The following is a 56,722-nucleotide window of genomic DNA, read 5'->3' as shown; positions in this document are numbered from 1 at the left end:
GTAGCGGGCGGCGTCGGCGCCGTCCACCAGACGGTGGTCGTAGGAGAGCGTCAGGTACGTCATGTCGCGGACGGCGATGGTCTCGCCCAGCTCCGGGTGGTTGATGACCACCGGGCGCTTGACGGTCGCACCGATGCCCAGGATGGCGACCTGGTTCGGGGGCACGATGACCGTGTCGAACAGCGCACCGCGCGAGCCGGTGTTGCTGATCGTGAAGGTCGCGCCGGACATCTCGTCCGGGCTGATCTTGCCGGTGCGGACCTTGCCGGCCAGCTCCGCGGTCTTCTTGGCGATGCCCGCGATGTTGAGGTCACCCGCACCCTTGATGACCGGGGTCATCAGGCCCTTCTCCGAGTCGACGGCGATGCCGACGTTCTCGGAGTCGAAGTAGGTGATGGTGCCCTCGTCCTCGTTGATCCGGGCGTTGATGACCGGGTGGGCCTTCAGCGCCTGGACGGCGGCCTTGACGAAGAACGGCATCGGGGACAGCTTGGCGCCCTCACGGGCGGCGAAGGCGTCCTTGGCCTTGTTGCGCATCCGCATGATCTTGGTGATGTCCACCTCGACCACGGAGCTCAGCTGGGCCTGGCCGTGCAGCGCCTTCATCATGTTGTCGGCGATGACCTTGCGCATGCGCGGCATCTTGACGGTCTGACCGCGCAGCGGGGACGCCTGCAGCGGGGCGGCCTTCGGCGCGGCCGGAGCGGCGGCGGCCGGGGCCTGCGCCGGAGCGGCGGCCTTGGCGGCCTCGGCGGCGGCCAGGACGTCCTGCTTGCGGATGCGGCCACCGACGCCGGTGCCCTGGACCGAGGTGAGGTCCACGGCGTTCTCGGCGGCCAGCTTGCGCACCAGCGGCGTGACGTACGCGCCGTCGGTGACGGCGGCAGCGGCGGCCGGAGCCGGAGCGGCCGGGGCAGCCGGAGCCGCGGGGGCGACCGGAGCGGCCGGAGCGGGGGCCGGAGCCGGGGCAGCCGGGGCGGCCGGAGCGGCGGGGGCAGCAGCCGGAGCCGGGGCGGCCGGGGCGGCCGGAGCAGCGGCCGGGGCCGGAGCAGCGGCCGGGGCCGGAGCAGCGGCGGGGGCGGGGGCGGCGGGGGCGGCCGGGGCGGCAGCGGCCGGAGCCGCACCCGCGGCACCGATCACGGCCAGCTTGGCGCCGACCTCGGCGACCTCGTCCTCACCGACGGCGATCTCCAGCAGCACGCCGGAAACCGGGGCGGGGATCTCGGTGTCGACCTTGTCGGTGGAGACCTCGAGCAGCGGCTCGTCGGCCTCGACCGTCTCGCCGACCTGCTTCAGCCAGCGGGTGACGGTGCCCTCGGTGACCGACTCGCCCAGCGCGGGCAGGACGACATCGGTGCCCTCGGCGGCGCCGCCGGCCGGAGCCTCGGCAGCGGCCTCGGCGGCCGGAGCGGCAGGCGCCTCGGCCACGGGGGCCTCGGCGGCCGGAGCCGGAGCGGCGGGGGCCTCCTCGGCGGCCGGAGCGGCAGCCTCGGCGGCGGGGGCAGCGGCGGGGGCGCCGGTGCCGTCGTCGATGATCGCGAGCTCGGCGCCGACCTCGACCGTCTCGTCCTCGGCCACCTTGATGGAGGCGAGGATGCCGGACGCGGGGGCCGGGATCTCGGTGTCGACCTTGTCGGTGGAGACCTCGAGCAGCGGCTCGTCGGCCTCCACGCGCTCACCCTCGGCCTTGAGCCAACGGGTGACGGTGCCCTCGGACACGCTCTCGCCGAGCGCCGGCAGGGTTACGGAAACCGCCATGGTTGCGGTTGCTCCTTACGAATAGTGCGGATGGTGGTGCGCTCGGGACTTAGTCGTGCGAGTGCAGCGGCTTGCCGGCCAGGGCCAGGTGAGCCTCGCCCAGAGCCTCGTTCTGCGTCGGGTGCGCGTGGATGAGCTGCGCGACCTCGGCCGGCAGCGCCTCCCAGTTGTAGATCAGCTGGGCTTCGCCGACCTGCTCACCCATGCGGTCGCCGACCATGTGGACGCCGACCACGGCACCATCCTTGACCTGGACGAGCTTGATCTCGCCCGCGGTCTTGAGGATCTTGCTCTTGCCGTTGCCCGCGAGGTTGTACTTCAGAGCGACGACCTTGTCGGCGCCGTACAGCTCCTTGGCCTTCGCCTCGGTGATGCCGACCGAAGCGACCTCCGGGTGGCAGTACGTGACGCGCGGCACGCCGTCGTAGTCGACCGGCACGGGGTTGAGACCGGCCAGCCGCTCCGCAACCAGGATGCCCTCTGCGAAGCCGACGTGCGCGAGCTGGAGGGTCGGGACGAGGTCACCGACGGCCGAGATGGTCGGCACGTTGGTGCGCATGTACTCGTCGACCAGGACGTAGCCGCGGTCCATCGCGACGCCCTGCTCCTCGTAGCCCAGGCCCTGGGAGACCGGGCCGCGGCCGATGGCGACCAGCAGCACCTCGGCCTCGAACTCCTTGCCGTCCGCAAGGGTGACCTTGACGCCGTCGGCGGTGTACTCCGCCTTCTGGAAGAAGGTGCCGAGGTTGAACTTGATCCCGCGCTTGCGGAACGCGCGCTCCAGCAGCTTGGAGCTGTTCTCGTCCTCGACCGGGACGAGGTGCTTCAGGCCCTCGACGATGGTGACGTCGGTGCCGAAGGAGGTCCACGCGGAGGCGAACTCGACGCCGATGACGCCGCCGCCCAGGACGATCGCGGACTTCGGGACGCGGTCCAGGACGAGCGCGTGGTCCGAGGAGATGATGCGGTTGCCGTCGATCTCCAGGCCCGGCAGCGACTTCGGCACGGAGCCGGTCGCGAGGAGGACGTGGCGGCCCTGGATGCGCTGACCGTTCACGTCGACGGAGGTCGGGGACGACAGGCGGCCCTCGCCCTCGATGTACGTCACCTTGCGGGAGGCGACCAGACCCTGCAGGCCCTTGTACAGGCCGGCGATCACGTCGTCCTTGTACTTGTGGACGCCCGCGATGTCGATGCCCTCGAAGGTGGCCTTGACACCGAACTGCTCGCTCTCGCGAGCCTGGTCCGCGACCTCACCGGCGTGCAGCAGCGCCTTGGTGGGGATGCAGCCGTTGTGCAGGCAGGTCCCGCCAAGCTTGTTCTTCTCGATCAGGGCGACGTCCAGACCCAGCTGCGCTCCGCGCAGGGCAGCGGCGTAACCGCCGCTACCGCCTCCGAGGATCACTAGGTCGAAAACGGTGCTGGCGTCGTTCGCCACGTCACGTCCTCCATGCATGGATACGCCGGATCCGGTCACCGATGACCGGGCGGCGGCTGTCGTTCGGCCGCGTTTCTTCGGCCCTGTGATTAAGGGGGCCCTGTCCTGCCGAGACAACATCTTCGCATTTGTTGACGGACGGCGGGACGCCGGGCCGGTCCGAGAGGCGACTGTTGCGTCACGTTCGGGGGTTACTCGCGCGTACGGGCCGGGGTTTTCGTTACGGGCGAACGGAATCCGCCCGGCCCCGGGCAAAAGCCGCGGGGCCGGGCGGCCGTACGGAGCGCGTACGTGCCCGGTGCGAGCCTCGCGGGAGGCTCAGCCGAGGTCGCCGGCGGCGGTGTGCTCCGCGAGCCGGACCAGGGTGCGGATCGCCGAGCCGGTGCCGCCCTTGGGGGTGTAGCCGAACGGGGCGCTCTCGTGGTACGCCGGGCCCGCGATGTCCAGGTGGGCCCAGGTGATGCCCTCGCCCACGAACTCCTTCAGGAAGATGCCCGCGAGCAGGCCGCCGCCCATCCGCTCGCCCATGTTGGCGAAGTCGGCCACGGGGGAGTCCATGGCCTTGCGCAGCTCGGCGGGGAGCGGCATCGGCCACGCCTGCTCGCCGACCTCCTCGGCGATCTCGTACAGGGACGTGCGGAACGCGTCGTCGTTGGCCATGATCCCGAAGGTGCGGTTGCCCAGCGCGAGCACCATGGCGCCCGTCAGGGTCGCGACGTCGACGATCGCGTCCGGGTTCTCCTCCGAGGCGCGGGCCAGCGCGTCGCCCAGGACCAGGCGGCCCTCGGCGTCCGTGTTGAGGACCTCGACGGTCTTGCCGCCGTACATCTTCAGCACGTCGCCCGGGCGGGTGGCCGAGCCGGAGGGCATGTTCTCCGCGAGGGCCAGCCAGCCCGTCACGTTGACCTTCAGGCCCAGGCGGGCGGCCGCCACGACCGCGGCGAAGACGGCGGCGGCGCCGGCCATGTCGCACTTCATGGTCTCGTTGTGGCCGGCCGGCTTCAGGGAGATGCCGCCCGAGTCGTACGTGATGCCCTTGCCGACGAACGCGAGGGTCTTCTCCGCCTTCGGGTGGGTGTAGGCGATCCGCACCAGGCGCGGCGGGGCGTCCGAGCCGCGGCCGACGCCCATGATGCCGCCGAAGCCGCCCTTGAGCAGGGCCTTCTCGTCCAGCACCTCGACCTTGAGGCCGAACTCCTTGCCGGCGGTCTGCGCCGCGGCGGCGAACGTCTTCGGGTCGAGGTCGTTCGGCGGCATGTTGACCAGGTCGCGGGCCTTGTTGATCTCCTCGGCCACGGTCACGGCGCGGTCGGCCGCGGCCTTGAACGCCTTGTCGCGCGGCTTGGCGCCGAGCAGGGCGATCTCGGCGAGCGGGGCGCTCTTCGAGGCCTTGTCGTCCTTCTTGGCCGGGCCGTTGCCGCCCGGGCGGTAGGAGTAGGCGCCCAGCAGGGCGCCCTCCGCCACGGCGGAGGCCGCCTCGGCGTCCTCGACGGGCAGGGCGAACCCGGCCTTCTTGGTGCCGGCCAGCGCGCGGGCCGCGGTGCCCGCGGCGCGGCGCAGGGCCTCGTAGCCGAAGGAGTCGTCCTTCGCCGGGGCGTCGCCGAGGCCGACCGCCAGCACGACCGGGGCCTTCAGCCCGGAAGGGGCGGGGAGCTTGGTGCTCTCCCCCTCGGCGCCGGTGGCGCCGAGCGTCTCCAGGACGCCGGCCAGCTTGCCGTCGAAGGCCTTGTCCACGGCTTCGGCGCCGGGGGCGACGACGGGGCCCTTCGGGCCCTTCGCCACGCCGACGACGATGGCGTCCGCGCGCAGCGTCGCCGCACTGGAAGTGCTGAGAGTCAGAGCAGACACGGTGGTGGGGTCCCTACTTCCGTTGAGTTTCCTCGGCCGAGCGGGTGGGCCGGCCGCACCCCGGGCATCGTATGCGGTGCCTCTGCCGGGGGCTTTGGCGGTGTCGTGTCGACTTGGCCGGTTTCTGCCGGGCCGGGGGCACGGACCGGCGGACTGCCTTGCCGCCGGTGCCCGCCTAGCCCAGAGCCGCGGCCACCAGCGCCGCCGTCGCCGCCGATTCCGCGAGAGCGCCGAAGACGTCTCCCGTGACACCGCCGAAGCGGCGCACGCAGCGCCGCAGGAGGAGCTCCGCGCACAGGAGGCCCGCCGCGGCCGCAGCGGCCGCGTGGGCTGCCCCGTACGGGCCCAGGAAGGCGCCCCAGGCCGCGCAGGAAGCCGGAACCGCCAGCGCCACGGCCATCGCTCCCCGAGCCGGCACCGCGCCCGCCACAGCGGCCCCCAGCCCCTCCGGCCGGGCCGCCGGCACGGACGGGCGGCACGCGAGCGTCATGGCGCAGCGGGCGGTCACGGCCGCCGTGAGCGCGGCGAGCGCGCCCCGCAGCGGCGACGCCGCGTACGCCCCGGACAGCGCCGCCACCTGCGCCAGCAGGGCGAGGAGGAGCGTGACGACACCGAACGGCCCGATGTCCGACTGCTTCATGATGCGCAGCGCGTCGTCCGCCGGCTTTCCGCTGCCCAGCCCGTCCGCGACGTCCGCCAGCCCGTCCAGGTGCAGGCCGCGGGTGAGGGCCGCGGGTACGGCGACCGCCGCCACCGCCGCCAGCAGCGGGCCGGAGCCCAGGACCAGGAGGACCAGCCCGGCCGCAGCGGAAGCTGCTCCCACCGCCAGCCCCGCCAGCGGTGCCGCGAGCATGCCGCCGCGCGCCGCGGCGCGGTCCCAGCGGGTGAGGCGGACGGGCAGCACGGTGAGTGTGCCGAAGGCGAAGCGGAGGGCGTCGCCGGCCGTGGCCCGCCCGGGTGTCGTGTCGGTCATCGCGGGCACACTATCCGGCCGGCCACGGGCAGTAGGTTGCCGGTGAGGGCCGATCGGGAGCGGGTGCGAGCGTCATGGGTCAGTGGTTGAGCCGCAACATCGTCGAACCGGGCAAACTGCCCCTGTTGCTCGCCCTGACCGCGTTCGTCCTGACCTTCCTCGTGACCCGCGTCATCACCCGCCTGATCCGTGCGGGCCGGGGGCCCTTCCGCAACGTCAGCCCGGGCGGGCTGCACGTCCACCACGTCGTGCCGGGCATCGTGCTCATGGTGATCGGCGGCTTCGGGGCCGTCGCCTCGGGCCGGCACGGCTTCGGGGCGATGGTGGCGGCCGTCCTGTTCGGCACGGGCGCGGGCCTCGTCCTCGACGAGTTCGCGCTGGTCCTGCACCTGGACGACGTCTACTGGACGGAGCAGGGCCGCAAGAGCGTGGAGATCGTCGTCCTGACGGCGGCCCTCGTCGGACTCGTCCTGGCCGGATTCCTGCCGTTCGGGGTGAACGAGCTGACCCCGGAGGAGCTGCACGACCGCGGCCTCGTGGTCGTCAACGTCCTGATCAACTTCCTGATCGCGCTGTTCGCCCTGGCCAAGGGCAAGCCGCGGATCGCCCTGCTCGGCGCAGTGGTGCCGTTCGTGGCCATCGTCGGGGCCGTCCGCCTGGCCCGCCCCGGCTCACCGTGGGCCCGGCGCTTCTACCGCCACCGCCCGCGCGCCCGCCGCCGGGCCCGCGTGCGCGCCTACCGGCACGACGCGCGCTGGGAAGCGGTCCGCAACAGGATTCACGACCTGCTGGCCGGCGCCCCCGACCGCTGACCGTGACCGCGCCCGCACGGCGGAACGCCTCCGTCCGCGCGGGCCGCGCGGCGTCTTCGCCGCACCTCGTCCACCGCGCACACCAGCAGCACCACGGCCACGGCCGCGATGTGCTCCTTGCCCGCGAGATTCGGCTTGAGCAGCGCTTCCGTCACCATCGCCACGACGACCACGGCGCAGGTGCACCAGGCGCGGTAGCGCCAGGTGACGAAGACCGCCAGCCCCACGACGGCCGCCGACGGGCCGGTGTCCACGACCTTCGCGGCCTCGGCCGGCAGCCCGAACACCGAGTCCGGCCCGATGTGGATCGCCAGCCGCGCGTACATCGTCCCGGCCAGGGTCGCCACGTACGAGACGGCCAGCGTGCGCCACCTGCCCAGGCAGATCTCCGCGATGCCGAAGACCAGCAGGACCTGCGCCAGCGCGCCCCACACGGGCAGGTCCAGCGCCGGGACGAACAGCGACAGCGGCGTCCGCAGCAGGGCGACCCACCAGGTCAGCCGCGCCTGCACCGAGCCGATCTGCTGCACCGGCTCGAAGCCCCACGACTGGTTCTGGACGATCTGGAAGACGGCCGTCAGCGCGACGGCCGCGAGGGTCATCGGGATCGACCGGATCCCCTTGCGTACGAGCGTCCGCCGGACGGTCCCGGCCAGCGGGCCCCACTCGGTTCGCGCGGCGCGACGCAGCGCCGCACGGTTCATCGCCGGGTCTCCAGGTGCTTGCGGTTGAGCCACTTGGGCAGGCCCGGGGCCTCCAGGAAGCCCTCGGCGCGGGCGCTCGCGATGCCGATCCGCAGCAGATCGCTGCTCTTCTCGAACAGCATGAAACGAGGCTCCCAGATGGGGCGGTACTTCGCATTTGCTCGGTAGAGCGACTCGATCTGCCACCACCGGGAGAAGAAGCTCAGCAGCGAGCGCCACGCCCGCAGCACCGGCCCCGCGCCCAGCCGCGAGCCGCGCTCGAAGACCGACCGGAACATCGCGAAGTTCAGCGACACCTGGGTGATGCCGAGCCCCTTCGCCTGCTGCAACAGCTCGATGACCATGAACTCCATCAGGCCGTTCTCGGAGTCGCGGTCGCGCCGCATCAGATCCAGCGACAGCCCCTTGGGGCCCCACGGCACGAAGCTCAGCAGCGCCCGCAGCTCGCCCTCGCCGTCATGGCACTCCAGCATCACGCAGCGGCCGTCGAGCGCGTCGCCGAGCCGGCCGAGCGCCATCGAGAAGCCGCGCTCGGTCGCCCCGTCGCGCCAGTCGTCGGCGCGGGTCAGCAGCCGCGCCATCTCGTCGTCGGGGATGTCCTCGTGGCGCCGGATCCGCACGGTGTAGCCCGCGCGCTTGACGCGGTTGTACGCCTGCCGGACCGTGCGCATGGCGCGGCCGTCGAGGGTGAACTCCGCGGTGTCCACGATGGCCTCGTCGCCGAGCTCCAGGGCGTCCAGGCCGTGGCGCGCGTAGATCGTGCCGCCCTCCTCGCTCGCCCCCATCACCGCCGGGATCCAGCCGTGCTCGCGCGCCTCCGCCAGCCACGGCTCTATCGCCCCCGGCCAGGCCTCGGGGTCGCCGATCGGATCGCCGGAGGCCAGCGAGACCCCGCCCACCACGCGGTACGTCACCGCCGCCTTGCCGCTGGGCGACCAGATCACGCTCTTCTCGCGGCGCAGCGCGAAATAGCCCAGCGAGTCGCGGTCGCCGTGCCGGTCGAGCAGGGCACGCAGCTTCTCCTCGTCGTCGGCCGTGAGCGGGTCGACGGCGCGCCGGGCGCGGAACGCCGCGTACACCACGAGCAGCAGCAGGAGCGTGCTCATCGCGTTGATCGTGAGGTCCACCCAGCCCGGGACGCTGAGGCCCGGGTAGGCGCTCTCGTCGGCCTGGAGCGAGATCAGCCGCATGAAGCCGTAGTGCCAGCGGTCGAAGAACGACGCCCGGAACCCGTCCGGGGCGTCGTTCGCCGCCCGCACCAGCAGGGCCGCCGTCAGCGAGGTGACCAGCAGGCCCACCACCGCGACGATCGCCGCGAGCTTCGGGTTCGACCGGTCGCCCTTGGCGTAGAACTCCTTGCGGCCCGCCAGCAGCGCGGCCACGAAGAGGCCCGTGGCCACCAGCGAGAACCAGTTCAGCGCGTGCCCGCTGAACTCCGGGGAGAACATGAGCGTCGCCATGAACACCAGGAACAGCCCGGACAGCACCAGGTTCAGAATCCAGGAGGCGCGCTTGCGCCGGCGCAGCGTCACCGCCATCACGAACGACCACAGCGCCGACGCGAAGCCCGCCGTCAGCAGGTACGGCGTGAAGAACTCGTCCTCGTTGTGATGCCGGATGCCCGCGCCGAACGACACCCACACCGCGCTGAGCAGATTGACGAACGTGACGAAGCGCAGGTACCACACGGCGAAAGCGGCGGCGCGCCGTGGCATCCGGCCGCCCGGCGCGACCTCATCCGGAGTCAAGCGGACTTCTCCCATGAAAGACAACGTTCAGGGCACTGTCTGCGACGGGTTCCGATTCCGTGCTCTCCCCACGCCGGCCGCCGGGGAGGTCAGCCGCGCTCGGGAAGTTCCGCCGCCAGGGCCGCGGCCGCCTGCACCAGTGGCAGAGCGAGCAGCGCCCCCGTCCCTTCGCCCACAGTGACGCCGTGATCCAGCAAAGGGTTGAGCGCCATCCGGTCGAGGGCCTTCGCCTGCGCCGGGTCGCCGCTGGCCTGGCCGGCCAGCCACCAGTCCGGGGCGCGGAACGCGACCCGCTGCGCGACCAGCGCGCACGCCGCGGAGACGACTCCGTCGAGGATCACCGGGGTGCGGCGGACCGCGCTCTGGAGCAGGAAACCCGTGGCCGCGGCCAGGTCCGCGCCGCCCGTCGCCGCCAGCAGCTCCAGCTGGTCGCCCAGGACGGGGCGGGCCCGGCGCAGGCCGTCGCGTATCGCCGCGCACTTGCGCATCCACGCCAGGTCGTCGATGCCGAAGCCGCCGCGGCCCGTCACCACCGAGGCGTCCGTGCCGCACAGCGCGCCGATCAGCGTGCCCGCGGCGGTGGTGCCGCCCACGCTCAGGTCGCCCAGGACCACCAGGTCGGTGCCCGAGTCCGCCTCCTCGTCGGCGATCGCCATGCCCGTACGGAACGCGGCCTCCGCCTCCTCGGCCGTCAGCGCGTCCTCGATGTCGATCCGGCCGGAACCGCGGCGGACGCGGTGGCGGGTCACCTCCTCCGGCAGCTCGGCGGGGTCGCAGTCGACGGCCATGTCGACGATGCGGAGGCGCGCGCCGGTGCGGCGGGCGAGGACGGCGCCCGCGCTCTCCCCCGCGAGGGCCCTTTTGACCAGCGCTGCTGCGCCCTCCTCCGGGCCGCCGGAGACGCCCAGCTTCGCGACGCCGTGGTCCCCCGCGAACACCAGGGCCGTGACCTGCTCCACCGGCCTGACCGGCACGGCCCCCTGCGCGGCCGCGAGCCACTCGGCGAGCTCGTCCAGCCGCCCCAGCGCCGCGGGCCGCAGCCCGAGGCGCTCCCGCCGCTCCTCCGCGTCCCGCCGGATGCCCGGGTCAGGGCGCTCGATCAGCGTGGCGAAGTCATCAAGATTCAGACCGCTCATCCGCCGGAGCCTACCCGGCCGGGGGCCGGCTAGACCTGGACGGCACGGTGAAGCCTGCGGCGGGCGAACGGGGGTCAAGGGCGCGGGCGCCCTTGCAAACCTCCGCCGCGGCGGCGCTCAGCCCCCGCCGGGGTGTTCGGCGGTGCCGAGCGACCCTGGGCGGGGGCCCGTCCGGCACCGCCGGTTACGTCCGGTGGGGGCTGAGCACCGCGGCGGCGGGTTCAAGGGCGCGGGCGCCCTTGACGGGCTGGTCCGGGCCGGCTCGATCGGATACCGCCCGGCAGCAAGCCTCCGCCGCGGCGGCGCTCAGCCCCCGCCGGGGTGTTCGGCGGTGCCGAGCGACCCTGGGCGGGGGCCCGTCCGGCACCGCCGGTTATGTCCGGTGGGGGTGGCTCGCCGCTGCGGCGGATTCAAGGGCCGGGGCCCTTGACCGGCTGGAGCGAGCCGGCACGATTCGCGCCGTCCGGCAGCAAGCCTCCGCCGCAGCGGTGCTCAGCCCCCGCCGGGGATTCCGGCGGTGCCGAGCGGCCTCGGGGGTCAGCCCCCGTCAGGGCCCAGCGGCCCCCGTAGGGGGAGTGTTGCGTGGACGCGGAAGCCCGGGTGGCCGTCCGCGCGGGGGGCCGCCTCGCACGTGCCGCCCAGAGCCGTGACGCGTTCGCGCATGCCCAGCAAGCCGTGGCCGCCCGTGCCCGCCGGCGGGCCGCCCGCTCCGTCGTCCAGGACCGTCACCGACAGCGCGTCCGCGCCCCGGGTCAGGGTGATCTCCGCCCGCGCCCCCGCCCCCGCGTGCTTGTGCACGTTCGTCAGGGCCTCCTGCACGACGCGGTAGGCCGCCAGGTCGACCGCGGCCGGCAGCGCCGCCCCGGGCCCGCCCGTGACGGACACCTTCAGCCCCGCCCGGGCGAACCCCTCGACGAGCCGGTCGAGGACGCCCAGCCCGGGCGCCGGTTCCGTCGGCGCCTCGGGGTCGCCGTACTGCCGCAGCAGCCCGACCGTCGCCCGCAGCTCCGACAGTGCCGAGCGGCTGGCCTCCCGTACGTGCGCGAGGGCCTGCTTGGCCTGGTCGGGCCGGCTGTCCATGATGTGCGAGGCGACCCCGGCCTGGACGTTGACCAGCGCGATGTGGTGCGCGACGACGTCGTGCAGCTCGCGCGCGATCCGCAGCCGCTCCTCCGCCACCCGCCGCCGCGCCTCCTCCTCCCGCGTCCGCTCGGCCCGTACCGCCCGCTCCTCGATCGCCGCGACGTAGGCCCGCCGGCTGCGGACGGCGTCGCCCAGGGCCCCGGCCAGCGCGGTCCAGGTGAAGAGCCCGAGGTTCTCGGGGGAGTACCAGGGCGGCACCCCGAAGAGCATGGCGGCGCAGGTGAGGACGGCGACCGTGGCCAGGGCGAACCGCCACGCCGCCGGCCGCCCGGTGCGCGAGGCGATCGTGTAGAGCGCGACGACGACGGCCATGGCGATCTGCGTGCGCGGCTGGTCGCCCCGGTGGACGACGATCTCGGCCAGGGTCAGCGCCGACGTCACGCCCAGGACCGTCCGCGGGAAGGAGCGCCGCGCCACCAGCGCCCCGCACGCGAGCGCGGAGAGCAGCAGGAAGCCCGGCCCGGGCGCGGCCGAGGCGTGGCCGCGGCCCGCGTACGAGCCGATCACGACGACCGCGTACGCGAAGAGGGCCAGCAGCGTGTCGGCGGCGAGCGGATGCGCCCGCAGCCATCGGTGCGGGCGGGCTATGCCGGGGACGGCGAGGGAGCTCATCGGGATCCCGTCTCGTGGCTGCGCCGCGCCCCCGTCTCCCGGACGGGGGGACGGGGGCGCGGCGGGTGCTGGAGTCACCGGTGGCGGGCGGAGCGGGCCCGGCCGGTCAGCCGGGGATGAGACCGTCGTCGCTGAGCATCTCCCGGACCTCGTCGAGCGTGGCGTCGGGAGCGGGCAGGATCAGCTCGGAGGGTTCGAGGGCGTCGTCGGGCAGCGGGCTGCCCAGCCGGCGCACGGCGTCGAGCAGAGCCCCGAGCGTGCGCCGGAAGCCGGGCTCGTCACCGCCCTCCATCTCTTCGAGCAGCTCGTCATCGAGCTTGTTGAGCTCCGCGAAGTGGCTGTCGGCGAGCTTCCACTGCCCTTCCCCCATGATCCGTACGATCATGACGGTCTCTCCCTCGGTCGGGTCGGTGCCGGGGTGAGCGGTGCTCACACCGCGAAACTACTGCTTGTCGAAGCGGGGCCGCTCCTGCTCGGAGTGCTGGGCGGCCTGGCCGCCGGCACCGTTCCCGCCCTCGATGGCCTGCTTCGGAGCGCTGCCCCCGGCCAGCTCCGCCTTCATCCGCTGGAGCTCCAGCTCCACGTCCGAGCCGCCGGAGAGGCGGTCCAGCTCGGCGGTGAGGTCGTCCTTGGCCATGCCCGTCGGGTCGTCGAGCGCGCCGGAGGCGAGGAGCTCGTCGATGGCACCGGCCCGGGCCTGGAGCTGCGCCGTCTTGTCCTCGGCGCGCTGGATGGCCATGCCGACGTCGCCCATCTCCTCGGAGATGCCGGAGAAGGCCTCGCCGATCCGGGTCTGGGCCTGGGCGGCGGTGTACGTGGCCTTGATCGTCTCCTTCTTCGTACGGAAGGCGTCGACCTTGGCCTGGAGGCGCTGCGCCGCGAGGGTGAGCTTCTCCTCCTCGCCCTGGAGGGTCTGGTGCTGCGTCTCCAGGTCGCTGACCTGCTGCTGGAGGGCCGCACGGCGGGAGAGGGCCTCGCGGGCCAGGTCCTCGCGCCCGAGCGCGAGCGCCTTGCGGCCCTGGTCCTCCAGCTTGGAGGACTGGCCCTGGAGCTGGTTGAGCTGCAGTTCGAGGCGCTTGCGGGACGTGGCGACGTCCGCGACGCCGCGGCGCACCTTCTGGAGCAGCTCCAGCTGCTTCTGGTACGAGTAGTCGAGGGTCTCGCGCGGATCCTCGGCCCGGTCCAGGGCCTTGTTGGCCTTCGCGCGGAAAATCATTCCCATACGCTTCATGACACCGCTCATGGGCCTCGCGCGCCCCCTTCTGACGGACTACGGCTCCAGCACACCTTGCAGACCCCACAGTACGGGCCCTGCTTCCATTACCGCACTGTTCGGGCGCGGATGCGCTCCTCCTCCAGGACGATCAGCAGGGCGCCGCCCTCCGGCGCAGGGAGTAGACGCCGACCTGGGGGACAACCCGGGGAACGCTCCGGGGAGAACCGGGGAACAACCAGGGCAACGGCCGCCGTTGCCGGATCGTTCCCCTCTGCGGACCGCGCCCCCCTTCCCGTACCCCGTACCCTTGGGTTTCGTGTTCCGAAGCCGTTCCACTTCCAAGGATGAGCAGGCCGCCGCCGCCAAGGTGACCGCGGGCAGGCCCGAGACGTCCCAGCAGCCCCGTAACCCGCAGGCCCCCAAGGGCCGCCCGACCCCCAAGCGCAGCGAGGCCAATTCGCAGCGCCGTGCGATGGCGTCGACGCCCGCCAACCGCAAGGAGGCGGCCAAGCGCGCCCGCGAGACCCGCCGGGTCGACATGGCCAAGCAGCGCGAGGCCCTCGCCAACGGCGACGAGCGCTACCTGCCCGTGCGCGACAAGGGCCCCGTCCGCCGCTTCGCCCGCGACTTCGTGGACGCGCGGTACTCGGTCGCCGAGTTCTTCCTGCCGCTCGCCGTCCTGATCCTGATCCTCAGCATGGTCAACCGCGGCGCGTTCCAGACGTACGTGCTGCTCGCGTGGATGATCGTGATCGCCCTGATCGTGATCAACTCCCTGATCACCGGGATCTCCCTCAAGCGCGCCCTCAAGCAGCGCTTCCCCGACGAGAACACCCGCGGCGCGGTGGCCTACGCCCTGATGCGCACGCTCCAGATGCGTCGCCTGCGTCTGCCCAAGCCGCAGGTCAAGCGCGGGGAGAAGCCGCGCGGGGAGAAGTCCTGAGCGCCTTCGCTCCCGGCTTCGGCGCCGGCGCGGAGGGCTGGCTGCGGGGCCTGGGGGGCTTACGGAACACCGTGCGTCAGGAGTTGGTGGCCCGCCAGCTCGACGAGCAGATAAGCGCCCGCTACCCCGTCGGGCGGCGGCTGCGCATCCTCGACGTCGGCCCCGGCCAGGGCACGCAGGCGCTGCGGCTGGCCCGCGCCGGGCACGAGGTGACGGGCCTGGAGCCCGATCCCGTGATGCTCGGCGCCCTCCGCGAGGCGCTGGCCGCCGAGCCGGAAGGCATCCGTGAGCGGGTGCGGCTCATCCAGGGTGATGGCCGGGAGACCGGCGTCCACTTCACCCCGGGCTCCTTCGACATCGTGCTCTGCCACGGCGTCCTGATGTACGTGCCCGAGCCGGATCCGATGCTCGCCGGGCTCGCCCGGGTGCTGGCGCCCGGCGGGCTGCTCTCCCTGCTCGTGCGCAACGCCGACGCCCTGGCCATGCGGCCGGGCCTCGCCGGGGACTGGGACACGGCGCTCGCCGCGTTCGACTCTCCCGCGTACGTCAACCGGATCGGCCTGACGGTCCGCGCCGACCGCCTGGAGACGCTCACCGGCACGCTCGCCGGCATCGGAGCGCCGCTGCATGCCTGGTACGGGGTGAGGGTCTTCACCGACCTGGCCCCCGACGCCGGCCCCGCCCCGGCCGGCGCGGCGCTGGACCGCCTCCTCCTGGCGGAGGAGCGAGCGGGCCGCACGGATCCGTATCGCGCGGTGGCGGCGCTGTTGCACTTGTGCGGCGTCAGGGGCGGCTAGGGCTCTGCCCGGGGTGCTTGGCGTATGGTGCCGGGCCGGCCCGGCACCGCCGGGTTCGCCGGTGGGGGCTGAGCGCCGCGGCGGCGGGTGCAAGGGGCGGGGCGCCCCTTGCCGAACCGCCCCGTACCACCCATTCGTAGGCTCGGCCGGGACACGTGGACGTCCCGCGGGCGATACTCCGAGCATGGATGGCTCACGCGCCCGCGTCGCGCTTCTCGTGACCGCCGTCGTCTGCGCCGCGGCACTGACCGCCGGCTGTTCCAGCACCTCGCCCCGTCCTTCGCAGAAGGAGCCCCCCGCCGCATCCGGCGCGCCCAGCGTGCCCGGGTCCGCCGGAGACCTTCAGGCCGCCTACGAGAAGGTCGTCAAGGACGTCCTGCCCTCCGTCGTGCAGATCACCGCGGGCGACAGCCTCGGCTCCGGCGTCGTCTACGACGACAAGGGCAACATCGTCACCAACGCCCACGTCGTCGGCTCCGCGCAGTCCTTCAAGGTCACCCTGGCCACCGGCGGCGGAGCCGTCGGCGCCCGGCTCGTCTCCAGCTACCCCGAGCAGGACCTCGCCGTCGTCCGGCTGGACGAGGTTCCCAAGACTCTCAAGCCCGCCACCCTCGGCGACTCCACGAAGGTCGAGGTCGGCCAGATCGTGCTCGCCATGGGCAACCCGCTCGGCCTGTCCAGCAGCGTCACCCAGGGCATCGTCTCCGCCGTCGGCCGCACGGTCAGCGAGGGCCGCACCGGCGGCGGTACGGGCGCCACCATCGCGAACATGGTGCAGACGTCCGCCGCGATCAACCCGGGCAACAGCGGCGGCGCGCTCGTCAACCTCGCGGGCCAGGTGATCGGCATTCCCACGCTCGCCGCCACCGACCCGGAGCTCGGCCAGGGCGCCGCCCCCGGCATCGGCTTCGCCATCCCCGCCGCGACCGTCCGCACGGTCGCCGGGCAGATCGTCAAGAGCGGCCGCGTCACCGACTCCGGCCGCGCCGCGCTGGGCATCACCGCACGCACCATCGTCGGCCCCGACTTCGCCCCCGCGGGCGTCGAGGTCGTCTCCGTGAACCAGAACGGACCCGCCGACCGGGCCGGGCTGCGGGCCGGGGACGTCCTCACCCGCGTCGGCAAGACCGACATCACCACCATGCAGTCCCTGTCCGAGGCGCTCGCGGGCCTCCGGCCCGGCGACAGAACCGACGTGTCCTACGACCGCAACGGCGCCGCCCGCACCACGACCGTCACCCTCGGCGAGATGTGATCCCGACGGGACTGCCTGCCGTCCCGTACGGGACGGCAGGCAGGGATACGCGTCAGGCTTCCGCCGCCGCCCGCAGGCTCATCACGTAGATCTCCGAGTCGTCCTCGAACAGCGTCACCTTCTCCGCACCGCCGTCCAGGAGCTCCTTCCACACCTCGCCGATCCACGACTCGGCGTCTCCCTGCGTGGTGAACTCCTCCGGCTCCACCGCCGGAGCCACCTCGGTCCCGTCGGCCGCCTCGAACCGCCACGTCCACGCCATGTCCGCCTCCTGAGTCGCACAGAGAAACTGCCGGATGGGTCCTGCATACGTGCTGTGCCGCGCAGCCTAACGGGCCGTCGGCGGCGAGAAAGGGTGAGCCCCGCGCGCCCACGGCCCGCGGACGCGAGACGATCAGTGCGTGGAACTGACACTGCTCGGCACCGGAGCCCCCGACGGGCTGCCGCGCCCCGACTGCCCCTGCGCCTCCTGTGCCACCGCCGTGGGTGACGAGGCGCGGGCCGCGACCGCGGTCCTCGTCGACGGGGCGCTGCTGCTGGACCTCACCCCGGGGCCGGCGTTCGCCGCCGCCCGCGCGGGCCGGTCCATCGCCGGCGTCCGGCAGGTCCTGCTCTCCCACCCGCACGACGGGCCCGCCGTCGAGTTCCCGGCGGGCCTGCCCGCGCCCGGCCGGGTGCCCGACGGGCGGGAACTGGCCGTGATCAGCGGCCACCGGATCCGCGCGGTCGCCCTGGACGCCCCCGGCACGGGCTACGAGGTGACCGCCGCGGACGGCGAGCGCCTGCTCTACCTCCCGCCGGGCGCGGCCCCCGCCGGCCTGAACAACGGCCCGGCGGCGGCCCCGGCCGTCCGCTACGACATGGTGCTGCTCGACGTCATCGGCCGCCCGGACGCCCTCGCCCGGCTGCGGGCCGCGGGTGCGATCACGGCCACGACGGACGTGATCGCCGTCCACCTCGACCACGACGTGCCGCCCGGCCGCGAACTGCACCGGCAGCTCGCCGCGGCCGGCGCCCGCACCGTGCCCGACGGCACCACGCTCGTCGTCGGCGACTACCACGCGGTGCCGGACCTGCCCCGGCGCACCCTGGTGCTCGGCGGCGCCCGCTCGGGCAAGTCCGTGGAGGCCGAGCGGCGCCTGGAGTCCTTCCCCGAGGTGCTCTACGTGGCCACGGGCGGCACCCGCCCGGGGGACGCCGACTGGGCGGCGCGGGTGGCCCTGCACCGCGAGCGCCGGCCCGGCTCCTGGCGCACGGCGGAGACCACCGACCTCGTACCCCTGCTGGCCGCCGACGGCCCGCCGCTGCTGCTGGACTGCCTGTCGCTGTGGCTCACCGACGCGATGGACTCCGTCGGCGCGTGGGACGACGAGTCGTGGGCCGACGGCGGCAAGGACGCCCTGGCCGTGCGCGTGGCGGAGCTGGTGGCGGCCGTGCGGGCCACGCGGCGCACGGTGGTGCTGGTGAGCAACGAGGTGGGCTCGGGCGTCGTGCCCGCGACGGCGTCGGGCCGCCGCTTCCGCGACGAGCTGGGCCGGCTGAACACGATGGTCGCCACGGAGTGCGAACACGTCCTGCTGGTGGTCGCGGGGCAGGCCCTCGCGCTGCGCTGACGCTCCGTACGCTTACGTCCCATGGCTGATCCCGACCGCCCCATTCGCGTCCTGCTCGCCGACGACCAGGCCCTCCTGCGCAGCGCGTTCCGCGTCCTGGTGAACTCGGAGCCGGACATGACCGTCGTGGGGGAGGCCGCCGACGGCGCGGAGGCCCTGGACCTGGCCCGGAGGCACGCCCCGCACGTGGTCCTGATGGACATCCGGATGCCCGGGACGGACGGCCTGGCCGCGACCCGGGCGATCTGCTCGGATCCGGCCCTCGCGGACGTGCGCGTGGTGATGCTGACGACCTTCGAGGTCGACGAGTACGTGGTGCAGTCGCTCCGGGCGGGTGCCTCAGGCTTCCTCGGCAAGGGCGCCGAGCCGGAGGAGCTGCTGGCCGCGATCCGGGTGGCGCGGGCGGGGGAGGCGCTGCTGTCGCCCGCGGCGACGAAGGGGCTCATCGCGCGGTTCCTGGCCCAGCCGGGGGACGCGCGGCCGGAGGGCGGCCCGCCGGCCCGGCTGGACGCGCTCACGGGGCGGGAGCGGGAGGTGCTGGTGCACGTCGCGGGCGGGCTGTCCAACGACGAGATCGGCGAGCGGCTGGAGGTCAGCCCGCTGACCGTCAAGACGCACGTCAACCGTGCGATGGCGAAGCTGGGGGCGCGGGACCGGGCCCAACTCGTGGTCATCGCCTACGAGTCGGGCCTGGTCCGGCCGAGGACGGACTAGCCGCCCGGGGATCGGGGCCCGCACGCACGGGCCCCGGCACGGCTACGGCTACGGCAGCGCCAGCATCCGCTCCAGCGCCAGCTTCGAGAACGCCGCCACCTCCGGGTCGACCTCGATCCGGTTGACCACCTTGCCGTCCGCCAGGGACTCCAGGGCCCACACCAGGTGCGGCAGGTCGATCCGGTTCATGGTCGAGCAGAAGCACACCGTCTTGTCGAGGAAGACGATCTCCTTGCCCTCACCGGCGAATCGATTCGCCAGGCGCCGGACCAGGTTCAGCTCCGTGCCGATGGCCCACTTGGAGCCGGCGGGGGCCGCCTCCAGGGTCTTGATGATGTACTCCGTGGAGCCGACGTAGTCGGCCGCGGCCACGACCTCGTGCCGGCACTCGGGGTGCACCAGGACGTTGACGCCCGGGATGCGCTCGCGCACGTCGTTGACGGAGTCGAGCGAGAAGCGGCCGTGCACCGAGCAGTGCCCGCGCCACAGGATCATCTTCGCGCCGCGCAGCTCCTCGGCGGTCAGGCCGCCGTTCGGCTTGTGGGGGTTGTACAGGACGCAGTCGTCCAGGGACATCCCCATGTCGCGGACGGCGGTGTTGCGGCCCAGGTGCTGGTCGGGGAGGAAGAGGACCTTCTCGCCCTGCTCGAAGGCCCAGTTCAGCGCCCGCTCGGCGTTGGAGGAGGTGCAGATGGTGCCGCCGTGCTTGCCGGTGAAGGCCTTGATGTCGGCGGAGGAGTTCATGTACGAGACGGGGACGGTCACGTCCGCCACGCCCGCCTCGGCCAGCACGTCCCAGCACTCGGCGACCTGCTCGGCGGTGGCCATGTCGGCCATCGAGCAGCCGGCCGCGAGGTCCGGCAGGACGACCTGCTGGCCGGCGGTGGTGAGGATGTCCGCGGACTCGGCCATGAAGTGCACGCCGCAGAAGACGATGTACTCGGCGTCCGGGCGGGCGGCCGCGTCGCGCGCGAGCTTGAAGGAGTCCCCGGTCACGTCCGCGAACTCGATGACCTCGTCGCGCTGGTAGTGGTGGCCGAGCACGAAGACCTTGTCCCCGAGCTTCGCCTTGGCCGCGCGGGCGCGCTCCACCAGGTCCGGGTCGGAGGGCGCCGGCAGGTCGCCGGGGCACTCCACGCCCCGCTCGCTCTTCGGGTCGGCCTCGCGCCCGAGCAGCAGGAGCGCGAGGGGCGAGGGAGCGGGAGCCTGGAAGTCCAAGGGCTGGGCGGTGGTCACGTCACGCACCCTTTCTGTTCTGCGGGACGGCCGGGAAGGGCCTTGTCGTCAAAATGACGTTATCTATCATAACTGCTTCGCGTCAGTTTGACGATGGTGATCGCGTCGATGTGACACATTCCCGATCCGGCGCGGGGTGTGCGAGCATGAAAGGCGGAAACACCGCAGCAGGCCCGGAATGAATCCGGGAGTCCGGCGGTTGCAGCCGACGGCAAGCAGTCCGCACCAAACCCGGGAGTGAAGCAGATGTCCGTTCAGGACGAGAAGACCACTGTGAGCGACGGCATCCTCCTGTCCGACGCCGCCGCCGCCAAGGTCAAGGGCCTGCTGGAGCAGGAGGGCCGTGACGACCTCGCGCTGCGCGTCGCCGTCCAGCCCGGCGGCTGCTCCGGCCTGCGCTACCAGCTCTTCTTCGACGAGCGTTCGCTCGACGGCGACGTCGTCAAGGACTTCGACGGCGTCAAGGTCGTCACGGACCGCATGAGCGCCCCGTACCTGGGCGGCGCCTCCATCGACTTCGTCGACACCATCGAGAAGCAGGGCTTCACGATCGACAACCCGAACGCCACGGGTTCCTGCGCCTGCGGTGACTCCTTCAGCTAAAGCGTCACCTTTACCGCTTGCCGCGAAGGCGGTGGCCCGACCGACCGGGCCACCGCCTTCGTGGTGTTCACCGCCTGGTGAGGAAGAGAGCTATTTCTCCTGCTGCCGTGCCACCGGCTCCCCGGTCGAGGCGTCCACCACCTTCCGGTCGCCCAGCGGCTCGTCCAGCGTGACCGTCTCGTCGAACTTCTTCGCCATCAGCACGCACTGCCGGCCCGGCTGCTTCTCCGTCCCGGTGACCTTGACCGTCACCGCCTCCGCCGACTGCTCGGCGGAGGCCGCGTAGTTCTGGCACACGCCGCCCCAGAAGTGCAGGACGAGCTTCTTCCCGTCCACGCTGTACGACTCCACGTGCACCGGCACCGACTTCGGCGTGCCCTTCCCCGGGCTCTCGGAGCGGCCCGGGCCGGGGGAGTGCCGCACCAGGAACTCCGGGTCCACCGCGGGCTGCGCGACGGTGACCGCCGCCTCCTTCTCCGCGCCCGGCAGGCGCACCTGGAACAGCCACGACGGCACCAGCGACTGCCGCCCGGCCACCGACTGCGCCGACAGGCCCAGCGCGGCCCCGGTCACCACGGCGGGCGTACGCGGCGGGGCCTTCGGCGGGCAGGGCACCGCGAAGCCGCGCGGCCCCTCACCGCTCGCGCCGTCATCGCCGTGCGGGACGGGGGAGGCGCAGCCGCCGATCGCCGGCTGACCGGTGCCGCCACCCTTGTTGAGCTCCTTCAGCGCCTCGTCGGCCGTCACCAGCGGGTAGACCGCCCCCTTCGGCGGGGTCTGGAGCTGCCCGCTGCCCCGTACGAGCTGGGCGTCCGAACCGACCTCCAGCGTCGTCCGCCAGCCGAAGACCGGCAGGCCGTCCAGCACGGGATCGGCGTTGACCGCCCGCACCGCGCCGAAGAGCCCCGACGCGTCGATCTTGGAGTCGTCCTGGCCGAGGGCCTTCAGGACGGGCGCGGCAGCGCTCTTCGCCTTCTCCTCCGATACGGGCGGCTGCCCGTCCGTGGCCCGCCCCTCCTGCTGCGGGCAGCTCACGGGCTCGGCCGGGGACAGGTCGGCCGCGGGGTCCGTGCGCGGCCCCGACCCCGGCGGGTGCACGCACCCCTTGCCGACGCTGCCGAAGCGCGCGAAGGACCAGTTGCCCGGCCCCTTGCGGGCCACCTGCAAGACCGGCTCGTCCGCCCCGGGCGGACCGCCCACCCGCCAGGTGTCCCCCTCCAGCTCCGGCGTCCCGGACACGTGCAGGGCCGCGGCGAGGGAGGCCACCTCCGCCCGGCCCACCTCGCCCTTCGGCAGCCGCACGGCCGCCGTCCGCGGCCCGTCGGGCAGCTTCCCCTCGGCGCGGTAGCGCACGCCACTGGGGTCCGGCTCGCCCACGGCGATGCCCTGCGAGGGCCCGGTGGGGCCGCCGACGGCCGGGGCGTCCAGCGCGAGGGGCGGTGGGGAGCCCTCACCGCCCGGCGTGCCGCCGCCCTTGCCGCCGTCGTCCTCCCACGCCGTGGCGGCCCAGTACGCACCGCCGCCACCGGCCAGCAGCACCGCCGCCGCCACCGAGGCGACCGCGAGCCGTGAACGCTTCCGCTGCTGCTTGCCTTCGGGGGTGCCGCCCTCGGTGCTCACCACATCGCTCCTTCACTCCGCCCAATGTCCGTAGCGCTGCATCCCCCGGGAAGGGGACGCGGCTTGGACGGAGCACAGGAGCGAGCGGTTCCACCCGGCTGAGGCCGGGTGGAACGGGAGGGTCAGTCGCCGTACTCCGACATCCCGTCGATCAGCCGCGCCGACCCGGCCGGCACCGAGACGCCCCTGATCAGCGAGGGCGGCACCGCCGCGGCCGCTTTCCCGGCTCCCGGGGACCCCGTCCAGTGCGGCGACATCCGTGCGCACAGTCCGCGCAGCTCCGCCAGCGATTCGGGCTCGTACTCGGGGAAAGTGACGTCCTTCACAGGGTTCGGCATAGCGGCACCGTATGCACGCGCAACGCACGAGGAAAGGGCTACTATTTGGTAATTTTGTCCGGACGATGGCCGAAACTATATGCAGGTGCGAATTCCGGACCCGGTAGCGTGGTGTGGCTCGTCCGAAACCCGTCACCTCGCCCCCGCAGGAGCAGAACCGCCGTGCGTATCGCAGTCACCGGCTCCATCGCCACTGACCATCTGATGACGTTCCCCGGCCGTTTCGCCGATCAGCTCGTGGCGGACCAGCTGCACACCGTCTCGCTCTCCTTCCTCGTCGACGAACTCGACGTCCGCCGCGGCGGTGTCGCGCCCAACATCTGCTTCGGCATGGGCCTGCTCGGCCTGCGCCCCATCCTGGTCGGCGCCGCCGGCGCGGACTTCGCCGAGTACCGCGCCTGGCTGGAGCGGCACGGCGTGGACACCGACTCCGTCCGCATCTCCGAGGTCCTGCACACCGCCCGCTTCGTCTGCACCACGGACACGGACCACAACCAGATCGCGTCCTTCTACACCGGCGCGATGAGCGAGGCCCGCCAGATCGAGCTCCAGCCCGTCGCCGACCGCGTCGGCGGCCTCGACCTGGTCCTGATCGGCGCCGACGACCCCGAGGCGATGATCCGCCACACCGAGGAGTGCCGCTCCCGGGGCATCCCCTTCGCCGCCGACCCCTCCCAGCAGCTGGCCCGCATGGAGGGCGACGACATCCGCGTCCTCGTCGAGGGCGCCACGTATCTCTTCACCAACGAGTACGAGAAGGCCCTCATCGAGTCCAAGACCGGCTGGTCCGGGGACGAGATCCTGGCCAAGGTCGGCACCCGCATCACCACCCTCGGCGCGCAGGGCGTGCGCATCGAGCGCGCGGGCGAGCCCGCCATCGAGGTCGGCTGCGCCCAGGAGGAGGCCAAGGTCGACCCGACGGGCGTCGGCGACGCCTTCCGCGCGGGCTTCCTCGCCGGCCTGACCTGGGAGCTGTCCCTGGAGCGCGCCGCCCAGCTGGGCTGCATGCTCGCCACCCTCGTCATCGAGACGCTGGGCACCCAGGAGTACGAGCTGCGCCGCGGCCACTTCATGGAGCGCTTCACCAAGGCCTACGGCGACGAGGCCGCCGCCGAGGTCAAGGCGCGCCTGTCCTGACCCCTGCTCCCGCGTGACCCCTGCCCCCTCCGGAGGGGGCAGGGGTCACGTACGGCTTTGGGCAGGGATCACGTGAGGCGCCGCACCACGTAGGCCGTGCCCTGCTCCCCCGGCCGCTCGCCCACGTACTCCTGCTCCCGCATGTCGCACCACGCGGGGATGTCCAGCCGCGCGGCCTCGTCGTCGGACAGCACGGTCACCACACCGCCCACCGGGACGTCGCCGATCGCCCTGGCCAGCTCGATCACGGGGATCGGGCAGCGTTTGCCCAGCGAGTCGATCACCAGCCCGGACTCCGACGCCGTCCGGGCGGCGGGCGCGGGCGCGGCCGGCGCGCCCAGGTGCTGCCGTACGGACGCCACCACCCCCGGCAGCACGTCGAGGAAGCGCTCGACGTCCTCCTCCGCCGTGCCCATCGGCAGCGACACCCGGACGTTGCCCTCCGACAGCACGCCCATCGCCTGGAGCACATGGCTCGGGGCCAGAGTGCTGGAGGTGCACGAGGAGCCGGAGGAGACGGAGAACCCCGCCCGGTCGAGGGCGTGCAGCAGCGTCTCACCGTCGACATACAGACACGAGAACGTGACCAGATGCGGCAGCCTGCGCGCCGGGTCGCCCACCACCTCCACGTCCGGCACGAGCGCGGGCACCCGCTCGCGGATCCGCTCGACCAGCGCCCGCAGCCGGGCGCCCTCCTCCGCCGCCTCCTGCCGCACGGCCCGCAGCGACGCGGCCGCCGCCACGATCGCGGGCAGGTCGGGGAAGCCCGGCGCCCGGCCCGACTCCCGCTCGTCCGCCGGGCCCTGGTACGCGAACCGCGTCCCCTTGCGGACCGCCAGCAGGCCCACGCCCGACGGGCCGCCCCACTTGTGCGCGCTGGCCGTCAGCAGCGACCAGCCGCTCGCCACCGGCCCCCACGCGAGCGACTGCGCCGCGTCCACCAGCAGCGGCACCCCCGCGGCCCGGCACTCCTCGGCCGCCTCGGCCACCGGCTGCTCGGTGCCCACCTCGTGGTTGGCGGACTGCAGGGCGGCCAGCGCGGTGTCGGGGCGCAGCGCCGCGGCGTACGCCCCGGGCGCCACGCGGCCCGCCCGGTCGACGGGCACCGTGGTGAAGCTGCCGCCGGCCGCCTCCAGGGCCTCGGCCGAGGCGAGGACGGAGGAGTGCTCGACGGCCGAGACGACCAGATGGCGGCCGGTGCGGCGGCGCCCGGCCAGGGCGCCGGCAAGGCCGTCGTGCACCGCGCGGCTACCCGAAGGGGTGAAGACGAGCTCGTCGGGGCGGCAGCCCACGACCTCGGCGGCGGCCTCGCGGGCGGCGTCCAGCAGCAGCCGGGCTCGCCGGCCCTCGCGGTAGAGCCGGGCGGGATCGGCCCAGCCCTCGTCGAGGGAGGCCAGCAGGGCCTGGCGGGCGACGGGGTGCAAGGGAGCGGCGGAGGCGGCGTCGAAGTAGGGCACACCCAGAAACTAACGCGTCGCCGGGAGGCCGCCCCGCGCGTACCGTCCCACCTGCGCGGCAGCCGCCTGACGGTCCCCCAGACGGCGGCCGGACCCATGGATTCCATCCCTTCGGGGAGTGACGCGGCGCGTTGGGCACCCTCCCCGCGCGGCCCCAAATAGCGTCCAGTAGGGTTTGGTCCGCATAAACATCCAAACCCCTGCCCGCAGCGGGCCGGCGACCGACCAGCGAGACGGCCGCAGCCGGCCGCACGGGCGAGACTCTCGGGAAGGCGCTACGTGAGTCCCAACGGCTCCGACCGCTCGTCGCGGCGCCCGGTGCGGCGGAAGCTGCTGCAGGCGCTGGCCGCGGGCGCTGTCCTGGCGACCGCCTCCGGTTGCACATATAAGGACTTCCCCCGCCTCGGAATGCCCACTCCCGTCACGGAAGAGGCGCCGCGGATCCTCTCCCTGTGGCAGGGCTCTTGGGCCGCCGCTCTGGTGACCGGCATCCTGGTGTGGGGCCTGATCATCTGGAGTGTCATCTTCCACCGGCGCAGCCGGACGAAGGTGGAGGTACCCCAGCAGACCCGGTACAACATGCCGATCGAGGCGCTGTACACGGCGGTCCCGATCATCATCGTGTCGGTGCTCTTCTACTTCACCGCGCGTGACGAGAACAAGCTGCTGACCAACCCGGACAAGCCCAAGCACGTCGTCAACGTGGTGGGCTTCCAGTGGAGCTGGGCCTTCAACTACATGGAGGACGTCGACGGCAACGCCGCGACCCCGGCGAAGCCGCTCCGGGAGAACAAGGAGCTCGACGCGATCCCGGACCGGTTCCTGAAGAAGGCACCGCAGGGCGCGGAGGGTGTCTACGACATCGGCATCCCCGGCACGCGCAACGAGCAGACCAACAACCCGGGCCCCACGCTGTGGCTGCCCAAGGGTGAGACGGTCGAGTTCGTCCTCACCTCGCGGGACGTCATCCACTCCTTCTGGGTGGTGCCGTTCCTGATGAAGCAGGACGTCATCCCGGGGCACACCAACAGCTTCACGGTGACCCCGAACAAGGAGGGCACCTTCCTCGGCAAGTGCGCCGAGCTGTGCGGCCAGGACCACTCCCGGATGCTCTTCAACGTCAAGGTCGTCTCTCCTGAGCGTTACAAGCAGCACCTGAAGGAGCTGGCCGCGAAGGGCCAGACCGGCTACCAGCCGGCGGGCATCGCGATGACGGATCACGCGAAGAACGCGGAGACCAAGAACAAGTGAGCATCCTCAACGAACCCCAGGGTGCCGCCGCCGCGACAGCCACGGCAGCACCGCCAGTCCGCCAGAAGCAGCCCGGTATCAACGCGGTCAAGTGGCTCACCACCACCGACCACAAGACCATCGGCACGCTCTACCTGGTCACGTCGTTCGCGTTCTTCTGCATCGGCGGCCTGATGGCGCTGCTGATGCGCGCCGAACTCGCCCGTCCCGGCACGCAGATCATGTCGAACGAGCAGTTCAACCAGGCGTTCACGATGCACGGCACGATCATGCTGCTGATGTTCGCGACGCCGCTGTTCGCCGGTTTCGCGAACTGGATCATGCCGCTCCAGATCGGCGCGCCCGACGTGGCGTTCCCGCGGCTGAACATGTTCGCCTACTGGCTCTACCTGTTCGGCTCGATCATCGCGGTGGCCGGCTTCCTCACCCCGCAGGGTGCGGCCGACTTCGGCTGGTTCGCCTACTCCCCGCTGTCGGACGCCGTCCGCTCGCCGGGCGTCGGCGCCGACATGTGGATCATGGGTCTGGCCTTCTCCGGCTTCGGCACGATCCTCGGTTCGGTCAACTTCATCACCACGATCATCTGCATGCGCGCGCCCGGCATGACGATGTTCCGCATGCCGATCTTCACCTGGAACGTGCTGCTGACCGGTGTCCTGGTCCTGCTCGCCTTCCCGGTCCTGGCGGCCGCGCTGTTCGCTCTGGAGGCGGACCGTAAATTCGGGGCCCACGTCTTCGACCCGGGCAACGGCGGAGCGCTGCTGTGGCAGCACCTCTTCTGGTTCTTCGGCCACCCCGAGGTCTACATCATCGCGCTGCCGTTCTTCGGCATCATCTCCGAGGTCATCCCGGTCTTCTCCCGCAAGCCGATGTTCGGCTACTGGGGCCTGATCGCGGCCACGATCTCGATCGCCGGTCTTTCGGTGACGGTGTGGGCGCACCACATGTACGTCACGGGCGGTGTGCTGCTGCCGTTCTTCTCCTTCATGACCTTCCTGATCGCGGTCCCGACCGGTGTGAAGTTCTTCAACTGGATCGGCACCATGTGGAAGGGCTCGCTGTCCTTCGAGACGCCGATGCTGTGGGCCACCGGCTTCCTGATCACCTTCACCTTCGGTGGTCTGACCGGCGTCATCCTGGCCTCGCCCCCGCTGGACTTCCACGTCTCCGACTCGTACTTCGTGGTCGCGCACTTCCACTACGTCATCTTCGGCACCGTGGTGTTCGCGATGTTCTCCGGCTTCCACTTCTGGTGGCCGAAGTTCACGGGCAAGATGCTGGACGAGAAGCTCGGCAAGATCACCTTCTGGACGCTGTTCGTGGGCTTCCACGGCACGTTCCTGGTGCAGCACTGGCTGGGTGCCGAGGGCATGCCCCGCCGCTACGCGGACTACCTGGCCGCCGACGGCTTCACCACGCTGAACACCATCTCGACCATCAGCTCCTTCCTGCTGGGCCTGTCGATCCTGCCGTTCATGTACAACGTCTGGAAGACCGCCAAGTACGGCAAGAAGGTCGAGGTCGACGACCCGTGGGGCTACGGCCGCTCGCTGGAGTGGGCGACGTCCTGCCCGCCGCCGCGGCACAACTTCCTCACGCTGCCGCGCATCCGCTCCGAATCCCCGGCGTTCGACCTGCACCACCCGGAGATCGTGGCTCTGGAGCTCGAAGAGAACCTCGCGGCTGAGAAGGCCCTCGCGGGTGGCAAGGAGGCCGGCAAGTGAAGATCCAGGGCAAGATGTTCATCTGGCTCGCCGTCTTCATCCTCGCCATGGCGTGTGTCTATGGCGTGTGGTCGAAGGAGGCTGCCGGCACGACGGCCCTCTTCATGGCCTTCGGCCTGTGCATCATGGTCGGCTACTACCTGGCGTTCACCGCACGCCGGGTGGACACCGGCGCCGGCGACAACAAGGAGGCGGACGTCGCCGACGACGCCGGCGAGCTGGGCTTCTTCGCCCCGCACAGCTGGCAGCCGCTCTCCCTGGCGGTCGGTGGCGCCCTGGCCTTCCTGAGCATCTGCTTCGGCTGGTGGCTGATGTACTTCTCGGCCCCGATCATCCTGGTCGGCCTCTTCGGCTGGGTTTTCGAGTTCTACCGAGGCGAGAACCAGAACCAGTAGGAGCTGTCGCTCCTGCGAAGGGCCCCGCGCACCCCACCCGGTGTGCGGGGCCCTTCGCGTGTTCCGGGGCCTTCGCGCACAACCACCCGTTTGCAGTCACCCGACAGGCCGTACGCCCCGAACGTCCCTACGGTGTGAGACATGACCCAGTCACCTCGACACCGCTTGGCGCTCTGCGGCGCCGTGCTGCTGACCGCGCTGGCGGTGGGGGTCACCGCCTGCGGCGGCTCGTCCAACCCGCTGGCCGACAAGCCCTACGACGCCGGCGGTCAGGTGGAGCTCACCAGCGCCCGCGACGGGCAGAAGGCGGACCCCAGCAAGCCGCTGGAGGTGACCGCCAGGGGCGACGACCGGATCACGGACGTCACCGCCACGGACGCCGCCGGACGCTACGTCAAGGGCGAGCTCGCCCCCGACGGGTCCCGCTGGCACAGCACCGGCGCCCTCGCCGCCGGCGCCCACTACACCGTCCGCGTCACAACGGAGGACGAGGACGGGGCCCAGGGGCGGCGCACGATCGGCTTCGACACCAATCCGGCGGACCGCCTCCTGCGCGTCAGTTTCGGCCCGCAGAACGGCACCTACGGGGTGGGACAGCCCATCACCGCCGAGCTGAGCACCCCCGTCCAGGACCCCGCCTCCCGCGCCGTCGTCGAACGCACCCTCAGGGTCGAGTCGCAGCCCGCCGTGGAAGGCGCCTGGCACTGGGTGGACAACCGCACCCTGCACTACCGGCCCAAGGAGTACTGGCCTGCCAACTCCACCGTCGACGTGCACGCGACCCTCGACGGCATCAAGGTCGGCGGCGGCCTCTACGGAGGCCCCTCCAAGCCCGTCAGGATGACCACCGGCGACCGCATCGAGGCCGTCACCGACGCCGGCGCCCACAGCATGACCGTGCTGCGCAACGGCAAGGAGATCCGCTCCATCCCGGTCACCACCGGCAAACCCGGCTACGCCACCCGCAACGGGGTCAAGGTGATCCTGGGCCGGGAATCCTTCGTACGGATGCGCGGCACCAGCATCGGCATCGCCGAAGGCAGCGCCGACTCCTACGACCTGCCCGTCTACTGGGCCACCCGGGTCACCTGGAGCGGCGAGTACGTGCACGCCGCCCCCTGGTCCGAGGGCTCCCAGGGCTGGGAGAACGTCAGCCACGGCTGCACCGGCATGAGCACCGCCAACGCCAAGTGGTTCTTCGACACCGTCCACGTCGGCGACATCGTCAAGGTCGTGGGCAGCGCGGGCGCCACCATGACGCCCTTCGACAACGGCTTCGGCGACTGGAACATGGACTGGGACGAATGGCGCAAGGGCAGCGCCCTCGTCGGAGGCAAGAAGCAGGGGAGCGGCCCCGCCGACGCCGCCCGCCTGCGCCCCGAGCTCTAGCCGCCCGGCGGGCCCCGCAGGGCCCGCCGCGCCGGCCCCCGGACCGTCAGGCGTCCACGGCCTTCCGGCTGCGCAGCAGGCCCGCCAGCGCCTCGGCGAACACCGCCGGGTCCAGCGGGTGCGTCACGGCCGCGTCGGCCCGGCTCCAGGTGGCCAGCCAGGCGTCCTGCGGGCGGCCCATCAGCAGCAGCACGGGCGGGCAGCGGAACACCTCGTCCTTCAGCTGCCGGCACACCCCCATGCCGCCCGCGGGCGCCGTCTCGCCGTCCAGGACGCACACGGCCACGTGGTGCTGTTCCAGGGCCGCGAGCACGCCCGGGAGTGTCGCGCATTCCACGTACTCGACCGGCGGTACGTCGGGAGCCGGCCTGCGACCTGCGGCCAGCCGGACCTGTGCGCGGGTGTCCGCGTTGTCGCTGTAGACCAGCACGGTGGCCGTCGGCTGCATCGTTCCTCCAGGCTTGTGTTCGGCACAGCTGCGGATCTGACGTGGAGCTGATCGCTGGCCGGACTCTACTCCGCGAACACCCTTCCGGAGGAGGGTCCGTCAGGCCCGGAGAGTGCCCCGGAACGTCCGGTTCCCCCCTTTGGGGGACCCCGGCACTGGGCCGTACGAGCAGCGCACATGCTCTTGACACACCGAACGGCACCCCCCGGAGTGAGCACGAGATAAGCGACCGACATAATGTCGGTCGTGGCGACTGCAACAGCAACAGATACCGGGCACGCACACCCGTCGGTCAATCGACCGAACCTCACCAGCGTCGGAACCATCATCTGGTTGAGTTCCGAGCTGATGTTCTTCGCGGCCCTCTTCGCGATGTACTTCACCCTGCGATCGGTGACCGGCGCAGAGCACTGGAAGGATATGGCGTCCTCGCTGAACCTTCCGTTCTCGGCGACGAACACCACGATCCTGGTGCTCTCCTCCCTCACCTGCCAGCTCGGCGTCTTCGCCGCCGAGCGCGGCGACGTGAAGAAGCTGCGCACCTGGTTCACGATCACCTTCGTGATGGGTGCCATCTTCATCGGCGGCCAGGTGTTCGAGTACACGGACCTCGTGAAGGAGGACGGCCTCTCGCTCTCCTCCGACCCGTACGGCTCGGTGTTCTACCTGACGACCGGCTTCCACGGCCTGCACGTGACGGGCGGTCTGATCGCCTTCCTGCTGGTTCTGGGCAGGACGTACGCGGCCAAGAGGTTCACCCACCACCAGGCGACGGCGGCCATCGTCGTGTCCTACTACTGGCACTTCGTCGACGTGGTGTGGATCGGCCTCTTCGCCACGATCTACTTGATCAAGTAATCGGTCCCGTCCCGCACCGGACCAACAGTCCAGATCGACGCAGAAGATCCTGACACCGGGGTAATCCGTGAAAAAGCTCTCCGCACGACGACGCCATCCGCTGGCGGCGGTCGTCGTCCTACTCTTCGCGCTGGCGGTCACTGGGGGGCTGTACGCCGCGTTCGCGCCGGCGGACACGGCCAAGGCCGATGGAACCGCCCAGTCCCTCGCCATCGAGGAGGGCAAGAAGCTCTATTCCGTGGGCTGCGCAAGCTGCCACGGCACCGGCGGTCAGGGCACCAGTGACGGCCCGAGCCTCGTCGGCGTGGGCGCCGCGGCCGTCGACTTCCAGGTCCGCACCGGCCGCATGCCGCTCCAGCAGCAGGGTGCCCAGGCCCCCCGCAAGAAGGCGATCTACACGCAGGCCCAGACCGACCAGCTCGCCGCGTACATCGCCTCGCTGGGCGCCGGCCCCGCGGTCCCGACCAAGGATCAGTACAGCCCGGACGGCGCGGACATCGCCAAGGGCGGAGAGCTCTTCCGCACCAACTGCGCCCAGTGCCACAACTTCACCGGTAAGGGCGGCGCGCTCTCCAACGGCAAGTTCGCCCCCTCGCTTGAGGACGTCGACCCCAAGCACATCTACGAGGCCATGCAGACCGGCCCGCAGAACATGCCTTCCTTCCCCGACACGACGCTGTCGGAGAAGAACAAGAAGGACATCATCGCGTACCTCGACACGGTCAACAGCAGCAAGTCGGAGAGCCCGGGCGGCCTCGAGCTGGGCGGGCTCGGCCCGGTCAGCGAGGGTCTGTTCGCGTGGATCTTCGGCTTGGGCGCGCTGATCGCAGTAGCCATCTGGGTCGCGGCCCACACCGCTAAGGCCAAGAAGTCATGAGTAGCCAAGACATTCCAGAAGAGAACCTGCCGAGCACGCAGGACGCACACGGCGGCGCCGTGACGAAGACGGCCGGCGACCCGTTCGCCGACCCCGGCCTGCCGCCGCACGAGCCCCGCATCCAGGACGTGGACGAGCGGGCGGCCCAGCGCTCCGAGCGCGTGGTCGCCTTCCTGTTCCTGCTCTCGATGCTGGCCACGGTCGGCTTCATCGCCTCCTACGTGGCCCTGCCGGTCGACAAGATCGTCTACATCTTCCCGATCGGTCACATCAGTGCCCTGAACTTCGCGCTGGGCATGACCCTCGCGGTGGCGCTGTTCTGCATCGGCGCGGGCGCGGTCCACTGGGCCCGCACCCTGATGTCGGACGTGGAGGTCGCCGACGAGCGGCACGCCATCTCCGCCGAGCCGGACGTCAAGGCCAAGGTCCTGGCGGACTTCAAGCAGGGCGCTGAGGAGTCGGCCTTCGGCCGCCGCAAGCTGATCCGCAACACCATGTTCGGCGCGCTGGCCCTGGTGCCGCTCTCCGGCGTGGTGCTGCTGCGCGACCTCGGACCGCTGCCGGGCACCAAGCTCCGGAAGACCGCCTGGTCCGAGGGCAAGATGCTGATCAACCAGAACACGCTGCAGCCGCTGCGTCCCGAGGACATCCAGGTCGGCTCCCTCACCTTCGCCATGCCCGAGGGCATGAAGGAGGAGGACCACGACTTCCAGAAGGAGATCGCCAAGGCCGCCCTGATGATCGTCCGGCTCCGCCCGGAGAACATCAAGGACAAGCGCGAGCTCGACTGGTCCGCGGACGGCATCGTCGCGTTCTCCAAGATCTGCACCCACGTCGGCTGCCCGATCAGCCTCTACGAGCAGCAGACGCACCACGTGCTGTGCCCCTGCCACCAGTCCACCTTCGACCTCTCCGACGGCGGACGCGTGATCTTCGGCCCGGCCGGCCACGCCCTTCCGCAGCTGCGGATCAAGGTCAACGACAAGGGCTACCTTGAGGCCATGGGCGACTTCGCCGAGCCCGTCGGTCCTGCCTACTGGGAGCGCGGATGAGCACTACAACCACGAACGCATCTGGCGCTAACGCGCCGGGCCGCCGCAAGGCACCCGCAGGCGAGCGGGTAGCCGACTGGGCCGACGGCCGCCTGGGGATCTACTCCCTGGCCAAGGCCAACATGCGGAAGATCTTCCCGGACCACTGGTCCTTCATGCTGGGCGAGGTCTGCCTCTACAGCTTCGTCATCATCATCCTCACGGGTGTGTACCTGACGCTGTTCTTCCACCCCAGCATGGAAGAGGTCGTCTACCACGGCTCGTACGTCCCCATGCAGGGCATGCGGATGTCCGAGGCGTTCCAGTCGACCCTGAACATCAGCTTCGACATCCGTGGCGGTCTGCTCATCCGGCAGATCCACCACTGGGCGGCGCTGATCTTCCTCGCCGGCATGTTCGTGCACATGATGCGCGTGTTCTTCACGGGTGCGTTCCGCAAGCCGCGTGAGGTCAACTGGCTGTTCGGCTTCCTGCTGTTCGTCCTGGGCATGTTCACCGGCTTCACCGGTTACTCGCTCCCGGACGACCTGCTCTCCGGCACCGGTGTCCGCTTCATGGAGGGCGCGATCCTGTCCGTGCCGATCGTCGGCACGTACATCTCGATGTTCCTCTTCGGCGGCGAGTTCCCCGGCTCGGACTTCGTGCCGCGGTTCTTCTCGATCCACGTCCTGCTGCTGCCGGGCATCATGCTCGGTCTGCTCGTGGCCCACCTGATCCTCGTGATCTACCACAAGCACACGCAGTTCCCCGGCCCGGGCCGCACCAACAAGAACGTCGTCGGCCTCCCGCTGATGCCGGTCTACATGGCCAAGGCCGGTGGCTTCTTCTTCCTGGTCTTCGGCGTCATCGCGGCCGTCGCGGCGATCGCCACGATCAACCCGATCTGGGCCATCGGCCCGTACCGCCCGGACCAGGTGTCGACCGGCGCCCAGCCCGACTGGTACATGGGCTTCTCCGAGGGCCTCATCCGCGTGATGCCGGGCTGGGAGATCAACCTGTGGGGCCACACGCTGGTCCTCGGCGTCTTCGTGCCGCTGGTGATCTTCCCGCTGGTGCTGGCCGCGATCGCGGTGTACCCGTTCATCGAGTCCTGGGTCACCGGCGACAAGCGGGAGCACCACCTGCTGGACCGCCCGCGCAACGCCCCGACGCGCACCGCCTTCGGTGCCGCCTGGATCAGCTGGTACTTCGTGCTGCTGATCGGTGGTGGAAACGACCTCTGGGCCACCCACTTCCACCTGTCGATCAACGCCATCACCTGGTTCGTCCGAATCGGCTTCTTCGTGGTGCCGGTCCTGACGTTCATCGCGACCCGCCGGATCTGCATGAGCCTGCAGCGCCGCGACCGCGACAAGGTGCTGCACGGCCGCGAGTCCGGCATCATCAAGCGCCTGCCGCACGGTGAGTTCGTCGAGGTCCACGAGCCGCTCTCGCAGGAGCAGCTGCACACCCTCACGGCGCACGAGCAGCCCAAGCCGCTCGAGCTGGAGCCGGAGTTCGACGAGAACGGCGTGGCCCGCAAGGCCGGCGCCGGGCAGCGCCTGAAGGTGAAGCTCTCCAAGGGCTTCTACGGCGAGGGGACCCAGATCCCCAAGGCCACCCGCGAGGAGTACGAGGAGATCACGAGCGGCCACGGCCACCACTGATCTCCGGGTCACCGCCTGATCCACACTGATCGCTGATCGCCACAGCGAGAGCCCCGTCCAGCGCATGGACGGGGCTCTTCGCGCTCTGCGGGGGTGGATAGGCTGGGCGGGCAGAGCCCTCGGGACGAACCCGGCTCTCCGGACCGACCACCAGGAGCGTGGACCATGAACGTTGTGACCCCGGCAGGCGGCGACAGCGCGGTGGCCCCCTCCTGGCCGGGCCTCCTGGACGCCCTCCTCGCCGGCCGTGACCTCACCGCCGACGACACGGCCTGGGCCATGGACCGGATCATGCGCGGCGAGGCCACCGGCGCCCAGATCGCGGGCTTCCTGGTCGCCCTGCGCGCCAAGGGCGAGACGGTCGCCGAGATCTCCGGCCTGGTCCGCACGATGTACGGACACGCCCGGCTGATCGAGGTGCCCGGCCCCAGCGTGGACATCGTGGGGACCGGCGGCGACGGCGCCAAGACCGTCAACATCTCGACCATGTCCGCGATCGTCGTGGCCGGCACCGGCACGAAGGTCGTCAAGCACGGCAACCGCGCGGCGTCCTCCGCCAGCGGGGCCTCGGACGTCCTGGAGAAGCTGGGCGTCAACCTCGACCTCACCCCGAAGCGCGTCGCGGAAGTGGCGGAGGAGGCCGGGATCACCCTGTGCTTCGCCGTGACGTTCCACCCGGCGCTGCGGCACGTGGCCGCGGCACGGCGCGAGCTCGGCATCCGCACCATCTTCAACGTGCTGGGCCCGCTGACCAACCCCGCCAAGGTGCGGGCGCAGGCCACCGGCGTCGCGGACGCGCGGATGGCGCCGATCCTCGCCGGGGTGCTCGCCGAGCGCGGCTCCACGGCGCTGGTCTTCCGCGGCGACGACGGCCTCGACGAGCTCACGACGACCGCGACCTCGCGGGTGTGGGTGGTCTCCGGCGGCACGGTCCGCGAGGAGGCCTTCGACCCGCGGGACGTGGGCATCGACCTGGTGCCCGTGGAGGCGCTGCGCGGGGCCGACGCGTCGTACAACGCGGACGTGGCACGGCGGCTGCTGGCGGGCGAGACCGGGCCCGTACGGGACGCGGTGCTGCTGAACTCCGCCGCGGCGCTCGTCGCGTCGGCGCCCACGGAGGCGCCGCTGGCGGAGCAGATCTCCGCCGGGCTGGTGCGCGCGGCGGAGTCCATCGACTCCGGTGCGGCGCGGCGGGCGCTGGAGCGCTGGGTCGCCGCGAGCAACGCCTGACCCGTCTCGCCCCGCGGAACGGCTGTTCCGCGGGGCGATCACGTATGCCATACTCCTCGGCAAGGTCACGAGTGACAGCGATCAGGCCCCGGCTTGCTGTCCGGCAACCCTCCTTCCGTGGCGGGGTGCCCCGGGTGATGACCAGGCCGCAGGCAGCGAGGTCTGCGGCAAGCGCGGATCCCTCGCCAGGGATCCTGGTTGCCGAGGGAGATCCTTCCGTGGTTCAGCGAATGCGTTAGGGCTCGAAGAGCCCCTTTTCCGCGCACCCTCTTTTCCCTTCCCGCGCCCGTCGCGCGGTGGAATTCGCCTGCCTTCTTACGGGAGTTCGCCATGTCTGTCTCCACCCTTGCCACCGATCAGGCCATTTGCACCCCTCTGCCGGTTCTGGGCAGGGATGTCCGCGTGCCGCTGGTCACCGGGGGAGAGGTGACGTACGCGGCGCTGGACTACGCGGCCAGCGCCCCCGCCCTGCAGCGCGTGTGGGACGACGTGGCGGCGTACGCGCCCTACTACGGCAGCGTGCACCGCGGCGCGGGGTACCTCTCGCAGCTGTCCACCGAGCTGTTCGAGAACAGCCGGGCGGACGTCGCCGCGTTCCTCGGCTGCCGGGACGGCGACCAGGTCCTCTTCACCCGCTCGACCACCGACTCCCTCAACCTGCTCGCCGCCGTACTCCCCACGGGGACCCGGGTGTTCGTCTTCGAGACCGAGCACCACGCGGCGCTCCTGCCCTGGGAGCGGCGCGCGGACGTCGCCGTGACCTACCTGGAGGCGCCCCGCACCCCGGCGCAGGCGGTCGAGACGCTGGAGCGGGAGCTCGCGGCCCGCGAGCCGTACGGCCCGGCGCTCGTGTGCGTGACCGGCGCGTCCAACGTGACCGGTGAACTGTGGCCCGTACGGGAGCTGGCGGCGGCCGCGCACGCGCACGGCGCGCGGATCGTGGTCGACGCGGCCCAGCTCGTGCCGCACCAGCGGGTGGACATCGCCGAGCTGGACGCGGACTGGGTCGCCTTCTCCGGGCACAAGCTGTACGCGCCCTTCGGCGCCGGCGTGCTCGCCGGGCGCGCGGACTGGCTCCGGGACGCCGAGCCCTACCTGGCGGGCGGGGGCGCGAGCCGCCGCGTCGCGCGGGACGCCTCCGGCGAGGTGCGGGTCGAGTGGCACGAGGGGGTCGCCCGGCACGAGGCCGGCTCGCCCAACGTCATCGGCGCCTACGCCATCGCCTCCGCGTGCAAGGCGCTCGCCGAGGCGGGCTTCGACCGGCTCGCGGAGCGGGAGCGGGAGCTGATCGCCCGGGTGCGGGAGGGGCTCGCGGCGGTGCCGGGGGTGCGGGTGCTGTCGCTCTTCGGGCCGGACGCCCCGAGCGTGGGCGTGCTCTCCTTCACCGTCGACGGCTGGAACAGCTCGCACTTCGCGGCGGCGCTCTCCGCGGAGTACGGGATCGGCGTCCGCGACGGCCTCTTCTGCGCGCACCCGCTGGTCCGGACGCTGGTGGGCGGCGACGCCGCCGCCGAGGGGGAGTGCGGTGCGGTGGACGAGGGCGCACCGCTGAACGCGATCCGGGTCAGCTTCGGCGCGGGCACCCCGGACGAGCACGTCGACCGCTTCGTGACGGCGGTCGGCGAACTCGTCCACCACGGCGCGAAGTGGTCCTACCGGACGGAGGGCGGGCGGTGCGTCCCCGCCTGACGGCGGTTGCAGGAATGGCGGGCGCGCCCGGTACGGCACCGCCGGAGAGCCCGGCGGGGGCTGAGCGCCGTGGCGGCGGGAGTGAAAGGCAGGGCCTTTCGATCGGTGGCCGGGGGAGGCCTGGCCTCTCGGCCATCAGGCCGCTTGCCGCAGGCAAGGAAATCCCGCCGCCGCGGCGCGCAACCCCACCGGAGGTGACCGGCGGTGCCGGACCGGCGTACGGCTTACGACTCCAGGCCGATCGCGAACGCCGCTTCCAGGTCGTGCTGCGAGTACGTGCGGAACGCGATGTGCGTCTCCGTCGAGGCCACGCCCGGGACCTTGCTGATGCGCCCCGGGATGACGTCCGCCAGGTCGTCGTGGCGGGCCACCCGGACCATGGCGATCAGATCGTGCGCCCCGGTCACCGAGTACACCTCGCTCACGCCCTCGATCGCCGCGATCTGCTCGGCGATCTCGGGGATCCGGTCGACGTCGGTCTTGATCAGGACGATCGAAGTGATCACGGCGGGCTCCTATCGGGGGTCGGGGGGCAGCCCCGCTTCACTCTAGTCGTACGCCCGTACCTCGCCCACGCGTACAGGAAGCCCAGGGCGAAGCCCACGACGTGGGCGAGGTAGGCGACGCCGGGCCGGTCCCCGGCCGAGCGGGCGGCGAGCCACTGGAGGGCGAACCAGAAGAGCAGCACGGCCCAGGCGGGGAACCGCAGGGGCAGGAAGAAGAGGAACGGGAAGAGACTGGTGACGCGGGCCCGGGGAAAGAGGTAGAGGAAGGCTCCGAGCACTCCGGAGATCGCCCCGGAGGCGCCGACGAGCGTCCGGTCGGAGCCGGCGTGCACGGCGGCGTAGCCGAGCAGTGCCAGCACCCCGGCGGTGAGGTAGAAGAGGGCGAAGGGACCCCGGCCCATACGGTTTTCGGCCATGGCGCCGAAGACATAGAGGAAGAGCATGTTCCCGAGCAGATGCAGCCAGTTGCCGTGGACGAAGAGCGCGGTGAGCGGGGTGATCAGCTCCGCCGCGGGCCCGTGCCACAGCTCCTCCGGCACCACTCCCCAGCGCTCGAAGTAGGCGGCCTGCGCGGCCAGGAGGCTGCTGCCGCTGCCGGGGCCGCCGGACAGGGTGACCGTGAGGCCCGACGCGGGGCCGAGCAGGAACACCACGCTGCAGGCGCCGATGAGGCCGTAGGTGACGAGGGGAGCCTGCCCCGGCTTTCCGAACATGAGCAGATCATGACGTACCAGCAGTAAAGCGCACAGAGTGCCTCGCCGGGCCGCCGAAGCGGGCCTGCGCTCCGCGCCGCATGACCATCAGGCCGTAGGGTTACGGGAAGCACACCCGCAGTTCGATGGACTTGACGAGGACGGACGACACGATGGGCGTTCCCCAGCCGACAGCCGGGACCCGGTGGCGCTGCGCGCTGTGCGGCAATCTCACCCGGTTCGATGTGACGCGTACGACCAAAGCCGTGGATTTCGTGCACCTCGACCTTTCCGGTGAGCCGAGCGTGGAGGAGCGCGAGGTGGTCAGTGAGACCATCGAGTCCGTGCGTTGCCGCTGGTGCAACGCGGTCGACCAGGTCGAGCTGGTGGACCGGCCGGGCGCGAACGCCTGAAGAACGGGAGCGATGAGCGGTGGTGGAGCACACGGGTGGCGCGGAGGCGGCCGGTGGACCTGGTGACACCGGTGGGACCGACGGCGCTGCCGAGGTGCTCGACCGACCGTTGCCGGAAGGCGTGCGGCGCCGGGTCGTCGGGCTCGTGGCGGAGGCGTTCGGCGGGCTGACCGTGGCCGAACTCCCCGCGGCGCTGCGGCAGTACGCCCGGTTCACGCCGAGCCGGCGGGCCAAGTTCGCGGGCAACGCGATGGCGGCGGCGGTGGAGAACGACGCCGCCTTCCGCCGGCGCATCTCGGCCCGGCTGCGCGAGACGGGCTCGGAGCTCGCCGAGGCCCTGGACGCCGGCTCGCCCCCGGCCGCCGCCGATCCGGAGGACGTGGCCGCCATGGCCTACGTGCTGCGGCCCGCCGGCTGGGTCAAGCTCGTCACGGCGGCCGGCGAGGAGGCGCTGCGGGCGACCGCGGAGCGCGCCGGCGAGGAGGCCCAGCGCGAACTGCGGCGCCTGCGCGAGGAGCTGGCGGAGGCGCGGGCCGCGGCCCGCGCCGAGACCGAGCGGATCCGCGCCGAGCTGGAGACCGTCCGCAGGGAGACCGATTCGCTCCAGCGCAAGCTGCGCAGCGCCGTGGCCGACGTGCGGCGCGGCGAGGCCGCCCTGCGCAAGGCGGAGGCCGAGCTGGAGTCCGCACGGGCGGCCGGCGCGGCCGAGAAGGCGGCGGCGCTGGGGGAGAGCCGGCGGCTCAAGACGCGGCTGTCGGAGGCCGAGGCCGCGCTGGAGGCGAGCCGCCGGGCGGTGCGCGAGGGCCGCAGCGTGGAGGACATGCGCCTGCGCCTGCTGCTCGACACCGTGCTGGACGCGGCCCAGGGCCTGCGGCGCGAGCTGGCGCTGCCGCCCGCCTCCGTGCACCCGGCGGACACGGTGGACGCCGTGGAGCCCGGCCGGATGACCCCGAAGGACATCGCCACGCGCGCCCTGTCCGAGACCGACCCCGCGCTCCTGGACCAGCTGCTGGCACTGCCTCAGGCCCACCTCGTGGTCGACGGCTACAACGTCACCAAGACCGGCTATCCGACGATGCCGCTGGACAAGCAGCGGCTGCGGCTGCTGGGCGGGCTCGCGATGCTGGCCGCGCAGACGGGCGCCGAGGTCACGTGCGTCTTCGACGGCGCCGAGCTGGCCGCGCCCGTCCTGCTCGCGCCGCCGCGCGGGGTGCGGGTGCTCTTCAGCAAGCCCGGGGTCACCGCCGACGAGCTGATCCGCCAGCTGGTGCGGGCCGAGCCGCCGGGCCGGCCGGTCGTGGTGGTCTCCACCGACCGCGAGGTCGCGGACGGCGTCGCGAAGGCGGGCGCCCGGCCCGTCGCATCCGCCCTCCTCCTCAAGCGACTTGCCCGTACCTGACCGTCAAGCCGCCGTCACCGGCTGTGTCATGTTGGTAAAGCTTCGCTTGGGGCGCGAGATTTTTCTGATGAGGATTTGAACGGATCACTCCGGGGTCACTAAGGTCGGGCCTCGAACCTTCGCCCGGTTGATCATCCAATAGGGGTGACGGTGAAGGTCCCGCCGGACCGCCGCCCTTCGGCGTGCGGTGGCGGCCGAGGAAGAAGGAGCTCGTCTCCGTGGCGTCCCACCGTCGACCCAAGCAGCCGGGCCGCGCCCGGGTGACCGTCCTGACGGCGACCGCAGCCGCAGCCGTCGCCCTCACCTCGCAGGCCGCGCACGCCGATCCGAAGGCCTCCAAGGCGGAGGTCAAGGAGAAGGTCGACAAGTACTACGAAGAGGCCGAGCAGGCCACGGAGAAGTACAACGGGGCCAAGGAGAAGCAGGACAAGCTCGACCAGCAGGTCACCGATCTCCAGGACAAGGTCGCCCGCGGCCAGGAGGAGATCAACAAGCTGCGCGACAGCCTCGGTTCGCTGGCCACCGCCCAGTACCGCAGCGGCGCCGTCGACCCCTCGCTCCAGCTGCTCCTCTCCTCCGACCCCGACGGCTACCTCGACAAGGCCTCGACGCTCAACCAGGTGAGCGCCAAGCAGGCCAGCACCCTCAAGCAGATCTCCGAGAAGCAGCGCGTGCTCAAGCAGCAGCGCCAGGAGGCCACCGGCAAGCTCAAGGACCTCGCGGAGACCCGCAAGGTGCTGGGCGAGCAGAAGGAGGCCGTCCAGGAGAAGCTCGCCGCGGCCAAGGAGCAGCTCAACACCCTCAGCGCCGCCGAGCGCGCCGAGGTCGTGGGCGAGAAGGACAAGGCCGACGGCGGCAAGGGCGGCGACGGCGCCCGCGCGGGCCGCGACAGCTCCCGCCCGGACCTCGGCAAGGACCTGCCCACCTCCGGCCGCGCGGCCGCGGCCCTCGCCGCCGCCCAGGGCAAGATCGGCTCCCCCTACGTGTGGGGCGCGACCGGCCCGGGCTCCTTCGACTGCTCCGGGCTGACCGGCTGGGCCTACGCCCAGGCCGGCGTCACCCTCCCGCGCATCTCCCAGGACCAGGCCAACGCCGGCACCCGCATCTACGACCAGAGCCAGCTCAAGCCCGGCGACCTGGTGCTCTTCTACGGCGACCTGCACCACATCGGCCTCTACGCGGGCAACGGCATGACCCTGCACGCCCCCAAGCCGGGCGCGAACGTCCGCTACGAGTCGATGGGCAACATGCCCTTCCAGTTCGGCGTCCGCATAGGCTGACGGACCGGCCCGCCGCTGGGCCGAATGGCTGACCCGCCGCCCGTTCGGGCGAATCGCGGTGGCCCGCGCTGACTCCACGCCCCGCCGGTGACCTGCGTCTCCGGCGGGGCGTCCGCATTCCCGTCCCATTCCCACCCCCGGAGGTCTTTGAACGCGGGGTGAGCACGCCGCTACTGTCCGGCGTGCGGTACGACACGTCCCGGACCGCGCCCGCAGAGCAGCAACGAAGGGAGTGCGGCGCCCGTGGCGTCCCATCGCCGTTCTTCGCAGTCCGGTCTCACCCAGACCGTCCGGGTCACCGTCCTGTCCGCCGCCGTGGCCACGGCCGCGGCCGCGATGGCGCCCCCGGCCGGAGCTCGGCCCAGTGACACCGCCGGCGACCGGTCCGGCGGAACCGTCACATCACAGGTCGACCGGCTCTACGAGCAGGCCGAACGGGCCACCGAGAAGTTCAACGAAGCGGGCGAGCACGCCGGCGAGCTCCGCCGGAAGGTCGCCGAGGCCACCGACCGCGTGGCCCGCGGCCAGGAGCGCGTCAACCACATGCGCACCGCCCTCGGCATGATCGCCACCGCGCAGTACCGCACCGGCGCCGTCGACCCCGCCCTCCAGCTCCTCCTCTCCTCGGACCCCGACGGCTACCTGGACCGCGCCGCCACCCTCGACCGCGTCTCCGACCGCCAGAGCGAGCAGCTCAAGGCCCTCCTCGGCGCCCAGCGCGCCCTCCGCCAGGAGCGCACCGAGGCCGCCCGCATGCTGAGCGAGCTGGAGGAGACCCGCAAGGCCGTCGAGCACCACAAGCACGAGGTCGAGGGCAAGCTCGCCACGGCCCGCCGGCTGCTGAACGCCCTGCCCGAGGCCGACCGCCGGGCCTACGCGCGGGCCTCGCGCTCCGGCGGTACGCGGACGCTGGACCACTCGGGCGGCGGCGGCCTCCTCGGCGGCCTCCAGGACCTCACCGCCGCCTCCGGCCGCGGCGCCGCGGCCGCCATGGCCGCCCGCTCCGCCGTCGGCTCGCCCTACGCCTGGGGCGCGAACGGGCCGGGAGCCTTCGACTGCTCCGGGCTCATGCAATGGGCGTACGGGCGGGCCGGCGTCGGCCTGCCCCGCACCTCCCAGGCGCAGCGCAACGCCGGCCGGCACGTCCCCCTGTCCGAGGCCCGCCCCGGCGACCTCGTCATCTACCGCGACGACGCCAGCCACGTGGGCATGTACGTGGGCAACGGCCAGGTCGTGCACGCGCCCTACCCCGGTGCCCGCGTGCGCTACGACCCGGCCAACATGATGCCGATTTCGTCCGTGACCCGGCCGTGAGCCCGCCCTGAGCGCACGCCGGGGGGCGCGCGGCTCGTACGATGCGGGACGTGACGGGCCGGTGGTGGAGGAGCGGACGCGGGGGCACGCGCGCGGGTAGCCGTGGGCCGGCCCGCCGGGCGGCGTGCGGCCTGGCCGCCGCCCTGCTGGCCCTCCAGGCCGCCCTGACCGGCTGCTCCGCCCTCTCCGGCGACGACGGCGCCCGTGACCGGGCCCTGCAAGGCGCCCTGGACCGGTGGGCCGCCGCCCTCCGCGACCGCGACGAGAACGCCTTCCTGGCCGCCGTCGACCCCGCCGCCGACGCGTACCGGGCCGAACAGCGCCGCGTCTTCGCCAACCTCGCCGCGGTGCCGCTCGCCTCCTGGGACTACCGGCTCGTGCGCACCGGCGGCTTCACCCCCGAGCGGGGCGACGGCGGCGGGCGGCGCGTCGCCGCCGAGGCCGAGCTGCGGTACCGGCTGGCCGGCTACGACGGCGTGCCCGTCACGACCCGCACCCGGCTCACCCTCGTCGAGCGCGGCGGGCGGTGGTACGTGGCCGCGGAGACCGCTCCGCGGGGTGGCGGGCAGCTGTGGCAGCAGGGCCCCGTCACCGTCGTCCGCGGTGAGCGCAGCCTCGTCCTCGGCGTCGGCCAGGACCGCGAGCGGCTGCGCGCCCTCGCCGGCCTCGCCGACCAGGCCGTGCCCGCCGTGGGCGCGGCCTGGCACGCCGGGCCGCGGGACTGGCCCGGACGGGTCGTCGTCGAGATGCCGGCCTCCCTGGAGCGGATGGCCGCCCTCCTCGACTCGCCCGTCTCCAACTACCGCGGGATCGCCGCCGTGACCACCGGCGAGGCCGGCGGCACGGGGGCGGCCGCGCCGGCGGACCGCATCATCGTCAACCCCGAGGCGTACGGCGTGCTCGGCGAGTTCGGGCGGCGCATCGTCCTCACCCACGAGACCGCGCACGTCGCGACCCGGGCCCGGACGACGAAGGCCACGCCGCTGTGGCTGTCCGAGGGCTTCGCCGACTGGGCCGCGTACCGCGGCACGGGGCGCACCGCGCGCCAGGCCGCGCCGGAGCTCGCCCGCGCCGCCGCGGCGGGCGCGCTCCCCCGGGAGCTCCCCGGCGACCCCGACTTCGGCTTCGCCGGGGAGGCGGGGAAGCTGGCCCGCGCCTACGAGGAGGGGTGGCTGGCCTGCCGGCTGATCGCGGAGCGCTGGAGCGAGGAGAAACTCGTCGCGTTCTACCGCGCGGTGGGCGCGCACGCGCGCCGCGACGGCGCGGTCGAGGGCGCCCTCCGCGACGTCCTCGGCATCTCGCCGGGGGAGTTCACGGCACGGTGGCGCTCGTACGTTGCGGACCAGCTGGGCACGGGCTGAGCCGGTCGAGCCGGGTTCGGCACCGCGGTGCCCACTCCGTGGAGCTGAGCCGGGTCCGGCACCGCCGGTCACCGCCGCGGTGGCTGATCGCCGTTGCGGCGGGGGTGAGAGGCGGGGCCTCTCGACCACTTGCTGCTGATAGGCGACGGCTTCCTCGTCCACCAGGCGTCTTGCCGCAGGCAAGAAAACCCCGCCGCAACGGCGAGCAACCCTTACGGTGTGGTCCGGCGGTGCCGGACTTGGCTCAGCTCCACGCAGTGGACACCGCGGCGCCGAAACCGGCGCAACCCCACGTCGTGGGGGCCGTCAGCCCGCCACCAGTACCGGTTCCTTCTCCGCGGGAGGGTCGTCCGGGGTGTCCGGCGCCTCCGGCAGGGACACTGTCTCGCGCCACAGCCGCGCGCACGCGATCAGCGTCGCCACCACCAGCAACCCGTTCCGCAGCGTCAGCGTGGCCACGCCCAGCTTGTCGCTGGCGACCACGTGCGAGAACCAGATGGGGAACTCCAGCTGCGTCAGCGGCGCGGCCAGCAGGACCAGAGCGATCGGCAGCCGCTGCCGCGTCGTGCCCATTGTCAGGCACACGGCCGCCAGCCCGAGCAGCCAGACCACGTACTGCGGGCTGATCACCCGGCTGGTCGTGGTGAACAGCAGCACCGACGCGAACGCCGCCTCGTACGGCGTGCACGCCGTGAACCGCCGCGCCCGCACGCGCCACAGCAGCAGCCAGGCGAACGCCAGCACGCTCAGCACGAGCGCGAGCCGGCTCACGGTGTGGACGTACGGGCCGAGGAACTCCACGGAGCCGTAGTGCAGCCGCGCGTGCCCGTGCCAGCCAGCGTGCCGCCCGAGGTGGAAGACCAGCGAGCCCAGGGACTCCACTTCCGTGCCCCGGTCCCGCTGGAAGGTCAGGAAGGCCAGCGCCCCCGGCATCGTGGCGGCGAACAGCAGCCCGAGCACCGCGGCCGTCATCGCCGCGGCCCCCCACGCCGCCCGCGTACGGGGCCCCCGCGGCGTGCCGACCAGCAGTAGCACCGGCCACACCTTCAGCAGCGCCCCGAAGGCCGTGAGGGCGCCGGAGAGCCGGGCCCGGCGCCCGGCCGCCAGCAGGGCGGCGACCGCTACGGCCGTCACCATCACGTCGTAGCGGGCGTAGACGATGGGGCCGAGCAGTGGGACGCCCACCACCCACGCCCACACCCCGGAGGCCGGGCGCCGCCCGTCCCGCACCGCGTACAGCAGCAGCGCGTAGACCGCCGCGTCCGCGAGGAAGCACACGACGAAGAAGGCCGGGGCGTAGTCGAGGAACGGCAGCAGGCCGGGGGCGAGCACGGCGAGGGCGGCGGCGGGCGGGTACTGCCAGGTGACGTCGTCGTAGGGGAAGGTGCCGGTGCGCAGCACCCCGTACCAGCCCTGGTAGATCACCTCGATGTCGACGGAGACGTCCGACCCCGGCATCACCCACACCCGCAGCACGCACATCAGCAGCACGGCCCGGGTGACGGCCCACACCGCGACCGAGAGCCGCAAACCCCTGCCCGCCATCATCCACCTCGCCCTTCACGGTCACTACACGCTGTACGCGCGCCGCTACTGCAAGGCATGATGCCGCCCCGGCCGGTCCAGACGCCGTGACGTGGCGGGACGGGGCCCCGACTGCCCCCGATCGCACCCGGTACTGTCGGACGGCGATGGACAAGACTCTCGTCGTCACCAACGACTTCCCGCCCCGCCCCGGCGGCATCCAGGCGTTCCTGCACAACATGGCGCTGCGCCTGGACCCGTCGGGCATCGTCGTCTACGCCTCCACCTGGAAGCGCGGCCAGGAAGGCGCGGTGGACACCGCACGCTTCGACGCCGAGCAGCCGTTCCCGGTCGTCCGCGACCGCACCACGATGCTGCTGCCGACGCCGCGGATAACCCGGCGCGCCACGGCCCTGCTGCGCGAACACGGCTGCACGTCGGTGTGGTTCGGGGCCGCGGCCCCGCTCGGGCTCATGGCCCCGGCGCTGCGCCGGGCGGGCGCCCGCCGCCTGGTCGGCACGACGCACGGGCACGAGGCCGGCTGGGCGCAGCTGCCCGCGTCGCGGCAACTGCTGCGGCGCATCGGCGAGGGCACCGACACCCTCACCTATCTGGGCGAGTACACCCGCTCGCGGATCGCCTCCGCGCTGACGGACGAGGCGGCGGCCCGCATGGTGCAACTGCCGCCCGGCGTGGACGAGAAGACCTTCCACCCCGGCTCCGGCGGCGACGAGGTCCGCGCCCGGCTGGGCCTCGCGGACCGGCCCGTGGTGGTGTGCGTCTCGCGGCTGGTACCGCGCAAGGGCCAGGACACGCTGATCCTCGCCATGCCCCGGATCCTGGCGGCCGTTCCGGACACGGTGCTGCTGATCGTCGGCGGCGGCCCGTACGAGGACGACCTGCGGAAGCTGGCCGCGGAGACGGGCGTCGCGGACTCCGTCCGCTTCACGGGCGCCGTGCCGTGGGAGGAACTGCCCGCGCACTACGGGGCGGGCGACGTCTTCGCGATGCCGTGCCGCACGCGCCGCGGCGGCCTCGACGTCGAAGGGCTCGGCATCGTCTACCTGGAGGCGTCGGCGACGGGCCTGCCGGTCGTCGCCGGGGACTCGGGCGGGGCGCCGGACGCCGTCCTGGAGGGCGAGACGGGGTACGTGGTGAAGGGCGGTTCGCCGGCCCAGGCCGCGGACCGCATCGTGACGCTGCTGAAGGACCCGGAGCTGCGCGCGCGCATGGGCGCGCGGGGGCGGCAGTGGGTCGAGGAGAAATGGCGCTGGGACCTCCTGGCCGAGCGCCTCAAGACCCTCCTCTGACGGTCCGTAAACGCAGGGAGGGCCGGCGATGCCGGCCCTCCCTGCGTTTACGGATCAGGGGTTCAGCCGCGGTAGATCGCCTCGATCTCGTCGGCGAAGTCCTTCGCCACGACGTTCCGCTTCAGCTTCAGCGACGGCGTCACGTGCCCGGACGCCTCGGTGAACTGCGCGGGCAGGATGCGGAACTTCCGCACCGACTCCGCCTTGGAGACCGCCGCGTTGCCGTCGTCGACGGCCTTCTGCACGTCCGCCAGCAGGTCCGCGTCCCCGGCCAGCTCGGCCGGTGTCATCCCGGCCGGCTTGCCGTGGTCGGCGAGCCAGCGCGGCAGGAAGTCCTCGTCGAGGGTGATGAGCGCGCCGACGAAGGGGCGGGCGTCGCCGACGACCATGCACTCGGCGATCAGGGCGTGCGCCCGGATGCGGTCCTCGATCACGGCCGGGGCGACGTTCTTGCCGCCCGCGGTGACGATGATCTCCTTCTTGCGGCCGGTGATCGTGAGGTAGCCGTCCTCGTCGAGGGTGCCGAGGTCGCCGGTGTGGAACCAGGCGTCGGACAGCGCCTCCTCGGTGGCCGCCTCGTTCTTCCAGTAGCCCTGGAAGAGGTGCTCGCCGTGCAGCAGCACCTCGCCGTCGTCGGCGATGCGCACGACCGAGCCGGGCAGCGGCTGGCCGACCGTGCCGATCTTCGGCCGGTCCCAGGGGTTGAACGTGGTCGCGGCGCAGGACTCGGTGAGGCCGTAGCCCTCCAGGACCGTGAAGCCGATGCCGCGGTAGAAGTGGCCCAGGCGCTCGCCGAGCGGCCCGCCGCCGGAGATGGCGTGCGTCGCCCGGCCGCCGAGGACGGCCCGCAGCTTGCCGTAGACGAGCTTGTCGAAGACGGCGTGCTTGATGCGCAGGCCCAGGCCCGGCCCGGACGGGGCGTCGAGGGCGCGGCTGTAGGCGATGGCGGTGTCCGCGGCCTTGTCGAAGATCTTGCCCTTGCCGTCGGCCTGGGCCTTGGCGCGGGCGCCGTTGTAGACCTTCTCGAAGACGCGGGGCACGCCCAGGATCAGCGTCGGGCGGAAGGCGGCGAGCTCGTCCGTCAGATTGCGGATGTCCGGCACGCAGCCCAGGCGGATCGGCGCGAGCATCGCGCAGATCTCCACCAGCCGGCCGAAGACGTGGGCGGTGGGGAGGAAGAGCAGGACGGACGAGTCGCCCGTGTTGAACAGCGGCTTGAGCCGCTCCACGGCGTTGCCGCACTCCGCGAAGAACGCGCGGTGCGTCAGGACGCAGCCCTTGGGGCGGCCCGTGGTGCCGGAGGTGTAGACGATCGTGGCGGGCGAGTCGGCGTTCGCCAGCGCGCTGCGCTCGTCGACCTCCTCGTCCGTGACGGCGGCGCCTGCCTCGCGCAGCTTCGCGACCCCGCCGGCCTCGATCTGCCAGACGTGGGCGAGTTCGGGCAGGCGGTCCTTCACGGACTCGACGGCCGCCTCGTGGCCGGCGGTCTCGACGACGCAGCCGATCGCGCCGGAGTCGCTGAGGATCCACTGGATCTGCTCGGGCGAGCTCGTCTCGTACACGGGCACGGTGACGCCGCCGGCGCTCCAGATCGCGAAGTCCAGCAGCGTCCACTCGTAGCGCGTGCGGGACATCAGCCCGACCCGGTCGCCCGGCCGCACACCGGAAGCGATCAGGCCCTTGGCGGCGGTCCGGACCTCGGCGAGGAACTCGGCGGCGGTGACGTCCTCCCACCGCCCGTCGGTCTTGCGCCCTATGACGGCGACGTCGGGGCGCTGCGCGGCGTTGCGGCGGATCAGATCCGTCAGGTTTCCGTCCGCAGGGACCTCATAGAGGGCCGGAAGGCTGAACTCGCGCAAGACTGCTGCTCCTCGTCGGGCGCCGGCGCCGCCGCGTCTTCGAGGGGCGCTGCTCGGCTGCGGTCCATGATCAGGCAAGGGGGGTAGTGGACTGCCCGGACGTTACCCACCAGTACGGCTTTCGAATAGGGGGCTGCGCCCAGATGTTCTCTGCGTCACATGCCACGGGACTGCTTCGACGCACCCTAGCCCCTCAGTTCGGTGACCCGGAAGTAACCACCGGAGTAACCGCAGGTCGCAGCCCTTCCGGAGGTCCGGGCGCAGCGCCTAGGGTGATCGGTATGGAGGCGCTATGAGGGTTCACGTGGTCAGCGACGTGCACGGCAACAGCACCGCCCTGGCACGGGCGGGCGAGGGCGCCGACGCCCTCGTCTGCCTGGGCGATCTGGTGCTCTTCCTCGATTACGACGACCACTCGCGCGGCATCTTCCCCGAGCTCTTCGGGGTCGAGAAGGCCGACCTGATCGTCGAGCTGCGCACCGCCCGCCGCTTCGCCGAGGCCCGCGAGCTGGCCCGCGGCCTGTGGCAGGGCATGGACCGGGACGCCGCGATCGAGGGCGCCGTCCGCAAGCAGTACGCCGAGCTCTTCGCCGCGTTCCCCGCCCCCACGTACGCCACGTACGGCAATGTCGACATCCCCCGGCTCTGGCCGGAATTCGCCCAGGACGGCACGACCGTCCTCGACGGCGAGCGCGCCGAGATCGGCGGTCTCGTCTTCGGCTTCGTCGGCGGCGGCCTCCCCTCGCCCATGCGCACCCCCCACGAGATCTCCGAAGAGGAGTACGCGGCCAAGGTCGCGGCCCTCGGCGACGTCGACGTGCTCTGCTCGCACATCCCGCCCGACGTGCCCGAACTCTGCTACGACACCGTCGCCCGGCGCTTCGAGCGCGGCAGCTCCGCCCTCCTCGACGCCATCCGCGCCACCTCGCCCCGGTACGCCCTCTTCGGCCACGTCCACCAGCCGCTCGCCCGCCGGATGCGGATCGGGGCGACGGAATGCGTCAACGTCGGCCACTTCGCCTCCACGGGCACACCCTGGGTGCTGGAGTGGTGACGGGCAGCGCGATGTAGCCTTCAGCGGCAGACACCAGGCGGCGGACCGGTACGGAGGAGCCACGGAGATGGCGGAACACACGAGCTCGAGCATCACGATCGAGGCGACCCCTGCCGAGGTGATGGCCGTGATCGCCGACTTCGGCCGCTACGCGGAGTGGACCGGCGAGGTCAAGCAGGCCGAGGTGCTGGAGAGCGACGAGCAGGGCCGCGCCACGCAGGTGCGCCTCGTGCTGGACGCGGGCGCCATCAAGGACGACCACGTGCTCGCCTACAGCTGGCCCGAGCCGAACGTGGTGCAGTGGTCGCTGGTCAAGTCGCAGATGCTGCGCCAGATCGACGGCTCCTACAGCCTCGCCCCGGTCGCCGGCGGCAAGCACACCGAGGTCACCTACCAGCTCACCGTCGACGTCAAGATCCCCATGCTCGGGATGATCAAGCGCAAGGCGGAGAAGGTCATCATCGACCGCGCCCTCGACGGCCTCAAGAAGCGCGTCGAGAGCGGCGCCGCTTCCTGACCCCGGGCGCGCCCACCGCACCCGTACCCGTACGTCCACCCGTACGTCACCGCTGGAGGCTCCCCCCTTGCGCACGGTCCTCGTCACCGGTCCCGGCGGCGCGGGCCGCACCACCGCCGCGGCGGCCACGGCCCTCGCCGCGGCCCGCGAGGGGCGGCGCGTCCTGCTCCTGACCGCCGACCGCGGCCCCGCGCCCGAAGCCGTCCTCGGCACCGCCCTGCCCGCACCCGGGCCGGGCGGCGGCGCGCTCTGGGGCCCGCCGGCCGAGGCGGCGCCCGGGCTGCACGCCGCCCGCATCGCCACCGGCGAGCACTTCCAGGACCGCGCCCGCGACCTCCAGGACCGCGGCGCCTCCCTCTTCGACCTGCTCGGCGCGAGCCCCCTCGACCCCGAGGAGCTCACCGAACTCCCCGGCGCCGAGCCCCTCGCGCTCCTCACCGCCCTGCGCGCCGCCCACGAGGAGCGCGCCTGGGACCTGCTCGTCGCCGACATGCCGCCCCTGCACGCCACGGTGCGGCTGCTCGGCCTCCCCGAACAGCTGCGCCGCTACCTGCGCCGGCTGCTGCCCGCCGAGCGGCAGGCCGCCCGCGCCCTGCGCCCGATGCTCGCCCAGCTCGCCGGCGTGCCCATGCCCGCCCAGCGGCTGTACGAGACCGCCGAGCGCCTGGAGGCCGAGCTCGCCGCCGTCCAGGACGTCCTCGAAGCGGACGGCACGACCGTACGGCTCGTCGCCGAGCCCGGGCCCCTCGCCGTCGGCGAACTGCGCCTGGCCCGCGCCGCGCTCGCCCTCCAGGGCTGCCGCGTCGACGCCCTCGTCGCCAACCGGCTGCTGCCCGGCGCCACCGGTGACGCCGCCCCCGCCGACCCCTGGCTCGCGTCCCTCGCCGCCGAGCAGCTCGCCGCCCACAAGACCCTGTACGAGGAGTTCCTCGTCGACGGCGTCACCGTCTGCGAACTGCCGCACCTCGGCCGCGCCCCGCGCGGCCCGCACGACCTCGCCGACCTCGCCGGAAGCGCCCGCTCGACCACCATCGGCGTGGCCGCGGCGGCAAGAAAGGGAGGAAACGGTTCGGCCGGCGGCTTCGGCGTCATACCCGGCGGCGGCCTCACCGACGAGCTCGACGGCTGGCACGGCACCGGCGCCGCCGGCGAACCGGTCGTAGAGGACCGCCTCGCCGCAGACGGCGTGCTGCTGTGGCGCCTCCCCCTGCCCGGCGCCACCCGCGACGAACTCGACCTCCTGCGCCGCGGCGACGAACTCATCGTCGGCGTCGGCCCGTTCCGCCGCGTCCTGCCCCTGCCCTCCGCGCTGCGCCGCTGCACCGTCTCGGGCGCCGGACTGCGGGACGGGGCGCTGTGCGTGCGCTTCACCCCCGACCCCGGCCTGTGGCCGAGACCCTCCTGAGCGGCACGGCGTGAACGGCGCCCCGCCCTTCGGGTAACGTCGAAGAAAACCCCTGTTGCAGGAGCCAGGAGGCGCTGCCATGAGCGATCACACCGAGCGCCCCGCACCCGAGGCGGCGCCCGACCCCGACGCCTGGGAGCAGGCCTGCGCCGAGGACCTCGCGGCCGAGCGCGCCCGCCGCCGCGCCCAGCAGGGCCCGCCGCCCGGCACCGCCGCCGAGGAGCTGCGCAAGCTCGTCGACGCCGTGGCCGGCAAGGTCTCCGGCATCCAGCTGCCCGGCGGCGGCACCGCGCAGGTCGTCGTCCAGCAGGTCATCGCCCAGGCCAAGGCCGTCGTCGAGCCCGTCATCGAGCGCAACCCCGACGTCTTCGACCACCTCGCCTCCGCCGGCTCCGAACTCCTGGCCGCCTACCGCGCCGCCGTCCAGGGCCAGGAGGCCCGCTGGGTGCGCGAGGAGCCCGCGCGGGGAGAGCAAAGGCCCCCCGGGCCCCGCGGAGATGACGGGGGCAAGGGCGGGAGCGAACGCATCGACCTCGACTGATCTCCGGCTCCGGTACGGTGGGGCCCGGCGGGGTTCGAGCGAAAAACTGAGGGACACATGGGACTCACCATCGGCGTCGACATCGGCGGCACGAAGATCGCGGCCGGTGTGGTCGACGAAGCGGGCAGCATCCTCGCGACGTGCAAGGTGCCGACCCCGCCGACCCCCGAGGGCGTCATCGACGCCATCGCGGACGCGGTGCGCACGGTCAGCGAAGGCTTCGAGGTCGAGGCCGTCGGCATCGGCGCCGCCGGATACGTGGACGACAAGCGGGCCACCGTCCTCTTCGCCCCGAACATCAACTGGCGCCACGAGGCGCTCAAGGACAAGGTCGAGCAGCGCGTCGGCCTCCCCGTCGTCGTCGAGAACGACGCCAACGCCGCCGCCTGGGGCGAGTACCGCTTCGGCGCCGGCCAGGGCCACGAGGACGTCATCTGCATCACCCTGGGCACCGGCCTCGGCGGCGGCATCATCATCGGCAACAAGCTGCGGCGCGGGCGCTTCGGCGTGGCCGCCGAGTTCGGCCACATCCGCGTCGTGCCGGACGGCCTGCTCTGCGGCTGCGGCAGCCAGGGCTGCTGGGAGCAGTACGCGTCCGGGCGCGCGCTCGTGCGCTACGCCAAGCAGCGCGCCAACGCCACCCCGGAGAACGCCGCGATCCTGCTGGGTCTCGGCGACGGCACGGTCGAGGGCATCGAGGGCAAGCACATCAGCGCCGCCGCCCGGCAGGGCGACCCGGTCGCCATCGACTCCTTCCGCGAGCTGGCCCGCTGGGCGGGCGCGGGCCTGGCCGACCTGGCCTCGCTCTTCGACCCTTCCGCGTTCATCGTCGGCGGCGGCGTCTCGGACGAGGGCGACCTCGTGCTCGACCCCATCCGCAAGTCCTTCAAGCGCTGGCTGATCGGCGGCCAGTGGCGCCCGCACGCGCAGGTGCTGGCCGCGCAACTGGGCGGCAAGGCGGGGCTGGTCGGCGCGGCGGACCTGGCCCGTCAGGGGTAGCGCGCTTCTCCGCCGCGGCGGACATCCACCACGATGGCGCGTCTGGGGGCACCTCCCAGCGGTAGCTGGGGGAGGTGCCGAGCCGACCTGAGGCCGGTTCGGCACCGCCGGATACCGCCGTCTCGTTGACCGCCGTTGCGGCGGAGAGAGGTGACGGAGCGGAATGGGTTCAGAAACCGGAACGGGCGCTGCGGCCTTGCCGGATCTTCCAGCGTCCCGGACGGAGTCCGACGGCTCCGTCGTCGTGCGCGTGCTCAGTTACAACATCCGCTCCATGCGGGACGACGTCGCGGCCCTCGCCCGGGTGATCCGGGCCTGCCGGCCCGACGTCGTCTGCGTTCAGGAGGCGCCGCGGTTCTTCCGCTGGCGCAAGGCGGCCGCCCGGCTCGCCCGGACCTCCGGGCTCGTGTACGTCGCGGGCGGCGCCACCGCCTCCGGCCCCATGATCCTTGCTTCGCTCCGCGCCCACGTGGAGCGCACCGAGGACGTCCTGCTGCCCCGTACCCCCGGCCTCCACCAGCGCGGCTTCTCGACCGCCGTGCTGCGGTTCGGCCGGGCCCGGCTCGGGGTGCTCAGCGCGCACCTGAGCATCAAGGACTGGGAGCGCTACGAGCAGGGCCGGCTGCTCCTCGACCGGCTGGCCGCCCTGGACGTGCCGTACGCCGTCGCCGCGGGCGATCTCAACGACCGCCCCGACGGCCGCACGTTCGGCCTGCTCGCGGACGCTCTTCAGGACGGCTGGGCGACGAAGCCGTGGGGGCGGGAGCACACCACCCGGCTGGGTGATCCGTTGCAGCGGATCGACGCGGTCTTCGCGACGGAGGGCGTGGAAGTGCTGGGGTGCGGGGTGCCGATGGGGCTGCCCGGCGTCACCGAAGGTGATCTCCGGGCAGCCACGGATCACCTGCCGGTGCTGGCAGCCCTGCGCGTGCCGGTCGCATAGGGCCGGCACGCTGCCCGGCCACGGCGGAAAGAATGTGTCCGCCGCGACGGCGAAGTACCACCATGGCGAGAGTCCGGCGGAATACGCGATCGCCGTCGCGGTACGTGCTCGCGCTAGACGACCGCGCCGCGCCCCGGGTCGTCGTCCTCCTCGTCGCTGTCCTTCATCCGCAGGACGAGCGTCGCGAAGCCGCCCAGGAAGCCGCCGATCCCGATGGTGGTCAGCCACCACGTGAGCGGCTGTTGCAGCAGCACCATGATCAGGAGCAGCAGCGGGCCGCCCAGCACCGCGATCCAGGCGAAGCGCGCCGTGACGTCGCCGGTGGGCAGGGGCGGCGGCTCCGGCGGGATGAAGTGGCCTTCCTCGTCCGCGTCCGCCTCGGCCGCGTCGTCGTCGGGCGGCTCCGGCGTGCTCCAGTCGCGGGGGCCGACGCCCGGCGCGTAGACGATGAAGCTGCCCGGCTGCTCCTCCCGCGAGGGGGACGGCGGCCCGGCGGGGGCGTCCTTCTCCGCCTTCTCGGACTTCTCCGGCTTGCCCTCCCCGGCCTCGCCCCCGGCAGGGGCACCCGTAGCGGCCTCGGCGCCGTCGCCGCCCGTGGCGGGCCAGCGGCCGGTCTCCGGGTCGGGCTGTTCCCCGTACGCGGCGACGAGCTCCGCCCAGGCCGCGTCCTCGTCGAGCGGGTCGCGGCTCTCGTCGCGGCCCGCGTCACGCTCAGCCACGGGCGGCCGTCCCCTCCTCGGAGCCGACGCCGGAGAGCCGGCCGATGAACGCGTAGGTGTCCGCGAAGATGCGCTCCGCGTCGTGATCCAGCGTGGCCACGTGGTAGCTGCGCTCCAGCAGCCGCTCGGTGACGTCCCGCGAGGAGACCCGGGCCAGGATGCGCGCCGAGTCGGCGGGCGGCACGATGTGGTCCTCGGGGCTGTGCATGAGCAGCAACGGCTGCGTGACCTGGGGCAGTTCGGCGTCGACGAGCTGGAAGAAGCGGCGCAGCGAGTGCGCGGCGTGCAGCGGCACCCGGTCGTAGCCGACCTCCTCGGAGCCCGGCTTGGCGATGTCGCTGGCGATGCCCTTCGTGGAGCGCACGAAGTGGCGCACGACGGGCAGCGCCCTCGCCGCGGCGCCGTGGACCTTGTTGCCCGGGTTGACGAGCACGACGCCGCTGACCGCGTCCCCGTGCCGGGCCGCGAGCCGCAGGGCCAGGGCCCCGCCCATCGACAGGCCGCACACGAACACCTGCGAGCAGCGCTCGCGCAGCTCCCGCAGCGCGTGGTCGACCTCGGCGTACCAGTCCTGCCAGCCGGTGAGCTGCATGTCCTGCCAGCGGGTGCCGTGGCCCGGCAGCAGCGGCAGCGAGACGCTCAGGCCGCGCTCCGCCAGATGGTCCGCCCAGGGCCGCACGGACTGCGGGGAACCGGTGAAGCCGTGACACACGAGGACGCCTACCTCTCCGCCTTCGTGGCGGAACGGCTCGGCTCCGGGGAGGAGCGGCACCGGGATCTCCGATCGGGGACGCGGGGGTAAGGGAGGACACAGAGGGTCCGGCCCTCAGCGTACGCGGAGCGCCGCACGGCGGGTAGGCAGGTTAAGGTCTCCTCGTCACTACAGGAGGTTCTCGGTTGTTCTACGGCGCTATGAAGGTGTCCATCGGCGGGTCGCTGAAGCTTGCCTTCCGGCCGTGGGTGGAGGGCCTGGAGAACATCCCGGCCGACGGGCCCGCGATCCTCGCGAGCAACCACCTGTCGTTCTCGGACTCCTTCTTCCTCCCGGCGGTTTTGGACCGCAAGGTCACGTTCATCGCGAAGCAGGAGTACTTCACCTCCCCCGGAGTCAAGGGAAAGCTGACGGCGGCGTTCTTCAAGGGCGTCGGCCAGCTGCCCGTGGACCGTTCGGGTGCCCGCGGCGCGGGCGAGGCCGCGGTCAAGAGCGCCCTGGAGGTGCTCGACCG

53 protein-coding genes and 1 riboswitch (2 of these 54 only partly in view) are annotated in these 56,722 nt (G+C 72.5%); of the genes, 31 read left to right on the top strand and 22 right to left on the bottom strand.

The features are described from left to right. The 4 genes from sucB to PS271_RS06595 all read right to left on the bottom strand — a co-directional run. A protein-coding gene (gene sucB, locus PS271_RS06610; protein WP_398380920.1) for a 2-oxoglutarate dehydrogenase, E2 component, dihydrolipoamide succinyltransferase crosses the window boundary here: on the bottom strand, positions 1-1,758 show its 5' portion. It extends 60 nt beyond the left edge of the window; 1,758 of the gene's 1,818 nt are visible here — the first part of the coding sequence; the start codon lies at positions 1,756-1,758; its stop codon lies beyond the left edge, outside the window. A 49-nt stretch (positions 1,759-1,807) separates the two neighbouring features. Further along, complete coding sequence (gene lpdA / locus PS271_RS06605) at positions 1,808-3,196, bottom strand: dihydrolipoyl dehydrogenase (protein WP_398380918.1); 1,389 nt, start codon at positions 3,194-3,196, stop codon at positions 1,808-1,810. A 318-nt stretch (positions 3,197-3,514) separates the two neighbouring features. Beyond that, complete coding sequence (locus tag PS271_RS06600; protein WP_398380916.1) at positions 3,515-5,044, bottom strand: leucyl aminopeptidase; 1,530 nt, start codon at positions 5,042-5,044, stop codon at positions 3,515-3,517. Between the two features lie 175 nt (positions 5,045-5,219). Next, positions 5,220-6,017: an adenosylcobinamide-GDP ribazoletransferase gene (locus PS271_RS06595; RefSeq protein WP_398380914.1), complete on the bottom strand. Its 798-nt coding sequence runs from the start codon at positions 6,015-6,017 to the stop codon at positions 5,220-5,222. 74 nt (positions 6,018-6,091) lie between these two features. On the opposite strand from PS271_RS06595, the gene PS271_RS06590 reads away from it, so the two are divergent. Further along, complete coding sequence (locus PS271_RS06590) at positions 6,092-6,829, top strand: hypothetical protein (protein ID WP_398380912.1); 738 nt, start codon at positions 6,092-6,094, stop codon at positions 6,827-6,829. On the opposite strand, the gene PS271_RS06585 is transcribed toward PS271_RS06590, so the two are convergent. The 6 genes from PS271_RS06585 to PS271_RS06560 all read right to left on the bottom strand — a co-directional run bounded on the left by PS271_RS06585 (position 6,796) and on the right by PS271_RS06560 (position 13,415). Further along, a complete protein-coding gene (locus PS271_RS06585; RefSeq protein ID WP_398380910.1) occupies positions 6,796-7,533 on the bottom strand; it encodes a hypothetical protein in 738 nt (245 codons plus the stop codon). The two genes, PS271_RS06590 and PS271_RS06585, sit on opposite strands and share 34 nt — an antisense overlap. After that, positions 7,530-9,296, bottom strand: a complete 1,767-nt coding sequence (locus PS271_RS06580) for a phosphatidylglycerol lysyltransferase domain-containing protein (RefSeq protein WP_398380908.1) — start codon at positions 9,294-9,296, stop codon at positions 7,530-7,532. Before PS271_RS06580 ends, PS271_RS06585 begins: the two co-directional genes overlap by 4 nt. Before the next feature lie 74 nt (positions 9,297-9,370). Then, a complete protein-coding gene (locus PS271_RS06575) occupies positions 9,371-10,417 on the bottom strand; it encodes a nicotinate-nucleotide--dimethylbenzimidazole phosphoribosyltransferase (RefSeq protein WP_398380906.1) in 1,047 nt (348 codons plus the stop codon). Between the two features lie 537 nt (positions 10,418-10,954). Further along, on the bottom strand, positions 10,955-12,172 hold the full coding sequence (locus tag PS271_RS06570; protein WP_398380904.1) for a sensor histidine kinase: 1,218 nt from the start codon (positions 12,170-12,172) through the stop codon (positions 10,955-10,957). Between the two features lie 106 nt (positions 12,173-12,278). Next, positions 12,279-12,557: a PspA-associated protein PspAA gene (pspAA, locus tag PS271_RS06565; protein ID WP_398386705.1), complete on the bottom strand. Its 279-nt coding sequence runs from the start codon at positions 12,555-12,557 to the stop codon at positions 12,279-12,281. 57 nt (positions 12,558-12,614) lie between these two features. Continuing rightward, on the bottom strand, positions 12,615-13,415 hold the full coding sequence (locus tag PS271_RS06560; RefSeq protein WP_367139970.1) for a PspA/IM30 family protein: 801 nt from the start codon (positions 13,413-13,415) through the stop codon (positions 12,615-12,617). Between the two features lie 289 nt (positions 13,416-13,704). On the opposite strand from PS271_RS06560, the gene PS271_RS06555 reads away from it, so the two are divergent. From PS271_RS06555 to PS271_RS06545, 3 genes are all read left to right on the top strand, one after another. Next, positions 13,705-14,331 carry a DUF3043 domain-containing protein gene (locus tag PS271_RS06555; RefSeq protein WP_398380902.1) on the top strand — a complete coding sequence of 209 codons (627 nt, stop codon included), beginning with the start codon at positions 13,705-13,707 and terminating at the stop codon, positions 14,329-14,331. Between the two features lie 71 nt (positions 14,332-14,402). Next, positions 14,403-15,128: a class I SAM-dependent methyltransferase gene (locus PS271_RS06550; RefSeq protein WP_398380900.1), complete on the top strand. Its 726-nt coding sequence runs from the start codon at positions 14,403-14,405 to the stop codon at positions 15,126-15,128. Positions 15,129-15,312: 184 nt separating this feature from the next. Continuing rightward, positions 15,313-16,383, top strand: coding sequence for a S1C family serine protease (locus PS271_RS06545; RefSeq protein ID WP_398380898.1), 1,071 nt, complete (start codon positions 15,313-15,315; stop codon positions 16,381-16,383). Positions 16,384-16,435: 52 nt separating this feature from the next. On the opposite strand, the gene PS271_RS06540 is transcribed toward PS271_RS06545, so the two are convergent. Further along, a complete protein-coding gene (locus tag PS271_RS06540; RefSeq protein WP_367139974.1) occupies positions 16,436-16,645 on the bottom strand; it encodes a glycosyltransferase family 25 protein in 210 nt (69 codons plus the stop codon). A gap of 139 nt (positions 16,646-16,784) precedes the next feature. Here PS271_RS06540 and PS271_RS06535 point away from each other — a divergent pair, with 139 nt between their 5' ends. Both PS271_RS06535 and PS271_RS06530 read left to right on the top strand, forming a co-directional pair. Next, positions 16,785-17,996 carry a bifunctional adenosylcobinamide kinase/adenosylcobinamide-phosphate guanylyltransferase gene (locus tag PS271_RS06535; RefSeq protein WP_398380896.1) on the top strand — a complete coding sequence of 404 codons (1,212 nt, stop codon included), beginning with the start codon at positions 16,785-16,787 and terminating at the stop codon, positions 17,994-17,996. A 21-nt stretch (positions 17,997-18,017) separates the two neighbouring features. Beyond that, entirely contained in the window at positions 18,018-18,710 is a 693-nt protein-coding gene (locus PS271_RS06530; RefSeq protein WP_398380894.1) for a response regulator, read from the top strand. Positions 18,711-18,758: 48 nt separating this feature from the next. Here the strand turns inward: PS271_RS06530 and nadA are convergent, their stop codons facing one another. Continuing rightward, a complete protein-coding gene (gene nadA / locus PS271_RS06525; protein WP_398380892.1) occupies positions 18,759-19,946 on the bottom strand; it encodes a quinolinate synthase NadA in 1,188 nt (395 codons plus the stop codon). 246 nt (positions 19,947-20,192) lie between these two features. On the opposite strand from nadA, the gene PS271_RS06520 reads away from it, so the two are divergent. After that, positions 20,193-20,549: a HesB/IscA family protein gene (locus tag PS271_RS06520; protein WP_030364637.1), complete on the top strand. Its 357-nt coding sequence runs from the start codon at positions 20,193-20,195 to the stop codon at positions 20,547-20,549. 90 nt (positions 20,550-20,639) lie between these two features. On the opposite strand, the gene PS271_RS06515 is transcribed toward PS271_RS06520, so the two are convergent. Beyond that, the gene (locus PS271_RS06515) at positions 20,640-22,169 is read right to left on the bottom strand and encodes a hypothetical protein (RefSeq protein ID WP_398380890.1); all 1,530 of its coding nucleotides are present in this window, start codon (positions 22,167-22,169) and stop codon (positions 20,640-20,642) included. A 122-nt stretch (positions 22,170-22,291) separates the two neighbouring features. After that, positions 22,292-22,507 (bottom strand): hypothetical protein, encoded by a 216-nt coding sequence (locus tag PS271_RS06510; protein ID WP_398380888.1) that lies wholly within the window; start codon positions 22,505-22,507, stop codon positions 22,292-22,294. A gap of 162 nt (positions 22,508-22,669) precedes the next feature. Between PS271_RS06510 and PS271_RS06505 the strand changes: the two genes are divergently transcribed. After that, positions 22,670-23,644, top strand: coding sequence for a carbohydrate kinase family protein (locus tag PS271_RS06505; RefSeq protein ID WP_398380887.1), 975 nt, complete (start codon positions 22,670-22,672; stop codon positions 23,642-23,644). Between the two features lie 68 nt (positions 23,645-23,712). Here PS271_RS06505 and PS271_RS06500 read toward each other — a convergent pair whose 3' ends face one another. Next, positions 23,713-25,101 carry a cysteine desulfurase/sulfurtransferase TusA family protein gene (locus tag PS271_RS06500; RefSeq protein ID WP_398380886.1) on the bottom strand — a complete coding sequence of 463 codons (1,389 nt, stop codon included), beginning with the start codon at positions 25,099-25,101 and terminating at the stop codon, positions 23,713-23,715. A 279-nt stretch (positions 25,102-25,380) separates the two neighbouring features. Between PS271_RS06500 and ctaC the strand changes: the two genes are divergently transcribed. The 4 genes from ctaC to PS271_RS06480 all read left to right on the top strand — a co-directional run bounded on the left by ctaC (position 25,381) and on the right by PS271_RS06480 (position 29,860). Further along, positions 25,381-26,352: an aa3-type cytochrome oxidase subunit II gene (ctaC, locus tag PS271_RS06495; protein ID WP_398380884.1), complete on the top strand. Its 972-nt coding sequence runs from the start codon at positions 25,381-25,383 to the stop codon at positions 26,350-26,352. Beyond that, positions 26,349-28,076, top strand: coding sequence for an aa3-type cytochrome oxidase subunit I (gene ctaD, locus PS271_RS06490; protein WP_398380882.1), 1,728 nt, complete (start codon positions 26,349-26,351; stop codon positions 28,074-28,076). Before ctaC ends, ctaD begins: the two co-directional genes overlap by 4 nt. After that, positions 28,073-28,471: a cytochrome c oxidase subunit 4 gene (locus tag PS271_RS06485; RefSeq protein ID WP_398380880.1), complete on the top strand. Its 399-nt coding sequence runs from the start codon at positions 28,073-28,075 to the stop codon at positions 28,469-28,471. The genes ctaD and PS271_RS06485 overlap by 4 nt, the downstream gene beginning before the upstream one ends. 141 nt (positions 28,472-28,612) lie before the next feature. Further along, positions 28,613-29,860, top strand: coding sequence for a L,D-transpeptidase (locus PS271_RS06480; RefSeq protein WP_398380878.1), 1,248 nt, complete (start codon positions 28,613-28,615; stop codon positions 29,858-29,860). Between the two features lie 46 nt (positions 29,861-29,906). Here the strand turns inward: PS271_RS06480 and PS271_RS06475 are convergent, their stop codons facing one another. Continuing rightward, positions 29,907-30,308, bottom strand: coding sequence for a hypothetical protein (locus tag PS271_RS06475; protein WP_356276405.1), 402 nt, complete (start codon positions 30,306-30,308; stop codon positions 29,907-29,909). A gap of 237 nt (positions 30,309-30,545) precedes the next feature. Between PS271_RS06475 and ctaE the strand changes: the two genes are divergently transcribed. The 6 genes from ctaE to PS271_RS06445 all read left to right on the top strand — a co-directional run bounded on the left by ctaE (position 30,546) and on the right by PS271_RS06445 (position 37,660). Next, the gene (gene ctaE, locus PS271_RS06470; RefSeq protein WP_398380875.1) at positions 30,546-31,166 is read left to right on the top strand and encodes an aa3-type cytochrome oxidase subunit III; all 621 of its coding nucleotides are present in this window, start codon (positions 30,546-30,548) and stop codon (positions 31,164-31,166) included. Between the two features lie 67 nt (positions 31,167-31,233). Beyond that, a complete protein-coding gene (gene qcrC, locus PS271_RS06465) occupies positions 31,234-32,043 on the top strand; it encodes a cytochrome bc1 complex diheme cytochrome c subunit (protein ID WP_398380874.1) in 810 nt (269 codons plus the stop codon). Continuing rightward, a complete protein-coding gene (gene qcrA / locus PS271_RS06460; RefSeq protein ID WP_356276412.1) occupies positions 32,040-33,095 on the top strand; it encodes a cytochrome bc1 complex Rieske iron-sulfur subunit in 1,056 nt (351 codons plus the stop codon). Before qcrC ends, qcrA begins: the two co-directional genes overlap by 4 nt. Next, entirely contained in the window at positions 33,092-34,741 is a 1,650-nt protein-coding gene (qcrB, locus tag PS271_RS06455) for a cytochrome bc1 complex cytochrome b subunit (RefSeq protein ID WP_398380871.1), read from the top strand. Before qcrA ends, qcrB begins: the two co-directional genes overlap by 4 nt. A gap of 165 nt (positions 34,742-34,906) precedes the next feature. Further along, a complete protein-coding gene (trpD, locus tag PS271_RS06450; RefSeq protein WP_398380869.1) occupies positions 34,907-35,971 on the top strand; it encodes an anthranilate phosphoribosyltransferase in 1,065 nt (354 codons plus the stop codon). Between the two features lie 63 nt (positions 35,972-36,034). Further along, positions 36,035-36,151: riboswitch (SAM riboswitch) on the top strand. A gap of 150 nt (positions 36,152-36,301) precedes the next feature. Continuing rightward, positions 36,302-37,660: an aminotransferase class V-fold PLP-dependent enzyme gene (locus tag PS271_RS06445; RefSeq protein WP_398380868.1), complete on the top strand. Its 1,359-nt coding sequence runs from the start codon at positions 36,302-36,304 to the stop codon at positions 37,658-37,660. A 224-nt stretch (positions 37,661-37,884) separates the two neighbouring features. Here PS271_RS06445 and PS271_RS06440 read toward each other — a convergent pair whose 3' ends face one another. Both PS271_RS06440 and PS271_RS06435 read right to left on the bottom strand, forming a co-directional pair. Beyond that, a complete protein-coding gene (locus PS271_RS06440) occupies positions 37,885-38,166 on the bottom strand; it encodes an Lrp/AsnC family transcriptional regulator (RefSeq protein ID WP_106676590.1) in 282 nt (93 codons plus the stop codon). After that, the gene (locus tag PS271_RS06435; RefSeq protein ID WP_398380866.1) at positions 38,163-38,879 is read right to left on the bottom strand and encodes a rhomboid family intramembrane serine protease; all 717 of its coding nucleotides are present in this window, start codon (positions 38,877-38,879) and stop codon (positions 38,163-38,165) included. Before PS271_RS06435 ends, PS271_RS06440 begins: the two co-directional genes overlap by 4 nt. Before the next feature lie 152 nt (positions 38,880-39,031). Between PS271_RS06435 and PS271_RS06430 the strand changes: the two genes are divergently transcribed. The 5 genes from PS271_RS06430 (at position 39,032) to PS271_RS06410 (ending at position 44,625) form a co-directional block, all read left to right on the top strand. Next, positions 39,032-39,271, top strand: a complete 240-nt coding sequence (locus tag PS271_RS06430; protein WP_120754601.1) for a hypothetical protein — start codon at positions 39,032-39,034, stop codon at positions 39,269-39,271. A 19-nt stretch (positions 39,272-39,290) separates the two neighbouring features. Beyond that, complete coding sequence (locus PS271_RS06425; RefSeq protein WP_398380864.1) at positions 39,291-40,670, top strand: NYN domain-containing protein; 1,380 nt, start codon at positions 39,291-39,293, stop codon at positions 40,668-40,670. A 218-nt stretch (positions 40,671-40,888) separates the two neighbouring features. Beyond that, positions 40,889-41,950 (top strand): C40 family peptidase, encoded by a 1,062-nt coding sequence (locus PS271_RS06420; RefSeq protein ID WP_398380863.1) that lies wholly within the window; start codon positions 40,889-40,891, stop codon positions 41,948-41,950. 243 nt (positions 41,951-42,193) lie between these two features. Further along, positions 42,194-43,264, top strand: coding sequence for a C40 family peptidase (locus PS271_RS06415; RefSeq protein ID WP_398380862.1), 1,071 nt, complete (start codon positions 42,194-42,196; stop codon positions 43,262-43,264). A 50-nt stretch (positions 43,265-43,314) separates the two neighbouring features. After that, positions 43,315-44,625, top strand: coding sequence for a hypothetical protein (locus tag PS271_RS06410; RefSeq protein ID WP_495656748.1), 1,311 nt, complete (start codon positions 43,315-43,317; stop codon positions 44,623-44,625). Between the two features lie 306 nt (positions 44,626-44,931). On the opposite strand, the gene PS271_RS06405 is transcribed toward PS271_RS06410, so the two are convergent. Continuing rightward, a complete protein-coding gene (locus tag PS271_RS06405) occupies positions 44,932-46,170 on the bottom strand; it encodes a glycosyltransferase 87 family protein (RefSeq protein WP_398380860.1) in 1,239 nt (412 codons plus the stop codon). A 146-nt stretch (positions 46,171-46,316) separates the two neighbouring features. On the opposite strand from PS271_RS06405, the gene PS271_RS06400 reads away from it, so the two are divergent. Beyond that, positions 46,317-47,459 (top strand): glycosyltransferase family 4 protein, encoded by a 1,143-nt coding sequence (locus tag PS271_RS06400; protein ID WP_398380858.1) that lies wholly within the window; start codon positions 46,317-46,319, stop codon positions 47,457-47,459. Between the two features lie 62 nt (positions 47,460-47,521). Here the strand turns inward: PS271_RS06400 and PS271_RS06395 are convergent, their stop codons facing one another. Further along, positions 47,522-49,318, bottom strand: coding sequence for an AMP-dependent synthetase/ligase (locus tag PS271_RS06395; RefSeq protein ID WP_398380856.1), 1,797 nt, complete (start codon positions 49,316-49,318; stop codon positions 47,522-47,524). A 292-nt stretch (positions 49,319-49,610) separates the two neighbouring features. On the opposite strand from PS271_RS06395, the gene PS271_RS06390 reads away from it, so the two are divergent. The 6 genes from PS271_RS06390 to PS271_RS06365 all read left to right on the top strand — a co-directional run bounded on the left by PS271_RS06390 (position 49,611) and on the right by PS271_RS06365 (position 54,777). Continuing rightward, entirely contained in the window at positions 49,611-50,372 is a 762-nt protein-coding gene (locus PS271_RS06390) for a metallophosphoesterase family protein (protein WP_398380854.1), read from the top strand. A gap of 67 nt (positions 50,373-50,439) precedes the next feature. Continuing rightward, complete coding sequence (locus PS271_RS06385) at positions 50,440-50,889, top strand: SRPBCC family protein (RefSeq protein WP_398380852.1); 450 nt, start codon at positions 50,440-50,442, stop codon at positions 50,887-50,889. Between the two features lie 67 nt (positions 50,890-50,956). Then, positions 50,957-52,294 (top strand): ArsA family ATPase, encoded by a 1,338-nt coding sequence (locus tag PS271_RS06380; protein WP_398380850.1) that lies wholly within the window; start codon positions 50,957-50,959, stop codon positions 52,292-52,294. Between the two features lie 79 nt (positions 52,295-52,373). Continuing rightward, positions 52,374-52,835: a DUF5304 domain-containing protein gene (locus PS271_RS06375; protein ID WP_398380848.1), complete on the top strand. Its 462-nt coding sequence runs from the start codon at positions 52,374-52,376 to the stop codon at positions 52,833-52,835. Positions 52,836-52,892: 57 nt separating this feature from the next. Further along, complete coding sequence (locus PS271_RS06370) at positions 52,893-53,834, top strand: ROK family glucokinase (protein ID WP_398380846.1); 942 nt, start codon at positions 52,893-52,895, stop codon at positions 53,832-53,834. A 163-nt stretch (positions 53,835-53,997) separates the two neighbouring features. Next, entirely contained in the window at positions 53,998-54,777 is a 780-nt protein-coding gene (locus PS271_RS06365) for an endonuclease/exonuclease/phosphatase family protein (RefSeq protein ID WP_398380844.1), read from the top strand. A 113-nt stretch (positions 54,778-54,890) separates the two neighbouring features. On the opposite strand, the gene PS271_RS06360 is transcribed toward PS271_RS06365, so the two are convergent. Next, positions 54,891-55,496 carry a hypothetical protein gene (locus tag PS271_RS06360; RefSeq protein WP_398380843.1) on the bottom strand — a complete coding sequence of 202 codons (606 nt, stop codon included), beginning with the start codon at positions 55,494-55,496 and terminating at the stop codon, positions 54,891-54,893. Continuing rightward, the gene (locus tag PS271_RS06355) at positions 55,489-56,268 is read right to left on the bottom strand and encodes an alpha/beta hydrolase (RefSeq protein ID WP_398380841.1); all 780 of its coding nucleotides are present in this window, start codon (positions 56,266-56,268) and stop codon (positions 55,489-55,491) included. Before PS271_RS06355 ends, PS271_RS06360 begins: the two co-directional genes overlap by 8 nt. 125 nt (positions 56,269-56,393) lie before the next feature. Here PS271_RS06355 and PS271_RS06350 point away from each other — a divergent pair, with 125 nt between their 5' ends. Then, positions 56,394-56,722: the start of a lysophospholipid acyltransferase family protein gene (locus tag PS271_RS06350; RefSeq protein WP_398380839.1), read on the top strand. The gene runs 439 nt beyond the window's last position; the window shows 329 of its 768 coding nt (coding positions 1-329); its start codon is at positions 56,394-56,396; the stop codon falls past the right edge of the window.

The sequence above is a fragment of the Streptomyces sp. SCA2-17 genome (assembly GCF_044336695.1).
Note: the sequence above shows the minus strand (reverse complement) of the source record. Positions and strands in the feature narration are given on the sequence as shown.

Excerpts from the sequence above, each read along its gene's own strand:
- PS271_RS06595 (WP_398380914.1), bottom strand. The coding sequence starts at position 6,017 with ATGACCGACACGACACCCGGGCGGGCCACGGCCGGCGACGCCCTCCGC.
- PS271_RS06590 (WP_398380912.1), top strand. The coding sequence starts at position 6,092 with ATGGGTCAGTGGTTGAGCCGCAACATCGTCGAACCGGGCAAACTGCCC.
- PS271_RS06585 (WP_398380910.1), bottom strand. The coding sequence starts at position 7,533 with ATGAACCGTGCGGCGCTGCGTCGCGCCGCGCGAACCGAGTGGGGCCCG.
- PS271_RS06580 (WP_398380908.1), bottom strand. The coding sequence starts at position 9,296 with ATGGGAGAAGTCCGCTTGACTCCGGATGAGGTCGCGCCGGGCGGCCGG.
- PS271_RS06575 (WP_398380906.1), bottom strand. The coding sequence starts at position 10,417 with ATGAGCGGTCTGAATCTTGATGACTTCGCCACGCTGATCGAGCGCCCT.
- PS271_RS06570 (WP_398380904.1), bottom strand. The coding sequence starts at position 12,172 with ATGAGCTCCCTCGCCGTCCCCGGCATAGCCCGCCCGCACCGATGGCTG.
- pspAA (WP_398386705.1), bottom strand. The coding sequence starts at position 12,557 with ATGATCGTACGGATCATGGGGGAAGGGCAGTGGAAGCTCGCCGACAGC.
- PS271_RS06560 (WP_367139970.1), bottom strand. The coding sequence starts at position 13,415 with ATGAGCGGTGTCATGAAGCGTATGGGAATGATTTTCCGCGCGAAGGCC.
- PS271_RS06545 (WP_398380898.1), top strand. The coding sequence starts at position 15,313 with ATGGATGGCTCACGCGCCCGCGTCGCGCTTCTCGTGACCGCCGTCGTC.
- PS271_RS06540 (WP_367139974.1), bottom strand. The coding sequence starts at position 16,645 with ATGGCGTGGACGTGGCGGTTCGAGGCGGCCGACGGGACCGAGGTGGCT.
- PS271_RS06530 (WP_398380894.1), top strand. The coding sequence starts at position 18,018 with ATGGCTGATCCCGACCGCCCCATTCGCGTCCTGCTCGCCGACGACCAG.
- PS271_RS06520 (WP_030364637.1), top strand. The coding sequence starts at position 20,193 with ATGTCCGTTCAGGACGAGAAGACCACTGTGAGCGACGGCATCCTCCTG.
- PS271_RS06510 (WP_398380888.1), bottom strand. The coding sequence starts at position 22,507 with ATGCCGAACCCTGTGAAGGACGTCACTTTCCCCGAGTACGAGCCCGAA.
- PS271_RS06480 (WP_398380878.1), top strand. The coding sequence starts at position 28,613 with ATGACCCAGTCACCTCGACACCGCTTGGCGCTCTGCGGCGCCGTGCTG.
- PS271_RS06475 (WP_356276405.1), bottom strand. The coding sequence starts at position 30,308 with ATGCAGCCGACGGCCACCGTGCTGGTCTACAGCGACAACGCGGACACC.
- ctaE (WP_398380875.1), top strand. The coding sequence starts at position 30,546 with ATGTCGGTCGTGGCGACTGCAACAGCAACAGATACCGGGCACGCACAC.
- qcrA (WP_356276412.1), top strand. The coding sequence starts at position 32,040 with ATGAGTAGCCAAGACATTCCAGAAGAGAACCTGCCGAGCACGCAGGAC.
- qcrB (WP_398380871.1), top strand. The coding sequence starts at position 33,092 with ATGAGCACTACAACCACGAACGCATCTGGCGCTAACGCGCCGGGCCGC.
- trpD (WP_398380869.1), top strand. The coding sequence starts at position 34,907 with ATGAACGTTGTGACCCCGGCAGGCGGCGACAGCGCGGTGGCCCCCTCC.
- PS271_RS06445 (WP_398380868.1), top strand. The coding sequence starts at position 36,302 with ATGTCTGTCTCCACCCTTGCCACCGATCAGGCCATTTGCACCCCTCTG.
- PS271_RS06435 (WP_398380866.1), bottom strand. The coding sequence starts at position 38,879 with ATGTTCGGAAAGCCGGGGCAGGCTCCCCTCGTCACCTACGGCCTCATC.
- PS271_RS06430 (WP_120754601.1), top strand. The coding sequence starts at position 39,032 with ATGGGCGTTCCCCAGCCGACAGCCGGGACCCGGTGGCGCTGCGCGCTG.
- PS271_RS06405 (WP_398380860.1), bottom strand. The coding sequence starts at position 46,170 with ATGGCGGGCAGGGGTTTGCGGCTCTCGGTCGCGGTGTGGGCCGTCACC.
- PS271_RS06400 (WP_398380858.1), top strand. The coding sequence starts at position 46,317 with ATGGACAAGACTCTCGTCGTCACCAACGACTTCCCGCCCCGCCCCGGC.
- PS271_RS06390 (WP_398380854.1), top strand. The coding sequence starts at position 49,611 with ATGAGGGTTCACGTGGTCAGCGACGTGCACGGCAACAGCACCGCCCTG.
- PS271_RS06385 (WP_398380852.1), top strand. The coding sequence starts at position 50,440 with ATGGCGGAACACACGAGCTCGAGCATCACGATCGAGGCGACCCCTGCC.
- PS271_RS06375 (WP_398380848.1), top strand. The coding sequence starts at position 52,374 with ATGAGCGATCACACCGAGCGCCCCGCACCCGAGGCGGCGCCCGACCCC.
- PS271_RS06370 (WP_398380846.1), top strand. The coding sequence starts at position 52,893 with ATGGGACTCACCATCGGCGTCGACATCGGCGGCACGAAGATCGCGGCC.
- PS271_RS06365 (WP_398380844.1), top strand. The coding sequence starts at position 53,998 with ATGGGTTCAGAAACCGGAACGGGCGCTGCGGCCTTGCCGGATCTTCCA.